This is a genomic window from Helicobacter typhlonius (genome assembly GCF_001460635.1).
Taxonomy (GTDB): Bacteria; Campylobacterota; Campylobacteria; order Campylobacterales; family Helicobacteraceae; genus Helicobacter_C; species Helicobacter_C typhlonius.
Map to the genome: position 1 here is coordinate 1670093 of NZ_LN907858.1, position 57671 is coordinate 1727763.

The following is a 57671-nucleotide window of genomic DNA, read 5'->3' on the forward strand; positions in this document are numbered from 1 at the left end:
CCCTGCAAGCAGGGCTTTAATATGGCTATACATTAAGCCTCTTGCTTGGTAGTATCTTTTGCGGTATTTTGCTCAGTTTGTGTTTGTTTAATCTGCGTAGGATTTTGCTCGGTTTGTGCGTTTTGTGCGCTCTCTTCATCATCATCTTTGACCGCTTTTTTGAAATTTTTTATTCCGCTGCCTAAGCCTTTAGCAAGTTCTGGGATTTTTTTTGCGCCAAAAAGAAGCACAACAATGAGTAAAATAATGACTAATTGCGTAATGCTGGGTGGTGTCATAGAATCTCCTTTGTGAAAAATAGCGACATTATACCAAAGTCAAAGTTAAATATAAGATTTAGCTCTGCCATTTACGGATTATCTCGCTAAATCGCTCGATTTGCTGGTATTTAAGCGAACGCGCAATAGCGATAATCGCCTCTTTTGCGCTCTCAATATCATCATTAATGAGCACATAATCAAAATATTGCAAATGTTGCATTTCGCTATATGCCTTTTCAAGGCGGTATTCAATCATCTGCATATCATCGCTTCCCCGCGCGACAAGCCTATCTTTTAGAATCTCCTTTGTCTTTGTGGTGATAAAAATAGACTTTGCAAAATCGCCAAAATGCGCTTTAATGCTTTGATGTCCTTGCACATCAACATCAAAAAGCACGATTTTATCCTCGCTTAGTGCTTTCTCTACCGGTTTAAGCGAAGTGCCATAAAAATTTGTATGCACCTCTGCCCATTCCAAAAAAACATTTTGTTTAATATCTTGCAAGAACTGCTCCCTATCCACGAAGTGATAATGCACTCCCTCAATCTCGCCCTCACGCTTTTTACGCGTGGTGGTGGAAATAGAAAAATAAACATCAGGGACAGATTCTTTTAAAGCCTTTGTAAGTGTGCTTTTACCACAACCGCTAGGACCCGAGATAATCAGCACCGCACCCTTACTCATTTGCTCTTATCCTTAAAGCTAATATTAATTGTTACCTCAAGCCCATCAAGCATAGATTTCAAATTATCATTACGCAAATTCGCAATACTGCTTTGAACGGAACTTGCGATAATATTTTTCACAAATTCTTGGGAAGTGCTGGTTTCTTGTGAATCTTGTGAGATAGATTCTATATGTGCAGATTCTACAGAATCTAAATCCATAGAATCTTCCGCGCCTTGTGAGTTTTCTAGGACATCGTCCATTTCTTGCGTATCTTCGCCCAAATCCGGTATATCCTCGCCTAAGGCTTGGGCTATTTCAGGCTCTTTGAGTGCGCTAAAGTCATCATCGCCGCCACCCATACTCGGCTCCTCAAGAGCATTAAGCGCTTGGCTTACCTCACTCACTTGCTCTTCATCAAACACGGATTTACTCACATCATCTTCTAGCGAGAGCTTTTCTTCATCATCAAACAAATCCTCTCCAGATAAATCCGCCTCATCTTGCGTGCTTTCATCTAAGCTTGCATCAAGACTTACATCTACATCTTCAGTAGATTCACTTGATTTATCATCTTCTGCTGTGGCTTCATCTGTAATAGAATCCTCTGCCACATCTGCGCCTAATTCCTCATCGCCTAATATATCTGCACTCTCTGCTTCTAAAGATTCTAAATCCCCGCTTGAATCTATAGATTCTGCAGATTCACCATCCAATCCACCTAAATCATCTGGGAATTCTAAATCTACATCTAAACCATCGTCTGCACTCTCTGTATCTACGCCAACATCTAAATCATCAAGACTTACATCTACATCTTCAGTAGATTCACTTGATTTATCATCTTCTGCTGTGGCTTCATCTGTAATAGAATCCTCTGCCACATCTGCGCCTAATTCCTCATCGCCTAATATATCATCGTTTGTTTTGTCCTCTATGCTTATATCTGTATTGGCTTTCTCCGCTTTTTGTGCTTCTTTTTTGCATAATTCATCTAAATTGCCAAAATCAAGCTCAACATCTAAACCTGCATCGGTATCCGCAGATTCTAAATCCGCCTCATCTTGCGTGCTTTCATCTAAGCTTGCATCAAGACTTACATCTACATCTTCAGTAGATTCACTTGATTTATCATCTTCTGCTGTGGCTTCATCTGTAATAGAATCCTCTGCCACATCTGCGCCTAATTCCTCATCGCCTAATATATCTGCACTCTCTGCTTCTAAAGATTCTAAATCCCCGCTTGAATCTATAGATTCTGCAGATTCACCATCCAATCCACCTAAATCATCTGGGAATTCTAAATCTACATCTAAACCATCGTCTGCACTCTCTGTATCTACGCCAACATCTAAATCATCAAGACTTACATCTACATCTTCAGTAGATTCACTTGATTTATCATCTTCTGCTGTGGCTTCATCTGTAATAGAATCCTCTGCCACATCTGCGCCTAATTCCTCATCGCCTAATATATCATCGTTTGTTTTGTCCTCTATGCTTATATCTGTCTTTGTCGGCTCATCAAGTGAATCTTCCTCGGCAAGGAGCGAATCAATCTTGTCTAGGCTATCATCAAGATTATCAAGGCTTATATCCTCTCCAGCAAGCAGATCACTCTCCTCGTCTGCGATATGCGCATTTTTCTTTAATTGCTCGGTAAAAATATCTAAAATACTCGTTGGTAAAAATGGCTTTTGTATATAGTCGTCAAAGCCCTCAATGCGCTTAGTTCCCTTATTGTAGATAAGACATTTATGCTTGTCTTTAAGGCTATCAATGTAAGTTTGCTCATCTAACAACAAACAATCATCATCAATAATCACATAATCATATTGTGTCAAATCCCCCATTTTGCTTGATTCGGTAATGCTTGTAATCTTTGCTCCCGCCTTTTTGGCTGTGATTTCAACGAGCTTTTGGACAATTTGATTAGTATTAATCAGCAAAAATTTCATTAGGAACTCCCGCGCTTTATTGCTTTTTTATAATAGAATCCTAAAATTATAGCCAAATCGATACTATAAAAGGAATAAAATGAGGCAAAAATTAACAAAATTGCTTACCTCTTGCGTTTTTGTGTGGATTTGTGGGCTTAGTGCCTTTGGAGCAGATAGTTTTTATATGCTACCCTACGAGCAGGACAAGGCACTTAACGCGCTCAAAAATGCTTTGCAAAACGCGCAAAGTGAGATAAAAATCAGCATTTATAGCTTCACGCATAATGACATTGCTAAAATTTTGCGGGATAGTGCCAAAAGGGGTGTGCAAGTCCATATCATCTACGATAAGGAAAGTAATGCCAACAACAAATCTTCTACAATCGGCTACCTTGCCAAATACAACAACATCTCGGTGTGCCTCCTTAGCGGTGTGCGCGCAAAGGGTAAAAAGCATTTTGGCATTATGCACCAAAAAATGGCAATTATCGATAGAGATACGCTTATCATCGGCTCGGCAAATTGGAGCAAAAATGCTTTCGAAAATAATTTTGAAACGCTACTCATAAGTCACGACAAGGCATTTATCACAAAAGCCTTGCAGGGTTATGACAAAATGATGAATGCTTGTGTGGGATTCTAAAATATTAGTTGTAGAATCGTGCCAAATATAAGCAGGGGCTACTTTCCAATCCTGCACACCAAACCCACATAAATGAGATATTTTCACTTGAGTAAAAGCTTATCGCTAAAGCTTTTTATGCCCTTTTCAAACACATTTATGCCACTATCAAAGGGCGAGGAAGAAAGCTGCAAATGGCATTGCATACACGCATTAAGCATAGTATGGTCTTTGGCTATTTTGGGAGCTTGGATTTTTTTCATATCGTGGCAGGCAAAGCAGTCCGCGCCACACGCACCCATATCAATTTGCGCCATTTTCTCATCAGTGTGGCAAGTCTTGCAAACCGCCATAGGGCTATGTCGGCTGTCTTTTGTATAATCAAGCTTTTGATGACAAGCTTTGCAATCCCCTGTGCAGGCAAAAACCCCTATACATAAAACGCACACAACCGCCAAAAAACGCATCAACCGCCACCTACAAAATCTAAAATCTCAACCTCATCACCATTTTGCAATACATAGCTTTCCCACAATGGCTTTTTTATCACCTGCGTATTAATTGCTATCGCCATTGCCTTATGCGCTATACCCAAATGCTCAATGAGTGCTAAAAGTGTGCAATTTGCGACTAACTCATAATCCTTGCCATTCAGCAAAATCTTACTCATTTAAGAATCCTTTTTACCAAAAAATTTAAAAAATCCATTGGGTATGTGCTTTTGTGGGACGCGTGAAAGCACCAAATCGCCCTCATTGACATCTTTTGTAATCGTGCTTCCCGCACCAATAAGCACATTGGAGGCGATTTTCACAGGCGCGACAAGCTGCACATCGCTACCTACAAAGACATTTTTACCAATAATACTCTTATGTTTGCCCTTGCCATCATAGTTGCAAGTAATAAATCCTGCGCCAATATTGCTTCCAGATTCTACTTCACAATCCCCCAAATAGCTCAAATGCCCGGCTTTCACACCATTAAGCACGCTTGCCTTTGTTTCAACAAAATTACCAATATGCGTATCCTTAATACGACTTTTTGGGCGGATATGCGCCAAAGGTCCTACATCACTTGATTCTATAATGCTTGATTCTATAATGCTATGGGCTTTAATATGTGAATCTTTAATCTCGCATTCCCCACTTATTTGCACACCTTGTTCGATAATGCACTCGCCCAAAAAACGCACAGCAGATTCTATATAAATCGTATGTGGCAGGTGCATAATCACACCCTGCTCCATTGCCGCCTCTCTCAAGCGATGAAGCATTACCTCTTGCGCGGCGGCGAGTTGAGACTTGGAATTTACCCCCATAAATTCCTCTTCATTCACTTGCAAAGCCTTTATCTCCACATTATCCTGCGTGGCAAAAGAAATCACATCGGTGAGGTAAAACTCCTTTTGCGCGTTTGTGTTCTCTAGTCGTTGAAGGTAATCCTGCAAAATGTTCTTTTTGATTTTATACACACCAGCATTGACATCTTGTATAAGTAATTCCTGCGCACTTGCGTCCTTTTGCTCGATAATTTTTTGCATTTTGCCCTCTTTTATAAGCACCCGCCCATAGCCATTTGGGCAAGATAAATGCAATATACTCATTACAATAGGTGCATTTGGCTCACATAGATTCTTAAGCGTTTGAGCGCGCACAAGGGGCATATCGCCATTAAGGATAAGAATCTCATCGTATTTACAGGTAAAAAGCTGCTTTGGGCTAGATTTGCGCGAAGATTCTAAATCTCTGCCCTTTACAAGATTTGCACCCTGCATAAGCGCACCACCCGTGCCGGGAAAATTTTCACAATCTTGGATATGAAAATGCAATACACCATTTTTGTGCGAATCTCCATAATGTTTAAGCACCCTATCCTTGATTAAATCCTTTTGGTGAAAAAGCACGATATGTACATCATCACTTAACTCCAACGCCTCATCAATGCTATAAAAAAGCATCTCCTTACCACAGATTCTATGAAGCACTTTTGGTGTTTGCGACTTCATACGCGTTCCAGCTCCGGCTGCGAGAATCACCACTGATACACTCATTATCTTTCCTTAGAAATAAATTTGCCTTATTTTATGTAATTTTAACACACAAAAATTTATAATCCCTCTCTTTAAATACTCATAATGAATGTGGAGCGAATGTGAAGAGACTTTTATGGATTTTTGTATGCCTTGCGTGTGTGTGCGCTCAAGCCGATACACCAGCTTCCCCGGTGCTTCCCGAGCTATCACAAATCGCACCCGCGCAGCTCCCACCAAGTAACCCTGTTTTGCCCTCTGTGGATTTATCTCTCACCGCACCTCAAGAGCCTACCGAGCTTGTAGCTACTCTCAACATTGTCCTTATCATCACATTGCTTGTGATTGCGCCCTCGCTCATACTCGTGATGACAAGCTTCACGCGCATTATCATTGTCTTTGCTTTCTTACGCACCGCGCTTGGCACACAGCAGTCCCCACCCACGCAGATTCTCGTAAGCCTTGCACTCATTCTTACATTTTTTATTATGGAACCGGTGGTAAGTAAAAGCTATGAGGTTGGCATTAAACCTTATAGTGAGAAGCAAATCTCCTATGATGAAGCATTTGAACGAGCTATCGTGCCCTTTAAGGACTTTATGATTAAAAACACGCGTGAGAAAGATTTAGCCCTATTCTTTAGAATCCGCCACCTTGAAAATCCTAAAAGCGTAGATGATGTGCCACTGAGTGTGCTTATACCCGCTTTTATGATTAGTGAGCTTAAAACCGCGTTTTGGATTGGATTCTTGCTATATCTGCCATTTTTAGTAATTGATATGGTGATTAGCTCCGTGCTTATGGCAATGGGTATGATGATGCTCCCACCGGTAATGATTTCACTCCCATTTAAAGTGCTTGTCTTTGTGCTTATAGACGGGTGGAATCTCCTCGTTGGCAATCTCGTGCAGGGCTTTAAGTAGCTTAGATTCTAAAGTTTGTGTATGGAGTGTCGCTATTTTGGAATCTGCGGGGGTTGTGATAATTTTACTCAAAGCTACACAGAGCAGCTTCAAGGCAAATATAAGCGCACCTTAGAAGAATTTGAACCATTTTTAGAATCTGCCAACACCAATGGCAATATTGAAGTATTTTTATCACCAGAGAGTGGCTTTAGGGCGCGGAGCGAAATGCGCTTTTTTTATGAGGGCAGCAACCTAAGCTTTGCTATGATGAACGCCTCGCAAGCCCCACATAAAGTGCCAATCAATACCTGCACAATTTTACGCCCCATCTTACAGAATCTTATGCCACTTTTATGTGAATTTATCAATACAAAAGAAATGCTCAAGTCAAAAATTTATGCGTGTAATTTGCTGTGTGGTTTTTCAAATGCAACCCAGATAGGGCAGATTATCAATGCACACAACATAAATGGCACAAGCGAGGAAGTCATTATCACATTGATTTATCACAAACATTTAGATGCAGTGTGGGAAAAAAATGCACGCGAGCTACAAAGCGCGCTTACAAACGCGCTCAATACGCCCATACACATTATTGGACGCAGTAAAAATCAAGCCTTGATTCTAGGGGAAAGCGCAATTTGTGAATCTATAAGCCTCTGCAACAATACACATAATCTTTTGTATTTAAAGCAGGAGGGGGCTTTTAGCCAACCAAATCCCTTTATAAATATTAAAATGCTCGAATTTGTCGCAACCTCTTTGCAAAGCCTCTATCCTCACACGCGTTACGATGCTTTGGAGCTGTATTGCGGGAGCGGAAATTTCACGCTTATCCTTGCTGCATACTTTCACAAAGTCCTTGCCACCGAAGTGGTAAAGTCGGCTATTAAGCAGCTTCAAGTCAATATGGCACAAAATCATATTTCAAACATTTATCCCTCTAGGCTTAATGCGCACGAGACTTTACAGGCTCTGCGCAGGGAGAGGGCATTTTTTCGTTTAAAAGATATTGATTTGGATAGTTTTTGCTTTGATTGTGTGCTTATCGACCCACCTCGTAGCGGTGTGAATGATGTGGAGATTTTGACATTTTTGCGAGACTTTAGCACGATTATTTATATTTCGTGCAATCCCACCACACTTTTAAGTGATATGCAGATTCTATGCAAGACACATAGAATCTTCCGCTTTGGGCTTTTCGACCAATTCCCTTACACATCTCATAGGGAGTGCATAGTAATTTTGAGAAAAAATTAGAATATTTCTATTTTGATACGCAATGTGTGAATCTAAGCTTTTGTAGCGAGATTTTAAATCTCATTCAAAACCTCACGCAACAACATCTTGCCTTGAAAATCCTAAGCATTATCGGCTAAAAACTGCCCGCACTCCGCCTTTTTGCAAAATAAGTTCATTATGACTTGCGCTCATTTGACTTGTGCCATCGTTCAATACCTTGATGAGGCTATCCTCCACTGCCATACTCTCATTAGCGCACATCATACGCGTCATTCCAGCTTTAGAGAATTGTATCGCATTCCCACTTGATGTATAACTCGCAAAAAATTGATTACACCCAGCATTACCACTTACTTTACCATTTTCAAAACTCACAAACGCACCGCTTTCACTCGCACTCACATTGATTTGTCTGCCATTATTACTAAGCGTTTGCAAATACCAAGTGCCTGAAATATCCACATTCTGCGCATTTCCACAGCCTATCATAAATAAACCTAAAAGCCAAAAATATTTTTTCATTACAACTCCTTTTTTCTATTCGCACCATTCAAGTTCATTCAATGTATGTTTAATACTCGAATGCACCTTAAGATTGCTCACAAAAGTATAACCAAAATTATCGCTCTTAATTCTTAAATGCAGCTCACGCTCACCCCTAACATTTTGCGAATGTTCCTTGATTCTATCCAAAATGCCACTTGCCACACAGCTTGAATCCAGCACAAGGCATAAAGGCGTGCAGGTATCAATTTCAGTAGGCTTCATATCAATGGGGACAATCTCTTCCTCTTCTATATTCGAGGCTTTAAATTCTACGCGCATCTTTTCTTTTGCTGCTTCTTCGAGTGTAAAAATTTTTAAGATTCTAAAACTTGAGCTTTCTTCCCTTTCCTCTATTTTACATTTTAATGCTAAAGGTTCTTGCAAATCAAGATTTTCAAGTGTTTCAAGGTGTTTTTCAAATACCGTTATTTCAACTTTCCCACCATAATCTAAGAAGTCGATTGTGCCAAAAGGTTTGCCACTTTTTTTGCTAATCCTACGCTTAATATTCAATATTTTTCCCACAAGCATACAAGTAGAATCTACCTTTAATTCTTCCAAATCCATACTCTTAGCCATACCCTTAATCTTTTGTATCTGTTCCTTAAAGTCATCAAGAGGATGTCCCGATATATAGATTCCCATACATTCATACTCATAATCAAGCAAAGTGCGTATATCATATTCACCTTTATGAGTGATAGGCAAATATATATTAATCTCTACTTCACCCTCACCAAAGAGTGAGTTATGCACCATCTCTTGCGCTTTAGTTTTTTCTCGCCCTTTATCACAGAGTATATCTATATATTCAAGCATACTTTTACGCGAGTAGCCTAGATTATCCAATCCTCCGGATTTAATAAGTGGCTCTAAAGAACGTTTTGTGAGCTTAGAAAAATCTACTCTCGCGATGAAATCTTCCAAACTCTTGTATGCACCATTTTTTTCACGCTCTTGTATGATATTTTCAATAGGTGCATCGCCTAGCCCTTTAATGGCGCTTAGTCCAAAAATGATTTTTTTCACTCCATCAAATTCACCCACACCAAAATTGTTTTCAGAGATATTTACATGTGGAGGCACAATCTCAATACCAAGAGATTTTACCTCATCAATGTATTTTGCTATAGATTCTATTTTATTTGTCTCACTTGTGAGCATAGCTGCCATAAATTCGTGCTCATAATATGTTTTTAAAAATGCGGTTTGATAGGTAATCATTCCATAGGCTGCAGCGTGAGATTTATTGAATCCATAGCCGGCAAACTTCACAATAAGTTCCCATAAATCCTCTGCTTTAGCGCGATTATAGCCTTGTTTTTGCGCGCCATCAGCAAATTCCTTTTTTAATCTCAACATTTCATCAAGCTTCTTTTTTCCCATAGCACGGCGCACTAAATCTGCTCCGCCAAGAGAGAATCCACCAATAGTTTGCACAATCTGCATTACTTGCTCTTGATAGACAATCACGCCATAAGTGGGCTTTAAAATCGGCTCTAGCGCGTCTATGAGATATTCAATTTTTACTAATCCGTGCTTACGAGCGATAAAATCATCAATAAGATCCATAGGTCCGGGACGATAGAGGGAAATCATTGCCACCACATCTTCAAAATTGCTTGGTTTGAGCCTTTTTGCTATTGCCTGCATACCTTCAGATTCTATTTGGAATAATCCGAGCGTATTGCCACTTTGGATTGTTTCATAGACTTTGTAATCGTCCATTTCCATTGTGCTAAAGTCAATTTCTTTTTCGTATCGCTTTTTAATAAGATTAATTGCATCATCAATTACAGTGAGCGTTTTAAGTCCTAAAAAGTCAAATTTAATTAAATCCACAGGCTCAAGCCAATTCATAGAATACTGCGTAGCGACACCATTCATTTTATCATTTGTATAAAGAGGGACTTTGTGCCATAGCTCTTCTTGGGAATCTATTACAATAGCTGCAGCGTGTGTGCCGGCATTGCGTTTTAATCCTTCAAGCAACAAGGCATAATCCCATACTTGTTTTGCTAAAGGACTTTTCTCTACAAGTTCTTTAATCCTCGACTCTTTTTCCCACGCACCATCTTTTTCTTTACCATCTTTACCTATGTGTTTTGTAAGGGTGATACCAAGCTCTGCTGGGATAAGTTTTGCAAAAGCATCGGCATCATTATAGGGCATATTAAGCACACGTGCGACATCTCGTATCACACCTTTTGCAAGGAGCGAACCAAAGGTAATAACTTGTGCGACATTAAACTTGCCATAAGTATTTGCTACATATTCTATCATCTCGCCGCGTCTGCGTTGGCAAAAATCCATATCAATATCGGGCATACTTACCCGCTCGGGATTCAAAAATCGCTCAAAAAGTAAATCATATTTAAGCGGGTCAATATTTGTAATCTTAAGTGAATACGCTACGAGACTGCCTGCTGCTGAACCACGTCCGGGTCCCACGGGGATATTATTTTGTTTTGCAAAATTGACAAAATCCCACACAATGAGCATATAGCCGGGAAATTTCATTGAATTAATCACTTCTATCTCGTGTTCTAGACGTTTTTTATACATAGGGTGAGATTCTGTGGGGATATGTTTAAGTCGCTCCTCTAGCCCTTGACGACATTTAAAGGCGAAATACACTGCATCATCAATAGATTCTAAAGAGCAATTAAGAATCTGTGGCAAATTTTCTTTGAGTGCATAATTTGTGGTATGTTTAAAAGTAGGAGGGGTTGCTGGAGTATTTTTTAATAGTATCTCACCTGTATGTTTGTTTTTAATCTCAATATTTTTCAAATCTAAATCAAGTCGGCATTTTTGCGCAATTTCTTGCGTATTTTCTAGCACTTCAGGCACATCACAAAAGAGCTTTTGCATCTCCTGCGGGGATTTAACATAAAATTCTTTAACTGAATGTTTTAGTCTATCTTTGTCGTTAAATGTTTTACCCATTGCCACACACATTGCTACTTCTTGCGCACTTGCATCTTCTTGCAAAGAATAATGCGTATCATTTGTCGCAATCACTTTAATATCAAGCTCTCTGCCAAGCTTTAGAATCTGCTCATCAATGAAAAGCTGGTCGTTAATGCCGTGTCGCATAAGCTCAAGGTAAAAATCTTCACCAAAAATATCTTTGTATTCTAATGCTACTTCTTTGGCTACTTCATAACCTTTTGCTCCAAATCGCACATTGCGTTGATTGCTGATATTAAGCTGCCAATTTATCTCGCCTTGCAAACAAGCTGAAGAGCAAACAAGCCCTTCACTCCTCTCTCTTAGTAAAGCTTTGTTAATACGAGGATAGTAATAAAATCCCTCAATAAAAGATTGTGAGGAGAGATACATTAGATTCTTATAGCCTATTTCATTTTTGGCAAAGAGGCAGAGATGGAATCGCTGTTTGATTGTTTTATCACCGAGTGTATCGCCATTATGCAGATAGGCTTCCATACCGATAATGGGATTAAGCCCCTCTTCTTTCATACTTACATAAAAATCAAGCGCACCAAACATATTGCCGTGGTCAGTAATCGCAACAGATTCCATACCTAATTCACGAATGCGTTTAGCTAGGAATTTAATTTTATTTGCGCCATCAAGTAAGGAGTATTCGGTATGAAGATGAAGATGTGTAAAGCTCATAAGTATGCCCTTTGAATGTAATATTCATTTTATTAAAAGTAAGTGAAATTATAAAATAAACTCCATTAGAAACACTTAAAATGGGAAAGATTCTTTATTTTAACATTAAATTTCATAGTTTATAATCTTGCTATACTTTATGGAAGAGATAGATTAATGAGGGTTTGGTATATTTTTGTCTTTGTGTGGATTTTGCCTTTGGGGGTAAATGCAAAAGATGAGCCTAGAAAGCACCCGTTGGCAGTTTTTGCAAATTGTGATGAAGTGTGCTTTGATAACGCACTCAATGATGACTTAACGCTTAAAGATGATATAGAGCCGATAAAAGCACCAAGTTTTGATTGCACAAAAGCTCACAATGCCATAGAACAAATGATTTGCAAAGACAAAGAGCTTGCTATGCTTGATGCGCTTATGGCACAACGTTATAAATATGTCAAAGATTATATCCCCACACTTGTTGAAAGTAATTCACAACTTCAAGCAATAGGGCAAAAAGAGCTTAAAAATATGCTTTTATCAATGCAACGCGATTGGCTTAAAACTTTACAAAGTTGTCAGAATCTCCCTTCTAATAAGGCTCGCCTTTGTGTGAGAGAACTCCTTGCTCTCAGAGTGCTTTCTCTCGCTATATTTCCTTATGATAGATTTTACCCAGACACTCTAGGAGAACTTGATGATTTTAATAATATGGGTATATCATATTTTAATAATGCGTGGGATTTTATGACATATCTAAGCTTAAACTATGGTTGTCATAATGCTTTGTCAGTGCTCATTACAAATCAAACAGAGGCAAATAAGCCACTTGTTTATTATACATGGGAAAGATTTGAGCCAATGGATGATGAGGGCATGAAAAGTTATTTTTATGAGGATGTTTCCCAAGAGCAAAGTTCTTTAAGAATGACATTTTCTAATGAATTGAGTTTGCAATATCTCCTTGATAAAGGGGCAAAGGTAGCATTTGAAGATGTGCAAGAATTTTTGAGTTACTTTTTAAAGGCTTTTCCAAATAAGGCACAAAATCAAAGAATCTTTATGCGTTTATACAAACCAATCCGAGAGGATATTACTTCAGAGCAGTTTTATACACTTGTGCGAAAAATTGCACTAGATAATACTGCTGATAAAGGATTTGAAAGAGTATCCTATGAATTATTGCCTATCATCTTAAAGGATAAGGGGGAAGATATTGATTTAAATGCTAAAGATGAAAATGGTAATACACTAATGCACCATATTGCATATAATGCAACCTACGGAAGCAATATGAGTGTATTTCATATTCTTAAAGATTTTGGTGTAGATGTGAATGCGAAAAATAAAAATGGTGATACGCCCTTGCATATATTGACACAAAAAGGCAACCCTTATCTCATCGCTCAACTTTTGGCACTCGGAGGGGATTCTTCAGTGCGCAATAATGAAGGATTAATACCATTGCAGGTAGAAATATTTTCTAGAAATTATTATCGTGAAGTGCTTAAGCTTTTATGTGAGCAACAGGCAAAAGAGGAGACAAAAATACAAGAGTGTATCGCGCAACATCTAAATTAAGACTTAAAGAGGGAGCTAAGCGCGTCTATACCTGTTTTTTCAGCTGGGGTATTTTCATTTTCAAGTGGCTTAGATTCTGTAATTTCTTGGAGTTCAATATCGCATTCACATAACATACTTGCAAGACGTATATTTACACCATTTTTACCAATATCTTATTGTAAAAGAGTTTCTAAGATTGCATATTATACAATCGCGCTTTTACATAATAAAAGAATTGAATACAATTTGGGGAGCAAGATATGGCAAAAGATTTACTACAAAAAGCCTTAGAGCGCGATGAGCTAAGCGCAGAGGAGCTAAGCAGGCTTTATGATTATGATATTTTTACTCTAGCAGAGGCGGCACAAAGCATACGCACAAATCTCTATGGAAAAAAGGTATTTTTTAACAACAATCGTCATATTAATCCAAGCAATATTTGCGCCGATGTCTGCAAGTTCTGCGCCTTTTCAGCCTCACGCAAAAATCCAAATCCCTATTCTATGAGCATTGATGAGATTCTCACCCACGCGCAAACTGCCTACAACAATGGCGCAAAGGAGATTCATATCGTCTCCAGTCATAATCCAGATTATACTTATGATTGGTATTTTACGCTTTTTAGAGAGATTAAAAAGGCTCTTCCGCAAGTGCATTTAAAGGCACTTACTGCCGCGGAGGTAGATTATATTGATAGAATCTCACATAAGGGCTACCAAAAAGTGCTTGAAGATATGGTGCAAGTGGGCGTAGATTCTATGCCCGGAGGCGGTGCTGAAATTTTTGATGAAGAGGTGCGCGCTTTTATCTGCAAGGGCAAGGTAAGTTCCAAAAGATGGCTTGAGATTCACACATATTGGCACAGCCTCGGCAAAATGAGTAATGCCACAATGCTTTTTGGGCATACCGAGCAAAGAAAACATAGAATCGACCATATGCTGCGTTTGCGCGAAGCTCAAAGCCCAGATGATAAGGTAGCAAACAAGCATGGGGGATTCAATGCCTTTATTCCGCTTTTGTATCAAAAGGAGAATAACTTTTTAAACATTACAGATTTTCCTACCGGGCAGGAGATTCTAAAAACTATAAGCATAGCGAGAATCTTGCTCCATAATATCCCACATATCAAAGCATATTGGGCGACTTTGGGACTTAATCTCGCCATTGTAGCGCAGGATTTTGGTGCAGATGATATGGACGGGACAATCCAAATAGAATCAATCCAATCTGCTGCTGGAGCAAAAAGCAAAGGCGGTTTAAGCAAAGAAGAGCTTGTGAGCCAGATTAAAGACGCAGGATTTATTGCCATAGAGCGAGATTCTTTATACAATGAACTAGCAGAGTGCTAAATGCGTTGCTCCCATTGTCAGCTTGAATACGATGCGGGTGCACTTTATACGCGCTGTGATAAAAATGGCAAGGAATTGCATTTTTGTTGTAATGGCTGCGAAAGCGTGTATTTTTTACTCCAAGATTCTCAACTTGATAGCTTTTATGACAAACTCACTAAGCCCCTCTCTCCGCCCACACAAGAGGTGCAAAAAAACGATTTAATGCGCTTTGATAGTGAGGCTTTTACGCAAAAATATGTTAAGAGCGTGAAAAAAGATGATATGGAGCTTAGCGAAGTGCATTTCATTATCAGCGGGATTCACTGCGCAGCGTGTATTTGGCTCAATGAAAAAATGCTTCTTAATGCAGAGGGTGTAGAAAGTGTAGCAATTAATTACACCAACAACAAAGCTACAATTATATGGGATAAAAGCAAACTTGCCCTAAGCGAGATTATCGCGCTCATTCGCTCAATTGGCTATGACGCATATGTGTATGATAGCAGGATTCAAGAAAGTGCGGATAAAGCACAGATGAAAGAATATTATATCCGCGTCATTGTCGCGCTTTTTTGCACGATGAATATTATGTGGGTGGCAATCGCACAATATAGCGGATATTTTCTAGGCATACAAGAAGACGCAAAAGATATACTCAATCTTGCCTCCTTTGTCCTCTGCACTCCTGCACTCTTTTATTCTGGCTGGGTATTTTATCGCTCAAGCTATTATGGACTTAAAAATGGCTTTATTGGTATGGATTTGCTCGTAGCAGTTGGCTCTACGCTTACTTATGGCTATTCTATTTATGCTGCACTTACGCGCAGTGGCGAGACTTATTTTGAATCTGTGAGTATGATTATTACCTTCGTGCTTATTGGCAAATTCCTTGAAGTGCGTGCGCGAAAAAATGCTGGAGACAGCCTTGATAAGCTTAATCATCTTTTGCCTACAAGCGTAATGATAGTTGAAGATTCTGGAGCAACGCGTGAGGTTACACCCGAAGAAGTGCAAGTAGGAGATAAAATCTTAGTTCGCGCTGGAGAAAAAATCGCTGTTGATGGTGTGCTTTACTCTCAAAATGCACTTTTTGATACCAAAGCCATAAGTGGAGAATCTTTGCCTTTAGAAATAAGCAAAGGTGGTGAAGTGCTTTCTGGCTATGTGAATCTTAATCATCAAATTTTTTATACTGCAAGCAAAGCGTTTTCACAAAGCCTAATGAGCCATATTATCACCCTTGTAAGCTCCTCGCTCAATCATCGCCCACAGATTCAAAATCTTGCCAATAGTCTTTCGCAATATTTTTCACGTGTTATTTTAAGCATTGCCCTACTCTGCTTTTTAGGGTGGTATTTTATAGGTGATGTAGGAAGCGAAAAGGCATTGATGATAGCCATATCTGTGATTATTATCGCTTGTCCTTGTGCATTAGCTCTTGCTACTCCAATCGCCTCTGTGGTGGGGATTGGAGAATCTTATAAGCATAATGTGCTTTTTAGAGAGGCGAGATTCCTAGAAAGTCTTGCAAAGGCAAAACTTGTGGTATTTGATAAAACAGGCACTTTAACGCTTGGAGAACCAAAAGTGCAAAAATGCCATTTGAATGGGGTGTATGACAAAATGCTGCTTTTGGAATTTGTGCGCTTAAGTAAGCACCCTGTGGCAGAAGGTATCGCGCAGTTTTTAGAATCAAATAAAGATTTGGCATCTCAAACACAGCACTTTACTTTAGAGCATTTTACGCAATATGATGCCAAAGGCATTAGCGCGGTAGATTCCCAATCTCGACTTTTTGGTGGGAATCTCGCCTTTCTCGCGCAAAATGGATTTGATATTCCCATTTTGAATCTTGGCGGAGGTATGATTTTTGGCTATGGGATTCAAAAAGGGGATAAATGCGTGTTATGCGAGGTTTTTGAACTCTATGATGAGCCAAAACCATTTGCGAGGGAACTCATAGAATCTCTGCGCAAAAAGGGTGTGGAGAGCGTCTTGCTTAGTGGCGATAGGGAACAAAGTGTGAAAGAAATAAGCGCAAAGTGTGGCATTACACAGGCTTTTTACACTCTATCTCCCTTACAAAAGGCAGAGTGGATAGAATCCTATAAACAAAATCACCCAAAAGATGTGCTCGTAATGGTGGGTGATGGGATTAATGACGCCCCGGCATTAAGTAAAAGTGATGTGGCTATTTCTATGGGCGCAGGGAGTGATATTGCGATTTTGAGTAGCGATGTAGTGATTCTTGATGATAAATTAAGCACATTGTGTAATGCCTTTGGCATAGCACATAGCACTTTTGGCACGATTAAACAAAATATTATGCTTAGCATTGGCTATAACGCCCTTAGTGTGCCATTGGCTGTGGCAGGACTTGTAATACCGCTTTTTGCGGCATTGTCGATGAGTCTTAGCTCGCTCATTGTGGTGCTCAACTCTATGCGACTAAAGAGATTTAAGGGTGTAGATTCACATTAAAATCCTATCGCATAAAAATGGGTAGATTCTAACTAAGCAATGTAAAAATTATATAAGAATTAAAAAATTGAGCGAATCTTATGAAAGTTTAAAGTAATATGTTGTGTTTTTAAATTTTCACAAGGAGGACTTATGAAAAAACATGTTGTGTTTTTTGAGGCAGTAGGCGGTAGCGACAAAGGCAGAGATGGACACAGAAAAGACACTGTGCCAATGATGGATTATCTCAAAAAGCTTGGCTGGAATGCAGAAGTCGTGTTTTTCACAGATGAGATTCTAAAAGATGAGGCAAAAAAGAATGAAATCTATGAATATGTGAAAAAGTCCGCTGATGCGTATGTTTCACGCGTAAATCCGGGGAATCTCAAAGAGGAGAAACTCTATTTTGATGTGTTGCGCGAACTTTGTGCTAATGGCGTGATTGGTATGCCTCACCCTGATGCGATGATTGGCTATGGTGCGAAAGATGCTTTGACAAAACTCCGCAATACAGAGCTTGTGCCAACAGACACTTTGGCGTATTATGACCCAAGTGAAGCGGCAAGAATTGGCGTGAAATGGGAAGCAGGTGGCGAGCACGACTTCAAAAAGAATTTCCCTAAAACACTTGCAAAAGGTGAGCGCGTTTTGAAACAAAATCGTGGTTCAACAGGTGAGGGGATTTGGCGTGTGCAGATTAAAGATGGTAGCTATGGTAAAGTGAGCGAATTGCCACTTGATACGATTATCCGCTGCACAGAAGCGGTGGATAATCACGTAGAAGAGCATAAGCTTGGCGAGTTTATGGATTTTTGTGAGAAATACCTCAAGGGCGATAATGGTATGCTCGTAGATATGACATTCTTGCCTCGTATTAAAGAAGGTGAGATTAGAATCCTTATGCTTTACAAAGACCCTATTTATGTCGTGCATAAAAAACCAGCTGAAGGCGCGGACGCGTTCTCTGCGACACTCTTTAGCGGTGCGAAATATCGCTATGACAAACCAGAGCAATGGAGCACCTTAGTGGATTACTTCCTTTCAAATCTCCCAGAGATTAAAACTAAACTTGGCAACTATGACTTGCCTTTGATTTGGACAGCAGACTTTATCCTTGATACTGATGCAAATGGTAAGGATAAGTATGTTTTGGGTGAGATTAACTGCTCTTGCGTGGGCTTTACTTCTCCTGCAGAATTTTTGGATAAAACCGCGCGCCGCGTGGCAAATACGATTATCAACATCGTAGAAGATGCGAAGTCATAATCGCCTCTTTTTTCTACTTTCTCATTTCTTGGGCGAGATTCTATAAATGGAATCTCACTTGGGAAGCACTTTTAAGGTAGCAGATTCTATTAAGAATCTGCTCCAATTACTCCACATAAATATACAAAAAACAAGCAATTTTGTGCCATTTTTCCTACACTCTATCATTTCAAAATCTATCCCACAAATAAATATGCTATCATTGCGCCGTTCATATGAGCGCGTATCTCACTCTAAAGGTATCCTATGCTACTCTCCACCGCCATTTCTCACGCTTTTAAAGACTATATCGCCCTGCAAAATGCCATTACACACGACTTCGAGCTAAGCGGTATCGCCCCTTTAGAATCCGCCACCCCCACGCAAGTAAGCTATATAGACCAAGACAAATACATTGTGTCTCTTGCAGATTCTAAAGCCGGAGCAGTGCTTATCCGCGCAAGTCTAGCCGACAAAGTCCCTTCTCACATACAACCCCTTATTGTTGAGAATCCTCATCTTGCTTTTGCCCTACTCTCACAGCTTTTTAGCCAAGATGGCTTCTCGCTCACTCACCGCGAGCCACGCGCTACAAACGCACAAATAGGCGAGAATGTCGTTATAGGCGAGAATGTCAGCATTGGGGAGAATTGCATCATCTATCCAAATGTTGTTATAGGCGAGAATGTCAGCATTGGGGAGAATTGTATCATCTATCCAAATGTCGTTATCTATCGCGATACACTCATTGGCAATCGTGTGCGAATCCACGCCGGAAGTGTGATAGGCTGCGATGGCTTTGGCTACGCACATACAAATGATGGCAAACATATCAAAATCGAACATAACGGGCGCGTTGTGATAGAAGATGATGTGGAAATTGGGGCAAACAACACGATTGATAGGGCGGTTTTTGGCGAGACACTTATCAAAAAAGGTGCAAAAATCGATAATCTCGTGCAAATCGGGCATAACTGCATAGTTGGCGAACATAGCATTCTTGTATCGCAAGTAGGATTGGCTGGTTCTACAACCACAGGTAGAAATGTCGTTATGGGTGGGCAGGCAGGCACAGGAGGGCATATACATATCGGCGACTTCGTGCAGGTGGCTGGTAGAGGCGCAGTAGGTAAGAATCTTCCTCCCAAAACCAAATGGGGCGGACATCCGCTTATGGAGCTTGATGAGTGGATGAAGTTTTTTGTCTCTCTGCGCAGAATGGTAAAAAACAAAAATCAAAAGACAGATTCAAAACAAAAAGAATAACGCACCCTTATCTTTTGAATCTTGTATTTTGTAGTAAGAATTTTTACGCTTTATAACATCACAAATATATAAATCTTTGTTACAAGGTTTAGATATGACTTACACAAAATATTATAACATTCCACTAGGCACAATGATAGGGGCGAGTGATAGAAAATCTCTCTTTGGCTTGTGGTTTGAAGGACAAAAATACATTGCCCCCATTCAAGAAGCACAACAAAAAGAATTGCCTGTTTTCAAGCAACAAAGCAATGGCTAGAAATGTATTTTGCTGCGAAGAATCCGCCCTTTACCCCGCCTTTATTACTGCAAGGCAGCGATTTCCGCAAAAATGTGTGGAAAATTTTGCTTAAGATTCCCTTTGGAGAGACAAAGACTTACAAAGAGATTACAGAGCAAATCGCACGCCAAAGGGGCATTTCTAAGATGTCGGCACAAGCTGTTGGCAATGCAGGGCATAATCCTATCTCCCTCATTATTCCTTGCCACCCAAGTGATAGGAAGCGATAAAAGTCTCACAGGCTATGCTGGGAGGGGCTAAATCGCAAGATGTGGTTATTAGAGCTAGAAAAAGCAATGTGTTGAAACTACAAAATGAAGAATATTTCACAGATAAGCCTAAGCGATTTGCAGGGGTGAGATAGTTTATATCCCACTTATATTTCACTAGCACTAGGGCTTGAATCTTGTGCGAAGATTCTGTAATACCTTATGCGAAATACTCCCAACAAATCAAGCCACAAAGCCCCAAAAGCAAAAGGGGCAAAGTGATGAGAAATGCCGCCACCATATAGCGCAAGAAACCTAGTTGGATTCCATACGCTTTTAATCGAGAGAGCCATAAAAGTGTGGCAAGTGAGCCAATGGGCGTGAGCTTTGCGCCGATATTGCAACCGAGCAAATGTGCAAAAATAAGGGCGTTAAAAGTTTCTAATTGCATCCTCAAATCAGCAAGGGCAAGATTGCCGAGCATTACCATAGGCAAATTATTCATCACACTACTACCTATGCTACTTGCAAACCCCAAACATAGAATCTGCACCTGCTTAGAAAAAGAGGCAAAAAGAGGGAGGGCTTCTGTGAGAAAGCTTAAGATTCCGCCATTTTTGAGCCCATACACAACGATAAAAAGCCCAAGCGAGAAAAACACGATGCCAAATGGAGCGTCTTTGAGACTTGCAAAAAACTGCATTTTTCTTAAGATTTTTCCATAAACAATAGCTAAAAAAGCACAAATAAATGTAAAGAAATAAAGGGGCAAATGAAGTTTATGTGCGTAAAAAATACCAAACAAAAGCACCAATAAGAGACTAAAACAAAAAAGTATGCTGCCGCACGAAAATGTGCTTTTGGTGGGCGCAAAATGAAGCATTTTAGGCAAGAATCTTTTAAGCACAAACCAAAACGACAAAGCCCCCATTATCACAAATATTTGGGGTAAAAGCATAAGCCAAGTAAAGTGCGTAGATTCTAAGCCAAAAAATTGCGCTGTGATGATGTTTGTGAGATTGGAGATAACAAAAATATTAGAGGCAAAATCGCTCACAAAACTCACAAGGAGCAAAAAGAAAATAAGCGGTGTAAAAAATGAGGCACAATTCAAAGAATGCTCGCCTTGATACAAATGCGAGGCAGAAAAAAGCGCGAGAACTAAGGGTGTTAAAATAAGAATTGCGCCATCGTTGGCAAAAAATGCACTTAAAAATGTGCTAAAAAGAATGAGAAAAATATAGAATTTTGCAGTAGAGACTTTGAGAATCTTTGGTGTATTTGTGGTGTGTGAATGAATGTGCGGATTTAGATTCTGCAAAATTTGTGCTTTGTTTTGCGAGGTGAGATTTTGCGTGTTTATATGTGAGGCATTAAGAATCTGCGCACTTTCATTTTGTATTTGTGTATTGAGATGATTGAGCGCATTTTGCATTTGCTCTTTTTTAGGTTCTTTTTGTGCCAAGATTCCTATAATGAGCGAGGAAAGATAGGTGAAAAAGCCAATTTTTTCAAGCGCAAGAGTGAGTAAAATAAGCCCCACGAGTGTGAGTGTGCTCTCCTCTACCATTGCCCACACACGCAACATATCTTCTACACTCACAAGCCCTAGCACAAAAGCAGCCAATGCCCCAAGTGTGCTAAAGACCCACAAGGGCAAATTAAAAGGACGCCAATAGATAAAAAACATAGTGAGGGCAAAGAGGAAAAATATCATCATTTAACCACCTTGAGATTCTATAAATTTTTGAGAATCTAGCCGAGTGTGCGAGTTGCATAAAATGCTAAATCTTGTCTCCATTACAGCAAAAATGTAAGAAAATGCGATACAAATTGTGTTGATAGAATCTTGATACATTCCTTGATAAATCATCTCCGCTCCTCACGCTAAAATAAAATGTATTATTCAATATTTCTGTAAAAACACGCTTAAAAGTTGCTTATTTAGGATTTTAAAAGCCAACTTCCTACCACAACTTTTCATAATTTTTTTAATTTTTCTATCCACAATACAGCCTTAAAGATTCCCCATTAATTTACTTCATATATTTGACACATTTTTTATTTTTATATATATTTGATGTGAAAGTTCAACCCTTAAGTTACAAGGAATCTTAATGCTCTTTAGCTCCTTTATCTTTATATTTGCTTTCTTGCCTCTTGCTCTTTTGGGATTTTATACACTCCAAGCAATGAAGCAATACACTCTGGCTAAAGTCTTTCTCATCGGCGCAAGTTTGTTTTTCTATGGATATTTTAAGGTTGAATATGTATTTATTCTTATTGCTTCTGTGCTTGTGAATTTCTACCTCGCTCGTTTGATTCTTGCTAACGGGGGGGGGGGGATATACAAAGGAAAGATGTATATAAGAGCGAAAGTGAATGTAAAAGGAGAGAAAATCAATATAATGAAATAAATCAAGCAAATGTTTATAACAATATCAATCCTCATATTGCATACGATAAATGCAAATCTCATATGCAATATAGGCAATATCATGAATCTCCTCTAAACATTCAATCTCATAGCCAAAATTTGCCTTACACATATAAATGCACTCAATCTCAATCCAACAATGCTAAACCTTTCCTCCTCCTTGGCATTATCTTTAATCTCTCTGTATTAGGATTTTTTAAATACACTGACTTTTTCTTAGAAAATTTTAATCTCCTTTCCAATCTCTTAAATTTTGATTTAAATATTCCCTTACCTCATATTCTTTTACCTCTTGCACTCTCTTTTGTAACCTTTCAACAAATTGCTTTTTTGATAGATTGTTATAAGAGAATAGATATAAGTGATATGCAAAAGCAAGGAGAACAAGACTCTAACATCAAACAAGATTCATATACTCAAGCACATAAGAATAACTCACATACTATTCACTTTATTGATTATGCTCTCTTTATCTCTTTCTTTCCTCAACTCATTGCTGGTCCTATTGTGCATCATAAAGAGATGATGCCTCAATTTGCTGCTTTAAAAAATACGCGCGCTCTTATTCATTGGGAGCATATGGCTAAGGGAATCTTTATATTCTCCATTGGATTATTTAAAAAAGTCTTTATTGCAGATTCTTTTGCTAAATGGGCAAATTGCTGGATTTAGTGTTGTAGAGAGTGGAGGAGGACTAAATATCTTTGAATCTTGGGCTACTTCACTCTCTTATACCTTTCAACTCTACTTTGATTTTAGTGGATATTGTGATATGGCAATAGGATTAGGATTACTCTTTGGGATAATGCTACCTATAAATTTTAACTCTCCTTATAAGTCTTTAAACATTAGTGCATTTTGGAGAAGATGGCATATGACTTTAGGGAGATTCTTAAAAAAATATGTCTATATTCCTTTAGGAGGGAATAAAAATACAAAGTATCACTCCTCTAAACATTATGATTTTATAAACAAGCTTCTTACGCTTAGAAATCTTTTTATTATAGCCTTTTTAAGTGGTATATGGCACGGAGCAGGGTGGGGATTTGTCATATGGGGAGTATTACACGGAAGTGCAATGTGTGTGCATAGAATCTATGGGCTTATACTAGAGAGATTCCAACTTCAAAAGAAAAGCTTTTTGCGGAGTAAAATCTATAAAATCCTTTGTTGGATTCTTACCTTTAATTTCTTAAATATCACTTGGATATTTTTTAGAAGTGAGAATGTAAGTGGAGCAATCAATCTACTTAAAGGAATGTTTGGGATTACTTGGGTCGAATTGCCTCTAAAGGCACATCGTATGCCTGCACTCTTAGAGCATATAGGAGGGAGGAATGATACTTTAATTTATATCATATTAGCGTTTGTGGTGTGTTTGGGGGTGGGGAATGCCATAAAATATATGCAAAATTATGACAAAAATGCAAATTTAAAATGCCTGTTTGCTATATTTTTTTACTATGAGCCTTCTTACGATGACCTTTGCTGAACGCGCAAATGAATTTTTGTATTTTAATTTTTAGGATTAAAACAATGAAGCATTATAAAATTCAATCTTTCTTAATGATAATTTTACCTTTAATCATCTGCCCAATACTTTATATCTTTCTACATTTTGGCAAAATGACTTATATGAATATCGAGTATCCAACCTACAAAGATGTGCAAAATAAGACTTTGTCATCACATAATGCCGATATTCTCATAATTGGGGATTCTCGTGCAAAAGCTGGTTTTATACCACAAGATAATACTCAAATTAATCTCGCTATTGGTGGGACAACACCTATTGTGGGATACTATACCCTCAAACGCTATCTATCACACAACAAAGCCCCAAAGATTATTATCTTATCATATGTATCGCTACATTATAGCCATATAGGCACTTTTTGGGAAAGGGCTATTAAGTTTGATTTTTTAGATATTGATGATTTTAAAGAAGTTGCTAGAAATGCTAAAACATTAAATGAATGCAAAACTTTAGAAAAATGTGAAATACTTGATTTTTTCGCATATAAAATAAATATTAATAATTTTAATGCTGAAATATTTAATGCTTTTAATGAGCTCATTAAAGGGCGCAGTCGCTATAAAGTCAATCTAAAAACTATGCAAAATTTAGAGCAAAATGGAGGACATTTTTTCTATGGGAAAAATTTAGGCACAAGTAGCCATAATTGGAAAGTAAGCCATAAAGACTTTATGCCAAATCCTCTTATAAGCTTGTATCTATATAAAATTGCCGAATTAGCCAAAGCTAACAATATACAAATTTTTCACTACCAAATGCCCTTTAACCAAAGCTCTTTTAATCATCTTAACGAAAAATTTATGAATGATTACAATGCCTTTTTAAACACTATGCAAGATACATATCATATCATATCATATCACTCAATAAAATATGGGCTTTACCCGATAGCGATTTTGGCGATGCTGATCATTTATATCAAGGCTCACCAAAGACAACAAAAGATATTTTAGATAAAATTAAAATCTATAATGAAACACTTTGAAGCAAGTTTTACTCGTAGTTTTTATTTAATATGACTTCTCAACACAGCAAATATAAACACACTTATCTACCCATCAAAAACTCATATCGCATACCCTCTAGCTCGTGTTTGAGACGTTTATTTTCATCGAGCAATATATCATATTGGGTTTGCAAATTGATAATATCCTTACTTAAGTAATAAATATTGTTTGTCAGGTAGATTTTTGGCACACAAAAAAACAGCACAAAAAGCACGATTAAAAGCCCGTTTCTAAGCTCTTTAAACCCTAAACTTGGCTTTTTTACCTCTTGTTCTTCTAAAGATTCTAAAAGTGCGTCCTTTTCCCACTCATTCACACGCTCGTGTTCTTTTGCAAGGCTCATTCTCTCATTTGCCTTTGTGTGCCACTCACCCCATTGATTAGTGCGCAATTTAGGTAAAATAATGTCTTGCAAAGGGTATTCTTCACTCATTTTCTCTCCTAAAATTCTTGCCCTATTTTATCGCAAAAATGCGTAATTTCGCACTACGCGAACGCCTATTTTGCGCGATTTCTTGCTGTGAGGGGATTATTGGCTTTTTGGTAAGAATCTCCCCTAACGCGTGATTATTCCCACATTCGCATTTATAATTTTCGCTCGGGCAGATACAGGATTTGCCCCATTGCTTAAAATATTGTTTAATGATTCTATCTTCTAGCGAATGAAAGGAGATAATGCCTACCTTGCAGTTTTGAATCTCCCCTGCTCGCGCAGCAGATTCTATACTTGAAAGCAAGGAATGTAGCTCATTTAGCTCATCATTAACTTCAATACGCAATGCCTGAAAGGCTAAGGTCGCCGGGTGCAGCCCACCTATGCGTGGAAAATACCCCTCAATGAGCGCACTTAGCTCCGCACAAGAGCTAAAGGGCTTTTTACCCCTCGCTTCTACGATAAGATGTGTAAGCTTTTTGCTCTGGCGCACTTCACCATAGATTCTAAAAATCTCCTCTAAATGCGTTGGGGAGTAGGAATTTAGAACCTTTTGCGCGCTAAGCTCACTCTCCATATCCATACGCATATCTAAAGACTGCGCGTTGAAGCTAAAGCCTCGATGCTCATCATCAAGCTGCATAGAACTTACGCCAATATCCGCAATAATCCCCCTACACAGAGGCAAAACCGCCCTATTTACAGAATCTAGCGCGGAAGAAAAAGTGCAGTGATGGAAATGTATGCTTGAAGCATATATCTGCAATCTCTCTTGTGCTAGGGCAATAGCAGAGCTATCTCTATCAAAAGCATATACTTCTGTTTGCTGGGAAGATTCTAAAAAAGCAAGACTATGTCCGCCATAGCCCAAAGTGCAGTCAAATAGCACACCGCCTTGCCACTGCAGCCCACTTACTAATTCATCTTTTAAGACTGAAAAATGCTTAAACATATAAAATCTTAGGGCTTAAAGTCATCAAAGCGCAATTTATTATCAGTGATAATTGGGTGCTCCGCGTAATCAGAATATTTAAGACTCAAAACCATCACAAAATAAAGATGTTTGCTTTTCTCGTCAAATTCCATCTTAATAGGAAGCTCCACTTTTACAAAATATGGCATAGAATTTGCCCATTCTATAAAATCCTCTATACTTTGTGAATCTACTGCGTATCCAACAATCTGATAGCGTGTATCGATAATTTCCTGCTCTTTGGTGCTACTTAGCTTTTTTAACTCGACTGCGCTAAATTGTGTTTGAAGAAGTTCAAGTAGCTTTGCCTCATCATTTTTGTTCTTAAGACTTGCCAAAAGCTTATGATTTTGGATAGAAAATGTCCTTAACTGCGCCTCTATGGCAAGATAATCCTTGTTGATTTGATTAAAGGTTATACGCGCTCTCCTGCTCTCTAGGGCTTGTTTTTTGTATTCTGTAATTTGCGGCATAAGAAAACTCATAATACAAAATGTGCAGATCGCACTAAATACCAAAAACCATACGAAATTCTTAAGGGCGTAGTCTATACGAAAATCACTACCCATCGTTAGACTCCTTTTGTTCTAGCTTCAATGGCTTGAGTGTAGGATTTGTCTTGCTTACAGATACAAAGTTAAACCACCCACTCATTAATGGGAAAAATTCTACTTTTGTTTGTGTGAAAACCGCGCGCAAAGGTGCTTCTAAAAGGAATTTATATACCTCTTTTGAAGGCGTCAAGCCACGCATAGCAAGTGTATTATAATCAAGCTCTATGCTTTTTACGACTATTTGGTCTGGTATGAGTCCGAGCAGATTTGACAAGCCATCTTTAAGGAGTTGATTTTGCATTTGGATCTCCTTACCAAGATTCACTTCATAATCAAGTCGCTCAATATAATCTTTTACCACAATCGCCTTAAGCTTCGTGTGCTGTATATCCTCTTGTATTTTTGTTTGTTCGTTGATTTTAGCCACACCTTGCAACTCTAGCACTTTTGCAAAAGCAAGAATGCTCAAAACTGCTAATATGGTATAAAAACACCAAATCTTTGTGTAACGTTTGAAAATACTCTTTGGTTTTGGTCGTATAAAACTATAACTCATCGCTAATCCCTTTTTAATTCTGCTTTTGCAAGTTCAATGAGTGCATCTGGGATATTTATCTCACGCACTTCTAAGTCAATCATCAATGCGTTGCGTATATGCGTTTGGGCTTGTTCTGTCATACCATAACTATCAAGTATCACTATAGATTCGATAAACTGCGCATTGTAAATTGGATTGCTATAAAATTCATTAATAGAATTTTTAAGAATCTCCACTGCATTTGAGGCACGAGCCAAGTCTTTCAAACCCTCTAAGCGCGATATTTCAGCCTGTTGTTGCTCTTGCGAATCTACCTCATCAGGTGCAAATTCCTTGCGGATAAGATCCTCGTCCAAATCCTCTAATTCGCCAATTTCATTGAGTTCATCAAGTGAGCCGAGTATAGAATCTAAATCGCTCAACTCCTGCAATGAATGCACTTCTTTCATCGAGCTTTTGTCATCATCACTCTGCTCTAGCTCTCCTCCCACCATAAAAAAACCACCAAAATACACGTTCTTTTGATTCGCCACAAGAAGCGTCATACTACCACGCTCCTGTAATACATAAAGCTTTATTTGAGAATCTAGCTTTTTTTTGATATTTTCATACACAATCACAAATGGAGAAAAGAGATAATCTAAGCCCAAAGCACGGATAAACTTCACACGATTTTCATCTATGGCGAGATTTTGGATATAAAAAAGCCACTGATTTGGCATTTCTATGATATGTGAAGTTTTTGTATTAATACCAAATTTAATCAAATCGCCCTTTTTCGAGCAATTTGCCAAACCCTGATTATAGGTCTTACTCATCGCACTTAAATAGGTAAAGGGGTATTTGCGCTTATAGTCTTTAATGAGTTTTGCTGCCTCCATTGGTAGCTCTTTATCCACAATTTTAAATTCTTTTGTAATGCTATTTTTTACGTGATTACTTTTTATCACCACGATTTTTAGTGAGCACACTTTGGCGTCAAGATTCACACCAATTAGAATCGTAGAAAAAAATGGACGAAGCAAAAATTTTAGCAACTCCTAGCCCTCACTTTATGTTAAATCATTATGAGCAAAAACATATTTGTGAATCTATAAGCACTTAGAGTTCCTTTTCTAAAGCTTTGCGCACTAGCTCTTTTGCTTCATCAAGATTCATATCTTTGTTAATGACAAATTCATCAAGCATATAATAATCTATGCGCGAAAATGGCTTAGGAATGCGGAATTTATCCCAGCTTTTAAATTCCCAATATCGGCTATATACGACGCGCAGAGGTATGATGGGCTTCCCTGTTTTTTGACTCATCGCCACCACGCCATTACTTATAGAGTGATAAGGTCCTTTTGGACCATCGGGGGAAAGCGAGACATCATAGCCCTCCCTTAAAAGCTTAAAAGATTCTATTAATGCCTTCAAACCGTCCTTAGAGGTGGAGCCACGCAGATTCTTTAGCCCAAACATCGTACATACATCAACCATTAATTGAGCGTCAAAATGATCGGATTGGAGTATATAAAAACCCTTATCGCGCTCCTTGCTTACTTGTGTTTGAAAATGATTATACAAAAAGGGCAGCATTAGGAGTTCGCCGTGCCAAAATGCACCGATGAAATTATGCGTTTTGCTGTATTCGTTGAGGTGAAATCTATGGCGAGTAAAGAAATACAAAAAACGCAAAAAGCCGTAAATAAGCGGAGGAGCTACCACCCCCATAATGCGCCGTTTTTGCTCTCTAGTTAGCATTGCTACCCTCTTCTTTTGCGCTTTTTTGCGTAAGATTTGAATCCTCATATAATGTATGAGATTGTGTGCTTGTTATGGGGGCTTTTATGTATGCTTTAAAATTGTGCGCGTTAAGCATTGTTGCGCTATTTAGATGCAATGCTTCTTGCAAGGATAGCTCTTTTATAAATTCTCCCATAAGCGCACCACCCTCACTTTGTGTAACTTTCACTTGCACAATAGAGCCAATCTCACATTTCCTGCCTAGAATCTTAATGAGTTTATTATTGCTACTTCGCCCTTCGCTCCATATTTGTCCCTCATTATCGCGGTGATTTTCAACAAGCACCTCGTGGAGTGCGCCAATCTCTTTTATCGCCTTTTTGCCTAGAATCTCCTTATGCAGATTCTGCAATCTCGCTAAACGCTCTTTAGCGACTTCTTGCGGCACAAGCAAACTTTTATCATATTCATATGCGCTCGTGTTCGGACGCGGCGAATACACAAAGCTATACAACGTGTCAAACTCCACAATACGAAGCACATCAAGCGTATCTTCAAAATCCTGCTCGGATTCAGTAGGAAATCCCACAATAATATCCGTGCCAATGCCTACATTAGGCAGCAGGGATTTAAGCTTAGCAATCCTATTAAGATACCACTGCTTATCATAGCCGCGTTTCATCATTTTGAGAATCTCGCTCGAGCCACTTTGTAGCGGGATATGTATGCCTTTGGCGATTTTTGGATTAGAGGCAAATTCCTCTAAAAATTCATCGTCCATATGCAGCGGGTGCGGGGAAGTAAAGCGGATTCTATATAATCCTTCAATCTCGCCCAAATTACGCAAAAGCTGCGTGAAGTTTGTCTTAGGGTGCGGGGTAGAAAATCTCACGCCATAGTGATTGACATTCTGCCCCAAAAGGAGCAATTCTTTCGTGCCATTTTGCACGAGCTTTTGCGCCTCCTGCATAAGCAAATGCGTGGGTATAGAAACCTCCTTGCCACGCGTGAAAGGCACGATACAATAGCTACACTTTTTATCACAGCCAATAGAGATGTTAAGCTGGGCTTTGATACCCATATTTTGCGGCGAGGCAAAGACATAGGCTGAATCATCGTAATCAATATCCACCTCAACAGCTTTTGGCGTATCAAGCACCTGCGTAATTTTAGACACATTACGCGCCCCAAGCACAAAATCCACACTCGGTGCTTTTTTAATAATCTCCTCTCCCAAATGACTCGCCGTGCAGCCACATATACCGATTTTTGCACCTTTCTTTTTTGTCTTTGCAAACGCGCCAATCTCCGAAAATAGCTTTTTTTCCGGCTTTTCGCGCACCGAGCAGGTATTGATGAGGATTAAATCCGCTTCTTTAGAATCTTGTGTGAGTGTGTAATCCAGCTTTTGTTCTAGCTCCGCAATCATATGTGCACTATCGCGCTCATTCATCGCACAGCCTAGAGTTTGGATAAAAAGCTTCATAAAATATTCTTGGATTGTGCTTTAGATAAATTTAGATAATATGAAGCTCATAAATATAGCTCTCCTCATCAATCCCATAGCGCACTTCGTGTAGATGTGTGCTATGCCCAGCTTTTTGGAAGAATGCGCAGGCTTTCTGCATATCTTTGTGTGAATTTTCTTTATCAAAGTAAAAAATATTGATCCCTTGAGTGCATTTTTTTAACACATCTTCGCAAGTAGTTTTTGTGGTTACCTTGCTTTTGTGCGCGTTTTTTGCGAGTTTAAGCTCCATTTACTATCCTTTTTAATTGTGATAAAGTTGCCCATTATAGCTAAAAATAGGCATATTTGTAAAACTTTAAGCAAAATTTTATTATAATCCCTGCTCCTCTAAAATAAAGCCCTGCAGATACAAAAGGGCTTAATCTACCTCAAATAAGAGAATCCTTAAAAGTTTAGGAGTGTTGTTTTGGAAAAGATTTTGGATATTATTGATTTAATTGCCTACGAAAAGGGCTTAGAACATAAGGTCGTGCTCGATATCGTAAAGGACGGACTAATAAAAATCGCACAAGATGAGATTAACCCCCTGTATGATTATTTTGTCGAGGAGGATAGCAAAGAGCGCACTTTAAAGCTTTTCTATCGTATGAAAGTATGTGCCGATAATGAAGTACTCAATGAGGAACAAAAGGCGCGTATGATGCCGCTCTCGGTGGCGAAAAAAGAATTAGGCGATGTGAGCGTGAATGATGAAATAGACTGCGAACTACAGCTTGATTCTATGAGTCGTGGGGCGATTAATAAGCTTTTTTTGAATCTTGAATACAATTTGCAACGTTCCATTGAAGACCAAATCTTACAAAATTTTCGCGCCCAGCTTGGCAAAATCGTGAGCGGACAAGTCGTAGGCGTAGATAGCCTAGGCAATACCTTTGTAGAGATTGATTCTATTCGCGCAGTTTTGCCGCAAAAAAACCGCATAAAAGGCGAGAGTTTCAAGGTGGGCGATACGATTCGCGCGATTTTGAAATTTGTAGGTATTAATCGTAATGGACTGCAAGTGGAGCTTTCCCGCACTACGCCTAAATTTTTGGAAGAGCTTTTAGCATTAGAAGTGCCAGAGGTGAAGGATAATGAGGTAATGATACACAAGAGTGCTAGAATCCCGGGTGAGCGCGCAAAGGTAGCAGTGTATTCGCATAATCCTAGGATTGATCCTATTGGCTGTTGCGTGGGCGTGAAAGGCGTACGCATTAATGCAGTGAGCAAAGAACTTGCAAACGAAAATATTGACTGCGTGGAATATCACAACAGCTTAGAAATATTTGTCGCCAAAGCCCTCACTCCAGCACAGATTCTAAGCGTAAAGATACAGGAACCACAAAAAGATGATAAAAATATAGAATCCACGCAAGATTCTAAAGAAAATCAAAACAACGAAAAAGCACCCGAAACAAAGCGCAAAAAAGCGATTGCACAGATTAAAACCGACCAAAAGAGCAAGGCTATTGGCAAAAATGGCGTGAATATTCGCCTAGCGAGTATGCTGTGCGAATGCGATATTGAGCTGCAAGAAATTACAGAATCTAAACCGACAGAGAGTGAAAAAGTAGGTATTGACGCGCTAAGCTCATTGTTTAAATCTTAGAATCTCAACTCAAAGTATATTGAATCTGTCAAGATTCAATATTTTGTTAATTCCAAGAAGTCAAATCACAACCAAAGCAAAAGGAGTGGGAATGAAAAAATGGCTTATATTGCTATGTATGATAAGTATATTTGTAGGGTGTGGTAATGAAGAAAATGAGATAAAGCAAAACCTGCAAGAGAAAAATCAAGAAGTGCAACAAGAAAATGTGAGCCAAACCAAAGAATCACAAAATCAATCCAAAGAAACTTTTATCAATGAAGAAAGAAGTTTGCGCTCACAAAGTCCTCAAAAGTGGTTAGAAAAATATGATGTTAATGCTAAAGATTCTAATGGAGAGACTTTGCTTATGTTTTTTGCAGCCTATGGGAGTGATGATGAGGTGAAATATCTTCTTGCACAAGGTGCAGATGTGAATGCTACAGATAAGCAAGGACAGAGTGCATTATTTTACGCGCTTTTTTGTGGAGCAGAGGGTTGTATATTTGATAAGGTTAAAACTCTTGTAGAAGCTGGGGCTAATGTAAATGCGAAAAATGTAAAAGGCGATAGTGTGTTGCGCGTGGCACTTGGTTCAAGTGAGGAGATAGAGGAATACTTAAAAAGCAAGGGCGCACTAGATTCTAAAAGCTTTGATGAGAGTATAAATAATTTGAGTGAGCAGGAGATAAGCCGTATTGCTAATCCTCGTTTGGTAGAGGTAGTGCGCACATATAATGGCAAAGTGGGTATAAAGTGTATAGCAGAGCTTTTGCAGAGTGATAACATTGATGAAGTTTTAAAAGAGGAACAAGAAGTTTCTAAAGATATATATGCGTATGAAGGACAGAGTGCATTGCTTCTTGCTGCAAAATTTGGCTATGATGAGTTAGTAGCTATACTATTAGAGCTTGGAGCAAATTCAAATGTTATAGGATATTATACAACGCCACTCCTTGAGGCGGCTACAAACAATTATTATCATATCTCAAAATTGTTGCTTGAACACGGAGCAGATGTAAATTTACGCGCACAAGATAATGGAACTACACCGATTATTGCACTTGTAGAGGGTGAAAGCAAAGGACTTTTATCTATTAAAGATGAAAAAGAGCGCACAAAAGAGGAAGATAAAGCCCGCATACCGCTTTTAGAATTGCTTATAAAATCTGGGGGTGATGTCAATGCACAAGATTTTGTACGTGAGGGGGATAACATAAATGCACTCTCTTCAGCATTAGAGTTAGAGAGGGAGAATCTCGCAGTGCTTTTAATACAATCAGGCGCAGATATCAAAGATGAAAGGTATCCACCTCTAAATGACGCGGTCAAATATGGGCTAGTCAATGCAGTAGAGGCATTACTCAAAGCAGGTGCAAATCCTATGCAAAAAGATTTATTTTATCAAACAAGTGCATTAGATATTATTGGTGAGAATAAGCTTGAACGAATGAGTAGTGAATATGCAAGAACACTTTTTCATTCTTTGGAGCCAGAGAAGCAATCGCGTATCAAAGAGCTTATCAATCAAGCGATAGAGACTATAAATCCCTAAAATACGAGAAGGAAGAGATATTGTGCGAACATAAGGCACGTAAAGCAAAGGTAAAGCCACGAACCCACACTTGCATATTTTTGTCTCCCCTTTTGTGTGAAGCAAGATTTTTATGCAACAAAAAAACCTAAAGCTTAAACCAAAGCCTATATCTATTTCTTTAGCGCTAAAATAAATGCAGGAAGTGCAAAAAGCGAAGCAAAAAGAGGATTAAACCCCACGCCTAAAAATGGTGCAACAACGACTAAGCCACCAATTTGATTTGCCAATGCGATACCTACATTAAAGGCTGCTTCATTCACACTCACCGAGCTATCCATAGAATCAGGTGTGTATTTGCGCGCCATATTCATCGCATTGACTTTGAGCGCTGGGATTGAGGCAAAAGATAAAAAACCCATAATCGCTAAATTAATCACAACAAACACTTGTGAATGGGCGCTCACACTCACAAGAGCGTAAAAAATAATTTGTAAAAAGAGCACGATTTGTAAAGCGCGTCTTGAGCCTTTATTGTCTGCAAGCCTACCGCCAAAAAGATTCCCTAAAATTGCAAATATGCCATAAAGTAACAAAATATATACAATGCTCGCCTCATTAAAATGGCTTTTTTGTGTGAGTAAATCTGTTACATAAGTATAAAGTACAAATGCCCCACCACAAGTGCATATCGTAATTGCATAGGCTTTAAGTAATGGAATATGTAAAAAAGCCTTAAAAAGTGCGTTTATATGCGTTTTGCAGCCTTGCAAATGGCTTGGCATAAAAGCAATTGCGCTGATAAAAGCAATAAGTGTGCAAAGGCAAATAAGCAAGAAAATAGATTTAAAGCCAAAAATCTGCCCAATAAATGTCCCCAAAGGAACGCCACTTACAAGTGCAATCGTCAAGCCTGATACCATTAATGCAAGATTACGAGATTCTTTTTCCTTAGAAGAAACTTGAATAGCCGTAAGTGTAGCAATAACAAAAAACACTCCGTGTTGTGTGCCTGCAACAAATCGTGCAATCACACTGAGTATAAAATTATCGCTCACATAAATCACAAAATTTGCCAAAGCAAACACGCCAAGATTGAGTAAAAGTTGCAATTTACGATTAAATCCGCTTAAAGGAATACTTAAAAGCGGCGCACCAACAACTACGCCTACCGCATACAAAGTCGTCAGCAATCCCGCCTGATTAGAATCTACGCCAAAATATGCCTTTACATCTTGTAAAACACCTGCGATAATAAACTCTGTAACGCCCATACAAAAAGAGCTAAGAGCTAAAACTAAAATTGTTTTACTTGCTGTATTAGTTGTTTTCATATTTTATACCTTTTGTCTCATAGAATCTTTTATATGCTCCTGTTATAGTTTTGTGTGAATGATACCTACCATTTCTACAATTTCAAAGCCAAAGAGTTTTTCATCATAATGACGCATTTGTTTTATAAAATGTTCTCCAAAAATTGTAATTGTAGTCTTTTTACCCTTACTTTCAAAATCAAATATGCCCACCATACCAAAGGCAGCTTGCTTACTCCTTGTATCATATTTGAAAAAAGCATAGTGGTCGCCATCTGGATAGAATGTAGGAAAGTAATAATTCACATCTTCATTTGCCTCATAGTATGGGTTACCTACATAATACTCTTCTGCCTCATCATAATATGGAAAACACTCTCCGCTAGGCTTTTTAGGATAATAAGCATAGCAAGAGTGTTGCCAATCAAGCACAATAACCTCATCTGCTGCTTTTTGCTCCTCTTTTTGAGCATAGGATTTTAAATTTGTAAGAGCATATTTATCTAAAACTTTCGCAAAAATTTGTGGCATTTTTTCTTGAAAGGCTTTATGATTGACTTTATCAAAATCCGCAATATAAATAATATGGGGCAATTTACGCACAATCTTTAAAATGTTCCAATGTGGCATCACACAAAATCCAATTCTTCCATACATAAAATCTGTTTCCTCTTCCCCTAACACTTCATAATTCTCATTTGGCACAATAAGCCTATTTTTATAAAATCTCTCTTGCTGAAGTTGCGCCCTTTTGCTCAATATACTCTTAATCAATATCGCCTCCAAATATTACTTTATCATTTCCACAATAATTGCAAAAGCGATATTATATTATAATTGAATGAGAGATTACAGATTTATAGAATCCTCTTTGTTGCTTATTGCTTTACATATGATAAAATATGCTTTTGCAAAGGATACAAATGAAAGCTATCGTTTATGTATTATTAATATGCGCGGGGGTTGGCTTGTATGCAGAGGTGGTAGCTGGGGTTGCACTGCGCGTTAATGGATATGCTATCACACTCTATGAGATAGAAAAAACGCAAAAAGAACTTAGAATCTCAAAACAAGAGGCAATTGATATACTTATCAACGAGCGACTACGAGATGATGAAATTGAACGATTTAAGATTAGTGTCGATGATTTTAAGGTTGATGAGGAGATTGCGCATATTGCTGCAAATATGAATCTTAGCAAAGAGCAGCTTCTGGCAAAAGTAACAAAAGATATGAGTTTGCAAGAATACCGCGCACAAATAAAAAAGCAGATTCAGACAAGGGATCTTATGCAAAGAATTCTAGCCTCAAACGTTAATATTTCAAGCGAAGAGGAACTGCTCAACTATTACACACGCAATAAAAAGGAGTTTATGGTTCCATCTTCTGTGCGTGTGGTGCGCTATCTCGCACAAAGTGATGATGAGCTGCAAAAAGCCATAGCTGCACCTAATAAAAATATCAAAGGTGTGCAAAAATTTAACGAAACAATCACGCTTTCCTCGCTTAGCCCGCAAATTGCACAGGTTTTTCTTAGCACGCCAAATAATGAATTCACACCTGTGCTTGCCACCGGTGGAAATGGATTTGTGTGCTTTTTAATTAAGGAGCGTTTAGGCGAAAGTCTGCTTGATTTTGAGGAGGCTAAACCAATTATCAATCAAAAAATTATGGCACACAAAGAGCAGAGTATCATTGCCGAGCATTTTAACAAAATCCGCTCAAGTGCAAATATCGTTACCTTAAGAGAATAGCAATGTTTTCTTACAAAGACCCACTTGTTGGCATTATTATCATTGTAGGAATCATTGCACTTGTAGCATTAATTGACTATTTTCGTAATCGCTACAAAGAGAGGCAAAAAGACATTTCCCTACGCAACCTTACAAAATCATATGATTTTATGGGGCTTAAAGATGGCGTAGAGGAATTTCTCGCCCTCTCGCAAAATCCCATTCCCACTCTGCAATTTATTGCAAATGCCTATATGCAAAGCGGCAATACACAAGAGGCAATTAAGATATATCTGGGTATTTTAGAGAATCTAGGGCATTCCGCCGATAACACGAAAGCAAGGATAAAGATTGAGATTTTACAAAATCTTGGTAGCGCATATTATCGTGCGGGATTTTTACAAAGGGCAAAAGATGTATTTTTGGAGATTCTCAAAAATTATCCCCGAAATCCACAAGTACTCATTTTTTTACTCAAAATCTACGAACATCTGCACGAATACACAAATGCCATTGACACACTGATGTGTATCGAGGAAATTTATGAAAATATGCCACCAAATCAAAACGAACGATTTATATATGGTTTGGAGCTTAACAAGGCGTATTTACAGACGCTACTCATCATCAATAGTATTGAGCTACCAATTGCGGATAAAATCGCCAAACTTAACGAAATAAAGAACAAAGAGCCAAGGCTTGAAAAAATCATTTTTGCATTTTTTAAAGATACAAATCCCAAGCTGTTTTGGGAAGAGATAACAAAGTGTGCACATAAAGAACATATGATTGATATGTTATGGCTTTTTGATGATAAAAATGTGCCACTGCAACAAATAAAAGATAAAGCTATCCTTGATATATATCGTGCAAAGGGATTGGTAATGGACGATCAAAGCTGTGATATTTTTGAGCTAGAAAATATGAGAATCTTAAAGCAACACTCACATATACAAGTAGATTTGGACTTTGAATATCGTTGCCATAGTTGTAAGCAGATTTTCCCTTTTGAAAACGCTCGATGCTCTCACTGTGGGGAATTACTCAATAATGATGTGCTACTGAAAATACGGAAGGTTGATAATGAAGCAAGTTACCCTTTATTGTGATGGTAGCTCGCTTGGGAATCCCGGTGCTGGCGGCTGGTGTGGCATCTTGCGCTTTAGGGAGAAGCAGAAGATTCTAAGAGGTGGCGAACCTCACACGACAAACAATCGTATGGAACTTTTAGCCGTGGTAGAATCCTTAAAAGCACTCAAAGAACCTTGCATAGTAAATCTTTACAGCGACTCCTCCTATGTATGCAATGGTATCAATGAATGGCTCAAAAAATGGCAAGCAAATGCGTTTAAAGATGTCAAAAATCCCGACTTGTGGCAGAGCTATTTGCAAGTATCCGCCCCGCACAAGGTCATAGCCCACTGGGTAAAAGGACACGCAGGAATAGCTGACAATGAGCTATGTGATAGCTTGGCAAGAGAATCTGCAAGAGAGTTTTTATCCAAAGGAGAGAATAATGCTTAATATTTTGCCAAAATCTCCACATTTACTGGAGGAAAAAATTGGCTATTCCTTTCGCAATCCTAAGCTTTTACTTGAAGCCCTTACACACAAGAGTTGTAAAAAACCCTATAACAACGAGCGTTTAGAGTTTTTGGGCGATGCGGTGCTTGACTTACTTGTGGGGGAATATTTGTTTAAAAAATTTCCAAATGCTAAAGAAGGGGAATTAAGCAAACTTCGTGCGTGTATCGTCAATGAAAAAGGCTTTATGAAACTCGCTAATTCACTCAATCTTGGGGATTTTCTGCATATTTCAGGGAGTGAGGAGAGCAACAAAGGGCGCGAGAAAGCCTCTATCCTCTCAAATGCCTTTGAAGCCCTTATTGGCGCAATTTATATGGAGACGCGCCTCACATACTTAAGTGAGATTGTGAATGATTTGCTCGAACGCAATTATGCAAAAATCGATTTGGCATCTTTATTTATGGACTATAAAACTGCCTTGCAGGAGCTTACACAGGCAATTTATGAGGAGATTCCAACCTATGAGTTAGTGAGTGAGAGCGGACCTAGCCATAATAAAATATTCGAAATCGCCCTCATCGTGCAGGGCGTGGAATATGCACGAGCTAAGGCACATTCTAAAAAAGAAGCACAACAGCAAAGTGCGCAGATAGCATACGAGAAACTAAAGCACAAAGACAAAGATTCTAAATCTATAAAAGGCGCAGAAACACAAAACAAGGCGGCGCAAAAGGTGGCTTCCAAAAATCCTAAAAAAGCGCAAAACCTCACAAATCTACCCCAAAACCAACATTTTAAAGCAAGGAGTAGAGAATGAATACCTTTGGCGTGGCATTTCGTGTAAGCACTTTTGGAGAATCTCACGGCAAAGGCATAGGCTGTGTGATTGATGGAGTTCCTGCTGGGTTAGCCATTGATGAAGCATTTTTAGAATCTGCTATGCGTGAGCGTGCACCCGGAAAAAATATCTATGCCACAGCGCGTAAGGAACCTGACAAAGTAGAGATTCTAAGTGGTGTATTTGAGGGAGCAAGCACTGGCACACCTATTGGACTATGGGTGGCAAACACAGCGACAAAAAGTAGTGATTATGAGAATATCAAAGATATTTTTCGTCCCGGACACGCAGACTTTACCTATTTTAAAAAATATGGTGTGAGGGATTATCGCGGTGGAGGGCGCAGCTCGGCGCGAGAGAGTGTAGCAAGAGTAGCAGCAGGTGCAATCGCGCAAATGCTTTTAAGAGAATGTGGGATAAGCGTTGAAAGTGGTATCTGCGCCATTGGCGATATTGTGGCAAAAGAGTATGATTTTTCACACGCGAGACAGAGTGAGATTTTCGCGCTTGACAAAGAATGCGAGGAAGCGCAAAAGACACTTATTGCAAGTGCAAAAAACGCTCACAATAGTATAGGTGGTGTGACACTTATCCGCGCGTGCAGACTTCCTGCTGGATTAGGAGAGCCACTCTATCATCGCCTTGATGGTGCATTAGCAGATGCGCTTATGGGATTGAATGCAGTCAAGGCTGTTGAAATTGGTGATGGTGTGCGTTCAAGCACACAATATGGCAATGAACATAATGATGAGATGAGCGCACAAGGATTCACAACCAATCATAGCGGGGGCATTTTGGGTGGTATAAGCAATGGCAATACACTCGTGATAAAAGTCCATTTCAAGCCAACGCCAAGCATTTTTATCCCACAACACACGCTTAACACACAAAATGAGGAGCAAATATGTCATATCAAAGGACGGCACGACCCTTGCGTGGCGGTGCGTGGAAGTGTGGTCGCTAAGGCTATGGTCTCGCTCGTGTTAGCAGATATGCTCCTTTTGCATACAACTTCACAACTCACATTTATCAAAAAAGTATATGAATGTTTATAGCTATTTTAAAGCAAGAAGATTCTATAATGCAAGGCTTTAAGGAGATAAAATGATAACACTCAAAAATGCGCTTACTAAAAGCGAGGGCGAACTCAAAGAAATCAAACAAGACCTTATCAAAAAAATAAAGGATAATATCGAGCTAAATGCCTATATCGGTAATGTGCAAGAGAGCGGAAGTGGTGTGCCAATCCTTATCAAAGATAATATCAATGTCAAGGGCTGGGAAATTACTTGCGCAAGTAGGATTCTAAAGGGCTATATCTCTCCTTATGATGCGCAAGTAATTACAAAGATTCATCAAAATAAGATGTGTGCCTTTGGACGCGCAAATATGGACGAATTTGCAATGGGTAGCACAAGCGAATCAAGCTGTTATGGTAGAGTGAAAAATCCCTTTGATACTTCGCGTGTGCCCGGTGGGAGCAGCGGAGGTAGTGCGGCGGCGGTGGCTGCTGGAATAGCTATTGCCTCGCTAGGGAGTGATACAGGTGGCTCAATACGGCAACCTGCAGGATTTTGTGGCTGTGTGGGGCTAAAACCTAGCTATGGTAGGGTAAGTCGCTATGGTTTGGTGGCATATAGCTCAAGCCTTGACCAAATAGGACCGATTACGCAAAATGTCGAGGACGCCGCACTTTTGATAGACGCGATAAGCGGATATGATGAACGAGATTCTACAAGTGTGAAACTCCCTACCCTTAGCACTTTTATGAATCTTGATAGTAACAAACGATACAAAATCGCTGTGCTAAAAGACTTTTTAAAAGACGCAACACAAGAGGTGCAAGAAGCCTATGAGAAAACAATTAAGATTTTAGAATCTATGGGGCATACAATCATTGAAAAATCTATGCTTGATACGCGCTATCACATCTCTACTTATTACATCATCTGCACTGCGGAGGCAAGCTCAAATCTTGCGCGTTTTGATGGTGTGCGCTATGGCACAAGGGCGCAAAGTGAAAATCTCAAGGATATGTATTACAACACGCGCAGTGCGTATTTTGGTGAGGAAGTCAAAAGGCGTATTTTACTTGGAAGCTTTGTTTTGAGTAGTGGATATTATGATGCCTACTATCTCAAGGCGCAACAAGTGCGGAAAAAAATCTGCGCGGAGTATGAGGAGATTTTCAATGAATGCGATGTGATTTTGCTCCCTATTGCGCCCTCTGTTGCTCCTAAATTTGGCGCGACCCATTCCCCACTTGAAATGTATTTAAGTGATATTTATACCATTGGTGTGAATCTTGCCGGACTCCCTGCTATATGTATGCCCGTGGATAAAGATAGCAATGGCTTAAGTATTGGTATGCAGCTTATAGGAGCGAAATTTGCCGAACAGACAATCCTTAATGCCGCCTATGGATTAGAAAAAGAACTCGCATAAGGAGAAAAAAATGAAAATCATACAAAAAGCTCTCACTTTTGAAGATGTCCTGCTTATCCCTGCGTATTCTCAAATCCTCCCCCAAGAGGTCAATACACAAACGATGCTAAGCAAAAATATCGCGCTTAATATCCCCCTTATAAGCGCGGCAATGGATACGGTTACAGAATATCGCACAGCTATTGCTATGGCGCGATTAGGAGGGATTGGGATTATTCATAAAAATATGGATATTGCCACGCAGGTAGAGCAAATTAAACGCGTGAAAAAAAGTGAAAGCGGTGTGATTGTTGATCCTATTTATATCCGTGCGGATAGCACTTTAGCTGATGCGAAAGCAATTACTGATAATTATAAGATTTCAGGTGTGCCGGTAGTTGATGAGTATGGCAAACTCATTGGAATCCTCACAAACCGAGATGTGCGCTTTGAACACAACCTCAATAAGCTCGTGGGTGAGCTAATGACAAAAGATTCACTTGTTACTGCTAAGGTTGGCACAACACTAGAAGAAGCAAAAGAAATTATGCATCAAAATAGAATCGAAAAACTCCCCATTGTCGATGAAAACTACACGCTAAAGGGACTTATCACTATTAAAGATATACAAAAACGTATAGAATATCCTAACTCCTGCAAGGATAACTTCGGGCGATTGAAAGTGGGGGCAGCTATTGGCGTGAAGCAGTTTGAGAGAGCAGAGGCACTAACAGAAGCTGGGGCTGATGTGCTCGTGCTTGATTGTGCGCACGGACATTCTGTCAATGCCATTAAAACTTTAGAAAAGATTAAATCCAAACTCGCCATTGACATCATCGTAGGCAATGTCGTAACAGCACAAGCCACACAGGATTTGATTAATGCAGGGGCTGATGCGATAAAAGTCGGTATAGGTCCGGGCAGTATCTGCACCACGCGCATTGTCGCGGGAGTGGGTATGCCTCAAATCTCTGCTATTGATTCGTGCGCACAAGTGGCAAAAAAGCATAATGTGCCAATCATTGCTGATGGAGGTATAAAATATTCGGGTGATATTGCTAAAGCACTTGCAGTTGGGGCTTCAAGCGTAATGATAGGCTCACTTCTAGCAGGGACTGAAGAATCACCGGGTGATTTGATTATCTATCAAGGCAGACAATACAAGAGCTATCGCGGTATGGGGAGTCTTGGCGCGATGACAAGGGGCAGTGCGGATAGATATTTCCAAGAAGGCACAGCACAGGATAAGCTCGTGCCAGAGGGTGTAGAAGGGCGTGTGCCATATCGTGGTAAAGTGGGCGATGTCGTTCATCAACTCATCGGTGGGCTCAAATCATCAATGGGCTATTTGGGTAGCAAGGATATGGGTGAATTGTGGGAAAAGGCGCAGTTTGTGGAGATTACCTCTGCGGGACTTAGAGAATCTCACGTGCATGATGTGGATATTACAAAAGAAGCACCAAACTACCACGGCTAAGGATTGTAAATGTCAAGCAAAAAGCAAAGTAAAGCAAAACCTACACTTTTAAGTGCAGAGCCTAACTCTCAAGCAGATTTACAATATACAGATGATATAAGCACAGATTCAGAATCTACACAAAATAAAGAGCCCGAGGACATTGAGGAGTTACTCGAAAAAGCAAGGCTTATTCTCACTAAGCTCAATTCGCAAGAAATTACACTTAAAGAATCTCTCGCTCTATATGAAAAAGGTATGCAAAGTCTAAAAAGTGCGCAAGAAGTTTTAGAGCAAGCAAAATTACGCTATCAAGAGTTTAAAGACTAGTGAATGGAGCTTGTCGCTTACATTACTCAACCATATAATGTCGCGGTTTTTTTGCTTTTACTCGCACGTTTTGGCGGAGTGTTTGCGTTTTTTCCCTTTTTTGATAATCAACTCATTAGCATTAATGTCCGTGCGGCAATGGTGTTTTTTATGAGCGTGGCGTTTTTTCCTTTAGCAAGTGCTAGTTTGCCAGATATGACTATGGTTGAGTTTCTTATTGCGGCTCTGTTTGAGGTAATGCTAGGCTTCATCGCCTCTATTTGTTTGCAAATCGTATTTGCTATGCTTAGTTTTGGTGGGGAGCTTATTAGCTTCACTATGGGGCTTACAATGGCAAGTGCTTATGATCCTGTGAGTGGGACACAGAAGCCTATTATTGCGCAACTCATTGCAATTTTGGGCTTGTTGATTGCTTTGAGTCTTGATTTTCATCATACGATTTTTCTTATTATATCGCATAGCCTTAATGCCACGCCACTTGGAAGCTTTGTCTTTGAACCAAAAAGCGTGGCGTATTTTGTAAAGGCTTTTGGCAATGTCTTTGCGGTGGGATTCTCTATGGCTTTTCCTGTTTTAGCCATTATTTTATTTTCTGATGTTATTTTTGGTATGATTATGAAAACTCATCCGCAGTTCAATCTCCTAGCTATCGGCTTTCCTGTGAAAATCGCTATTGCATTTGTCGTGCTAATTCTTACGATTTCTACGATTATTTATACCTTTAAAAACGAGTTAAGAGAGGCATTTATAGCTGTAGGTAAATTATTTTTCGGGCAGTAGGATTAAAATTTGACAAACCTTACCTTGTAAATCCACCAAGCAACCAAACAAGATTCTAAAAATGCAATTTTTAGAATCTAAACCACCCTACTCGCCTTTATCTTTAATATTTGTATGCACCAAAACAGATTCTATAAGCGCGTCTATATCCCCATCTAGCACGCCATTTGTATCGCTCGTGGCAAAGTTGGAGCGCAAATCTTTAACCTGCTGATAGGGAGCGAGGACATAGCTTCTAATTTGATGTCCCCAGCCAATCTCACTTTTCTCGCTATTATTGCTCCCCTCACTCATTTTTTGCCTCTCTAACTCATAGAGCTTAGATTTAAGCATTTTCATTGCGGTGGCTTTATTTTTGTGCTGACTTCTATCATTTTGGCATTGCACGACTATGCCTGTGGGGAAGTGCGTGATTCTAATCGCAGATTCTGTTTTATTGACGTGCTGTCCGCCCGCACCACTCGCGCGGTAGGTATCAATGCGTATATCCTTATCCTCAATTTCAATCTGTATATCATCATCAAGCTCTGGGCTTACCTGCACACTCACAAAGCTTGTGTGTCGCTTGGCATTAGCATCAAAGGGTGAAATTCTCACGAGCCTATGCACACCATTTTCGCATTTTGCATAGCCATAGGCATTTTCACCCTTGATGATAAACGCTACACCCTTAATTCCCGCTTCCTCACCATCTTGCAAGTCTAGCAACTCTACCTTAAATCCCCTGCGCTCACTCCAACGTAAATACATACGATACAACATACTCGCCCAATCCTGCGACTCTGTCCCACCCGCTCCGGGTTGAATCGTGATAATGGCATTCGCGCTATCACTCTCGTCACTAAGCATAACATCAATTTCACTCTTTTGGATATGCTCCTGCAGGGAGGGAGCAGATTCAAAAAGGAGCTCCAAAGTGCTAGAATCCACCTCGCTTGTGGCTATTTCATAGAGTTCTTGTGCATCATCAAGCTCTTGTTTCACTGCATTAAAACTACCCAAGATTCTTTCAATCTTGCGCTTTTGCTTCGCCACCTCTGTGGCTTTTTGCGCATCATTCCAAAATGCCTCATCACTTTGAATGGCTTCAATCCTCTCAAGCTCTTTTTGCAAATCCGCAGGATTCAGAATCTTTGCGATATTCTCGCATTTTATATGCAAACTCTTGAGTAATTCGCCATATTCATAAGAATCCATATCTTTCCTTTGTGATTTTAGTGTATATGAGCCTAAGACACGAATTTAAAAGCCTTAGTGTTGTTTCTAACGAGATGATGCAAAATGGAGCAAAGATTCTTAAAACTCTAGAATCTTATAATCCCTGACATTTAGAGCATTTCACAAAAAGGCGCATATCGTGACTGACAAGATGCGCGCCAAACTGCTTTGCTATCTCTACCTGCAATCGCTCAATATCACTATCGACAAACTCCACAATATCGCCACAAGTGAGGCAAATGATATGGTCGTGATGTTCTTTTGCTGCGATTTCATAACGTCTGCCACTCTTATCGGCTTCAAGCGCGGTAATGAAATGCTCTTTCTCAAGGAAACTCAGGATTCTATACACCGATGAGATGCTCGCATTTTTATCCTTTGTTTTGATGACATTTGTAATCTCCTCTGGGCTTAAGTGTGTGCCACTCTTATAAAGTACAGAAATAATCTCCTCACGCTGTTTGGAGTTTTTAAGTTCATTTTTCTTTATGGAAGTGCGCAAACGTTCAAGTATAGAATCCAAAGTTTCTATGCGGTGATTAGCATTCATATTCATTTGTGTCTCCTTACAAAATGATAGCTACGATTCTTATTTTGTAAGGAATTATAGCAATAATGTATGCAAAAATGCAAATAATAAATCTTATCATAATAAAGATGTGCAAAATCTTATGTAAAATATACCGTAAATATAGAATTTATATATGTGGAAGTTAGGGCATATTTTTTGATACGATTACATATCCTTATGGATTTGCATTGAATATTTAGCCACATTTGAATTTTTTGTTTCAAAAAAATGGTATAATGTTTGCTGTGGCTTTAATTTGTAGTCAAAAAAAGGAGTCTAAAGATGTTTGGTTCTAGCAAGGCAACGCAACAACAAATAATGGAAAGAGATGCGCAAATAGCGTCTCTTACAAAAGAGCTTGAAGCTTATAAAATGCTCGTAGGTTTCTCTCAAGCAGAAGCTATCGTGGGGCTTAAGGGTGGTGAGATAGTGTATAAAAATAATATTGCACAAGACTTTAAGGGGCTTGATTGTGTCGTCAAGCAACTCAATGAAGAAGCCAAAACCGTGCATTGCAATCGTGATGAATATAGTGTGGTAAGCTCACGTTTCGAAGATGTTGTGTATTACTCTATTCTGCCACTTAAGATTCTCACCGATACAAGCACGGGCACAAATCTCTTTGAAGTCTATACAAAAAGCCTTAAAGAAGGGATTACAGGCACTCAAGAATCGTTGCAAAATGTTCTTAAAGAATCTGGCGAAGTAGCAGAATATTCTACAAATGCGGCACAATCAGCTGATGATGGCTTAGATATGAGTAAAAAGGCATTAGAAGAAATTGAAGTTTTGTATGAAAAAATGCAAATCGCTTCTGATTTGGTGGATTCACTCACACAAAGAAGCAATGAAATTACAAGCGTAATCTCGCTTATTGATGATATTGCGGAACAAACAAACCTCCTTGCGCTCAATGCAGCTATTGAAGCAGCGAGAGCTGGGGAGCACGGACGAGGCTTTGCCGTGGTCGCTGATGAGGTGCGAAAACTCGCCGAAAAAACACAAAAGGCTACAAAAGAAATAGCAGTTGTTGTAAAATCAATGCAACAAGAGGCAAATGATATTCAAACAAGCACAGAAGAGACAAATGAGGCTACTGGTAATGTGCGTGATGGCGTGGTAAAACTCCACTCTATTGTGAATAACCTCAAAATAGGTAGTCTCATCACCAAAAATAGCACATTCAACCTCAGCAATAGAATCTTCTGTGTGTTGGCAAAGCTTGACCACGTGGTATATAAGAACAATCTTTACTCTTACATATTTGGCTTAAGCAATAGCTTTAACTGCGTAGATCATCGCAACTGCCGCTTAGGTAAGTGGTATTTTGAAGGCGATGGTAAGACTACATTCTCTAATACTCAAGGCTACAAAATTCTTGATGCTTTCCACGCTGGTGTGCATACTGAAGCAATCTCCTTAGCACAAACATTTGCCGACCAATCACAGCCTTGCCCCAAAACGCTTATAGATTCTAAAATCGTTGCAATGGAAAAAAGCTCTGATGGCGTAATGCAGGCGATCTTTGATATGTATATAGAAAAGCACGATGAAATAGCGCACGAGATTAAAAAGCTAGAGACACAACTCCTGCAGGATATATCTGCGCCAATCTCACAAGAGAACCAAGAACAGGCATAATAAAGACGTAGGATATAAAATTTTATGTGGCAGAGGATAAGATATAGTTTTTTTGTGATTTTTGTCATAGTAAGCGCGGGTGCCTGTGGCTACCTCGTCAATCTTTTTTACGAAGTGGAGACAGAGATAAGCAAAATCAAAAATTATCAATTCGCCCTTGCCTCACAGATTGTAGATAGAAAAGACAGGCTCATCGCTAATGTCTTTACCGATGAAAATTTTAGATTCTATGCGACTTTTGATGAAATCCCACCACGCGTTATAGAATCTCTTTTGGCAGTAGAGGATACGCTCTTTTTTGAGCATATCGGTATCAATCCCGATGCTATCTCACGTGCTATGCTTAAAAATATTAAGAATATGCGCTATGTCGAAGGTGGCAGCACACTCACACAACAGCTTATCAAAAATATTGCATTAAGCCCAGAAAAAACCCTCAAACGCAAACTCACAGAGGCAATGCTTGCTATCCATATCGAGCGGCATTTGAGCAAAGAGAAGATTCTGGAGCTTTATCTTAATCGTATTTCGTTTGGGCACGGTTATCACGGCATTAAGACTGCGGCATTTGGGTATTTTCACAAATCCCTAAATGAGCTTACTCTCAAAGAGATTTGTATGCTCGTAGGACTACCTAAAGCCCCTAGCTTCTATGACCCCACAAAAAATAAAAACTTCTCAATGGCAAGAGCAAACGATATTATTGATAGACTTTATGACATTGGATGGATTTCAAAAGAGGAACAGCAAACTGCGCTGAAAGAAACTCCGGATGTATTTAACGAGACATTGACGCAAAATATCGCTCCCTATGTAGTTGATGAAGTTCTGCGTGAGTTATCTCACATCAAGGATCTCAAAACCGGCGGGTACCATATCAAGCTCAACATTGATCTCGACTATCAATTAGCCGCACAGGAAGCCCTCATTTATGGTTATACAGAAATTAACAAACGACTCGTGGAACGTTACCCGAAAACTTTTGATGGCGATTTGAGCAATGATACCTTAAATGGTGCCATAGTTGTTACCGATACACATAATAGCAAGATTCTAGCACTAGTTGGCGGAGTGGATTATGTGAAAAATAAATTTAATCGTGCCACTCAAGCCAAAAGACAACTTGGCAGCTCTATAAAGCCATTTATCTATCAAACCGCATTTGATAGGGGCGATTCTCCGGCGACTTTTGTCCCCGATGTGCCACGTAAATTCAACACAAAAGGCGCGAATGAAGCAGCAGCCGATACCACAGAAGAGCGTGAAGGCAAAGTATGGCGTCCCTCAAACTACACGACAAAATTTAATGGATTTATGACACTTAAAGACGCTCTTCGCACTTCGAGCAATCTTGCCACAATCAATCTCGTGGATCAAAATATTGGCTTTAATAGCCTCTATCAATCCCTTCAGCACGATGGCTTTGAGAATATCCCAGACAATATGTCTATCGTATTGGGTAGCTTTGAGCTCTCTCCCCTCGAAGTCGCAAAGCAGTATTCTATGTTTTCAAACTATGGCACAATTTTAAAGCCAACACTCATACAAGCCACGATTAATAGAAGTGGTGAGAATGTGTATAGCTCCCCTACAGAATCTAGTCATATTACCACCGCTGCGCAGGCGTTTTTGACGATTGATATTTTACGCGATGTGGTCAATCGTGGCACAGGCTCAAGGGCGCGTATAGTTGGTTTAGAGGTGGCTGGCAAAACAGGGACATCAAATCGCAATGTGGATGCGTGGTTTTGTGGATTCACACCCGATATACAAGCAATTGTATGGTATGGACGTGATGATAATACACCCATAGGACCAAATGAATCTGGCGGTATAGTCGCTCCCCCTGCATTTGCCTACTTTTTCTCTAAAGTCCTCACATTTGACCCTGGTATTACGCGTAGATTCAAAGTGCCCGAAGGTGTGAGGCAAAAAACGCTCGACTATGGCGATTTTTATTACACCGACAATTCACCAATTCCTACCAAAACACCCATTGTGAATCTTGACGAAGATATTTTGTTTTAAAGGCATTTTTACTTAAAACACGTTACAATATGCGTCATTTTAAGCAAGGATAAATTTATGAGGTTAAAAATACACCACGCACCATATATCGCAAATAAAATCAGCCTTGATTTAGGCAACTCCCCGCATATAGAGTTACACTCCACCATTGATAATATCGCAAAAATCGCCCTTGAATGTTTGGAAGAAAATATCCAAAGAGAAATGAGTATTAATGAAAAAGTGCGTGAGATTCTCGAGGCTCGTAGTGATGAGATAGAAGATTTTAATATGGACGAGCGAGAGCTTTTTAGAATGTGTAAGCGTCAAATTGCGAATGAGCAGAATTTTTATCTTGCGTGGGAAGAGCGATGTAGCGACCTCTCTCATCAAATTTTAGATAAATTACGTTCTGCCTTGCGGTTTGAAGTATCCGAAACGATTGTGAAAAATATCATTTTTAAAGCCATTAATGAGTATTCAAAAATCTATGACAAGGCAGAAGAAGCCGTGAGTGAAAAACTCAAAAAATACAAACGCAAACTCATCTATGGCACAGAAGAGTATGAAACCCTCTTTTCTAAGCTTTATGAGGAAGAATTACGCAAGAGAGGGATTTTATGAGCGATACTCTCTGTGATGTATATTTATACTTTGCAAATGGCACATATATACAGGCAAAGAGTTTTGGTGCAAGCGGGAGCTTTGTAGGGGAGGCAGTATTTAATACCTCGATGACAGGCTACCAAGAAATCATCACTGACCCAAGCTATGCAGGACAATTTGTCGTATTCAGTATGCCTGAAATAGGTATAGTAGGCACAAATAGCAAAGATTCTGAATCTACTCGCGCCTCTTGCACTGGCGTAATATGCTCCTCTTATAATGACTTCGTCTCAAACTTCCGCTCACAGCAAAAGCTGTCCGCTTTCCTAAAAGAACACAATATTATGGGAATCTGTAATGTCGATACACGCGCCCTTATCAAAATGCTTACCACACAGGGTGCGATGATGATGATTGCCTCCACAGAGATGGCTGATATAGGAAAGCTCAAACACACTTTAGAATCCACACCATCCATAGGCGAAATTGACTTCATCAAAGAAGTCTCTACCAAAACCCCTTACACGCACCCAGATTCTATTTTTGACTTCACGCATTTTTCTTTTGCCACTCCGCCCACGCCTCGTGCTAAGGTGGTGGCAATCGATTTTGGAGCAAAAAGTAATATTCTCAATGAATTGTGCGCAGTAGGCTTAGAAGTAGAGGTAATGCCTCATCATTTTAATGCCGATGAGATTATCTCGCGTTTTGAAAGCGACGAGATTAGCGGTGTATTTTTATCAAATGGACCGGGTGACCCAATGGTACTCCATAATGAAATCGCCCAAATCAAAAAGCTTATATCCGCAAAAATCCCTATTTTTGGCATTTGTTTAGGGCACCAGCTCCTTTCTATCGCACACGGCTACCCCACCTATAAGCTCAAGTTTGGACATCACGGGGGCAATCACCCTATTAAAAACCTTGAAAGTGGCTTAGTGGAAATTACCGCACAAAATCACAACTATTGTGTGCCGGAATCTATCGAGGAAATTGCTACTATCACTCATCGCAATTTATTTGATGGCACGATTGAGGGTGTGAAATATAATAATGAGCCTATTTTCTCTGTTCAACATCACCCGGAAGCAAGTCCGGGACCAAAAGAGGCGCGTATTTTATTTGAACAATTCGCCACACTTTGCACCGCAAAATAGAGCCATAATCACCATAATTGTGATATTATAAGGATTAAATCCTTATAGAATCTCGCACAGATTCTATAAAAATATACGCGCTTTAGAATCTACACAAAATTTCAGCCTAACCATTCAAAAAGAGCTATGAAAATCGCCCATTGTGTGCTAATATCCGCACAAACTTTCATCTTTTATGCTTATTTAGCACATAGACTATCGCACTTTACTCTATTGAGTGAGTGAAATAAAGTGAAGCGCAAGAATAGGCGTGATATTTTAAAACCAAAGTGCTACTTGTTTTTTGATATTTTTTACACTCTTTTATTATTAAACTCTACTCAATTTTGCGAATATATATTTTACTCTTTAAACTACTTTAAAGGCTATCAGGATTCTAGCTTGATTTTACCTCATAGCTCCGCTGATTTTTACCCATATTTTACTCTACCTCTGCTCTCTATTCATCACCTTACCATCTTGCAAATGCAATACCTCATTCGCAAGTTCTATCGTGCTTGGGCGGTGGGCTACGATGATGACAATCTTATCCCTGCTTAAATATCTTATACTTTCTTTTATTGCCTCCTCAGTCTGCGTATCAAGGGCAGAAGTAGCTTCATCAAAGATAAGCACTTCGGGATTCTTATAAATCGCACGAGCAATAGCTATTCTTTGCCTTTGTCCGCCACTTAGATTTGTGCCAAACTCATCTAAAAGCGTATGTATGCCCTGTGGCATTGCCTCTACAAACTCCCACGCATAAGCAAGCTTAAGTGCCTCAATCACCCTTTCTTCATCTACCACCCCGCCATAGGCAACATTATTTGCGATACTATCATTAAAAATAAAGATTCTTTGCGTTACCACAGCCATATTGTCGCGCACGCTCTTTTGTATGTAGTCCTTGATATTGCGCCCATTAATGCTAACCTCACCACTATTTGCATCATAAAGCCGCAAAATAAGATTGATAATCGAGCTCTTACCGCTACCACTCTTACCCACAAGCGCGGTAATTTTATTTTTATGAAAACTTACGCTGACACCCTTAAGTGCGTGAGTATCGCTATTATAATGGAAACACACATCTTCTAACTTAATCTCATTAATTGCCGAATCTAGCGGCAATGTGCCATCGTGAATCTGTGGCTTTTGATTGAGTATTTCAAAGATTCTATCACTTGCAACAATAGCAGACTGCATTTGTGCGTAGAGATTGATAAGACGCTTGAGTGGCGTATAGATAAAAAAAAGCGCACCGACAAAAGAGGAGAATTGTGCCGCACTCAATACCCCGCTATTAATATCTGATATCGCCATATAAATGACAACTGCCAACATAATCGCACCCAAAAGCTCCATAAGGGGTGTCGTGAGCTCCCCTACACGCACCGCTTTCATACTGATTTTAAAAAACTGCAAATTCTGTGCGAAAAAGCTTTTATGCTCGAGCTCCTCGCCATTACTTGCCTTAATCACCTCGATATTATTAAAAATTTCATTGAGCTTTGAAGTGATGTCAGCATTTTTTTCTTGTATGCTACGCGAGTATTTTTTGAGTTTTTTAATGATAAGATTGAGAGGAATAAGTGCGAGAGGAATGACAATAAGCCCTATGAAAGCATATTTTGGGCTTTGATAAATAGTAATTGCCACAAGAGCTAGAATGGTAACACTCTCCCTAATAAATTCTGTAATGTAATTTGACACAGCCGAGCGGATAACACCAATATCATTTGTAATACGCGCTATTAGTTCGCCACCGCGCATTTGATTAAAAAAGCTCATCTCAAGGCTTAACATATGCCTTAACATTCTATCGCGGATTTGTCGCACGATGTCCTGCCCAATAAGATTCATAAAATAAGTTTGGATATATGTCCCCACAGATTTGCCAAAATACACACCTACAAGCAAACAAGCCATAACCAAAGCCATATTGCTATTTGCCGCTAATTCCTCAAAGCTAAATAGCGGATTAGCGCGAGGTATCTTGCCAGAGAGTGTATCAAGCAATGGCTCAATAAGATATGTAATCCCAGCACTACACAGCGCAACAACAAGCACGGAAGCGATAGCTATGGCAAAAGAAGCATAATGCCCTCTAATGTATGGAAAAAACTTCCTAAAAAAATCAAGAATTGTTCGCATTAACTTCAAATCCTGCATCAAGGATTGCTTCGATGATAGCCTCCTGTGTCGCAGGGGTGTCAAACTCTACTTTTACTTTTGCTTCCTGCAAATTCACATCTATAAGACTTACCCCCTCTATTTCTCCTACAAACTTCTCTATTTTATCCACGCATTTACCGCAATGCATTCCACCTACCAATAATTCAATCTTCATCTTTGCTCCTTTATATAGATATTTATAGAATCTTAAATTTCTTTAGCCTTGCGGCATTAAACACCACGCTAATGCTTGATAAACTCATCGCCAATGCACAAAACATCGGGTGCAAAAATATATCAAACGCGCCCAAAGCACCCATTGCCAAAGGAATAAATGCGACATTATAGCAAAAAGCAAAGCCAAGATTCTGCTTTATGTTTAAAATAGTCGCCTTTGAAAGCGCGTATGCGTTATAAATACTCATCGCCTTGTGATTATAGATGATAATATCTGCACTCTGTGTAGCAATATCGTGCGGAGATGTGAAAGCCGCCGAAGCAAAGGCACTAGCAAGGGCTGGAGCGTCATTTATACCATCGCCCACCATAAACACCTTATACTTAAGTGCTTTTTCTTGCAAAATACGCATTTTATCAGCTGGTAGCACCTGTGCGTAAAAATCACTTATACCAAGCTTAGCGGCTATTTTTTGTGTGTTATTTGCATTATCTCCGCTTATGAGCGAAGATTCTATATTGCAATCTTTGAACCTAGAAATAGTAGCAATCGCATCTTCTTTGATATAATCTTGCAAGGCAAATCGCGCCAAAAGATTCTCATTTGTGAAGAGATACAACACGATTTTATCATTTGTAGTATCATCGTGGATAGAATCTTGCAAATGTGTAGGTAAAAGTGTGGCATTTCCTAAAAAATATAGAGTATTGTCTATCTCCGCGCTAATGCCTCTCCCTATGATATTTTGCACATTTTTTAAGGGTAAAAGTGTGGCATTTTGACTTAAATGATGTGTCTTAAAAGCCTCCGCAATGATATGGTGGCTACTCGATTCTAAACTTAAGGCAATATTAAAAATATCCTGCTTCGTTTTATTCTCATCAAATATATCTATTTGTTCTATGCTTAAACCTTGCGTAAGTGTGCCTGTCTTATCAAAGGCGATATGCGTAATCTCACCCAGCTTTTGCAAACTCTTTGCATCTTTGAAAAATACACCCATTTTGTTTGAGATGCTTTGAGCGTGTAAAATTGCCATAGGTGTGGCAAGCCCCAATGCACAAGGGCAAGAAATAACGAGCGTGGCGATGAAAATGCTTAAACCAAATTCAAAATCACGCATTCCCCACCAAAATGCCCCAGCACATAGGGCTAGACTTATTACCAGCGGCACAAAAATCGCAGCAATTTTATCAGCAAGTGAAGCGATAGGAGCTTTGCTTTCTTGTGCGTTTTGCACAAGAAATAGAATCTGTGCGAGAGTAGATTGCTTTGCATTTTTTTGTGCGCGGACATACAACACAGAATCCACATTGATGCTACCAGAAAATACTTCATCGCCGCTTTTGGCTAAGGTTGGCAAAGACTCGCCATTAATCGCGCTTGTATCAAGATGTGAGCTACCCTCCAGCACAACACAATCTATCACAACCATATCGCCGGGTAAAATCTTTAATATATCGCCCTCTTGCACATCTTGGGCGAGAATGCTCTCGCTTTGCGCATTAGGCAGACTTTTGTCAATGCCAGATTCAGAATCTAAGCGCAGTCGTAATACATTTTTTTGATTGAGCTTTAAAAGTAAAGAAGCGCTATCAAGTGCCTCTTTTTTGGAATTATTTTCTATACTTTTTCCCACAAGCACAAGCGTGATAATCACACATACGCTATCAAAATATGCGTGAGTATGCAAACCAAAAAGCCCCTGCAAACTATATAGGAATGCGCTTGTTGTGCCAATAGCGATAAGCGAATCCATATTTGGATTTTTCATCAACAATGTTTTGAATCCTCGTATATAAAACACCCTCCCCATATGCATTACTACTAAACTCAAAAAAAGCATAGCAAAATAGCTTATCTCATAAGATAAATGCAGCACACCAAACATCTCGCCCCACGACAAAATAAGTGTAAAAATACTCGCAAAAACACTAATAATAAGCTTTCTTTTGGGTGGCAAAAAGCGATTATCCAAAGATTCTATAAGTGCATTTAATGCACTTAATGGATTTTTTTTAGGTGGATTCCGTGCAGAATCCTGTTCTTTATGCTGTAAATCCAAATATGGCTCATAGCCCATTTTCCTTATGAGCGCAAAAATATCCTCTAGGTTTGCTTGGTTCTCATCATAAGATATACGCGCCTTTTTACTCAACAAATGCACCTCTATGCTCTCGCAAAAGCTCTTACGCCCCAAAGCGCGTTCAATCCCACTAGAACAAGCTTGACAAGTCATATCATCTATAAAAAACAAGGCTTCCTTCATCGCCGCTCCTTGCGAATCTCTGTATCTTATTTTATATTCTGCAATTCTAGCACAAAATAGTAAATATACATATAGGGGGTATATGTATTAGATATGATGAGATTCCAAAATAGTCAATAGTTCCTAGATTCACATCTTTTGATTTGTGCCTAATAGAGACTTCGCACAGGAAAGGATTATAAAAAAATGAAACCTTAAAATCTTTGAAACGAGCAAAAAAGATTCTGTATTATCCTATATTTGACTTTCTGGCAGAATCTTTGAGAGCATTTTAAGCAGTCTTGTCCAAATGCCCGTGTCAGGTGGATAAGTAAAGGTTTGCATACTACCCTCGTGCTCACCTTCCCAATATGTTTTGTGTCCCTTTTCATAAACACGCCACGCACTTTTTAAGTCCTCATTTAAATCATCTCTTAAGGCTCGTGCAAATTGTGGATTATTAAAAACTACCACAGATTCTGTATTGAGATTAAGCGAACGCGGGTCAAGATTAAAGCTACCAATCCAAGTAATCTTATCATCAAATACAATACTTTTGCTGTGCAATGAGGCTTTAGACTTTGATATTTTATCGCGTAGCTTTGACTTACCCTTACCAAAGTATTGATACTCATATACTTTTGCCCCTTTTCTCACAAGTTGATTGCGGTAACGTTCCCACGCGCCATACACAACAAGAGAATCTGTGGAGGCAAGAGAATTTGTAAGAATCTGCACCTCTACTCCGGAGGATATGAGCGTATCAAATATCTTCATACCCTCTTTGCTAGGGACGAGATAGGCAGCAGATATATAAAGATTATCTTGTGTGTGATTTAAAATCTCAACAAGTGCATTGGCAATGGGCTTTGGCATTTGCGAATCTTGCACTTTTTGTGGCTTATCACCTATATAGAACGCATCGCCCCAATAAAGTCGATTGTGTTTGTGTTTAGCGATGAGAGACTGCATGGCCTCCTCGTATTTTTCCCACTCTGGATTAGCTTTAATCTTTTCTATTGAGGCTTTAAATTTTTTTATGGGAGCCTTGAGAGGCAACAGCGAAACGGGTATAGAGCGGTGAAAGTCCCAATATTCATAGAAATTTGCCATAGCATCTAAAGAAGCTTTACCGATAAAAAGCACATCGGTATCTACAAAATTTACATCAAGATTTTGGTCGAAATAATTATCCGCAATATTGCGCCCACCGATGATAAGAGCAATATCATCGACAATAAAAAGCTTATTGTGCATACGATGATTAATGCGATTAAAATCAAATACCATTTCGGGATAGCGCAGAATCTTAGAGCGATTTTTATAGGGATTAAAGATTTTGACTTCGATATTAGGGTGAGAATCAAGCGCAATGATATCAGAAAAATCAGAATCTAGCCCATTATCATCAATCAGTATTTTCACAATAACACCTCTTTGAGCCGCAAGCCAAATCTCGTGCATA

The 57671-nt window shown here is 39.2% G+C and carries 55 protein-coding genes and 2 pseudogenes (2 of these 57 running past the window's edge); 29 read left to right on the forward strand and 28 right to left on the reverse strand.

The features are described 5' to 3' along the window. The 4 genes in view from argS to BN2458_RS08320 are tightly spaced (at most 58 nt apart) and all read right to left on the reverse strand, a layout consistent with a single transcriptional unit that may run on beyond the window. Nucleotides 1–33: the 5' end (the start) of an arginine--tRNA ligase gene (argS, locus tag BN2458_RS08305; protein WP_034343786.1), read on the reverse strand. It extends 1662 nt beyond the left edge of the window; only the first 33 of its 1695 coding nucleotides appear in the window; it begins with the start codon at nt 31–33; its stop codon lies off the left edge, out of view. Then, nucleotides 33–278 (reverse strand): twin-arginine translocase TatA/TatE family subunit, encoded by a 246-nt coding sequence (locus tag BN2458_RS08310; RefSeq protein ID WP_034327809.1) that lies wholly within the window; start codon nt 276–278, stop codon nt 33–35. Before BN2458_RS08310 ends, argS begins: the two co-directional genes overlap by 1 nt. A gap of 58 nt (nt 279–336) precedes the next feature. After that, a complete protein-coding gene (gene gmk / locus BN2458_RS08315; RefSeq protein ID WP_034327808.1) occupies nt 337–945 on the reverse strand; it encodes a guanylate kinase in 609 nt (202 codons plus the stop codon). Beyond that, entirely contained in the window at nt 942–2885 is a 1944-nt protein-coding gene (locus BN2458_RS08320) for a midas domain-containing protein (RefSeq protein WP_058122091.1), read from the reverse strand. Before BN2458_RS08320 ends, gmk begins: the two co-directional genes overlap by 4 nt. A 79-nt stretch (nt 2886–2964) precedes the next feature. Between BN2458_RS08320 and BN2458_RS08325 the strand changes: the two genes are divergently transcribed. Next, nucleotides 2965–3510 carry a phospholipase D-like domain-containing protein gene (locus BN2458_RS08325; protein WP_034343782.1) on the forward strand — a complete coding sequence of 182 codons (546 nt, stop codon included), beginning with the start codon at nt 2965–2967 and terminating at the stop codon, nt 3508–3510. 83 nt (nt 3511–3593) lie between these two features. Here the strand turns inward: BN2458_RS08325 and BN2458_RS08330 are convergent, their stop codons facing one another. The 3 genes from BN2458_RS08330 to glmU are packed head-to-tail and all read right to left on the reverse strand — an operon-like array spanning nt 3594 to nt 5539. Next, the gene (locus tag BN2458_RS08330) at nt 3594–3956 is read right to left on the reverse strand and encodes a hypothetical protein (RefSeq protein WP_034327631.1); all 363 of its coding nucleotides are present in this window, start codon (nt 3954–3956) and stop codon (nt 3594–3596) included. Further along, nucleotides 3956–4159: a sulfur carrier protein ThiS gene (gene thiS, locus BN2458_RS08335; protein WP_034327629.1), complete on the reverse strand. Its 204-nt coding sequence runs from the start codon at nt 4157–4159 to the stop codon at nt 3956–3958. Before thiS ends, BN2458_RS08330 begins: the two co-directional genes overlap by 1 nt. Then, a complete protein-coding gene (gene glmU, locus BN2458_RS08340; protein WP_034327628.1) occupies nt 4160–5539 on the reverse strand; it encodes a bifunctional UDP-N-acetylglucosamine diphosphorylase/glucosamine-1-phosphate N-acetyltransferase GlmU in 1380 nt (459 codons plus the stop codon). Nucleotides 5540–5733: 194 nt separating this feature from the next. Between glmU and fliP the strand changes: the two genes are divergently transcribed. Both fliP and BN2458_RS08350 read left to right on the forward strand, forming a co-directional pair. Further along, on the forward strand, nt 5734–6441 hold the full coding sequence (gene fliP, locus BN2458_RS08345) for a flagellar type III secretion system pore protein FliP (RefSeq protein WP_034327641.1): 708 nt from the start codon (nt 5734–5736) through the stop codon (nt 6439–6441). Nucleotides 6442–6462: 21 nt separating this feature from the next. After that, a complete protein-coding gene (locus tag BN2458_RS08350; protein ID WP_034343781.1) occupies nt 6463–7683 on the forward strand; it encodes a tRNA (uridine(54)-C5)-methyltransferase TrmA in 1221 nt (406 codons plus the stop codon). Nucleotides 7684–7791: 108 nt separating this feature from the next. Here the strand turns inward: BN2458_RS08350 and BN2458_RS08355 are convergent, their stop codons facing one another. Next, the gene (locus BN2458_RS08355; protein ID WP_034327625.1) at nt 7792–8187 is read right to left on the reverse strand and encodes an META domain-containing protein; all 396 of its coding nucleotides are present in this window, start codon (nt 8185–8187) and stop codon (nt 7792–7794) included. 15 nt (nt 8188–8202) lie between these two features. Continuing rightward, a complete protein-coding gene (dnaE, locus tag BN2458_RS08360) occupies nt 8203–11853 on the reverse strand; it encodes a DNA polymerase III subunit alpha (protein ID WP_034343779.1) in 3651 nt (1216 codons plus the stop codon). Between the two features lie 156 nt (nt 11854–12009). Here dnaE and BN2458_RS08365 point away from each other — a divergent pair, with 156 nt between their 5' ends. Further along, nucleotides 12010–13413 (forward strand): ankyrin repeat domain-containing protein, encoded by a 1404-nt coding sequence (locus BN2458_RS08365; RefSeq protein ID WP_052082215.1) that lies wholly within the window; start codon nt 12010–12012, stop codon nt 13411–13413. Here the strand turns inward: BN2458_RS08365 and BN2458_RS10770 are convergent. Then, nucleotides 13410–13565 (reverse strand): hypothetical protein, encoded by a 156-nt coding sequence (locus BN2458_RS10770; RefSeq protein WP_422652288.1) that lies wholly within the window; start codon nt 13563–13565, stop codon nt 13410–13412. The genes BN2458_RS08365 and BN2458_RS10770 overlap by 4 nt on opposite strands. A gap of 90 nt (nt 13566–13655) precedes the next feature. Between BN2458_RS10770 and mqnE the strand changes: the two genes are divergently transcribed. From mqnE to BN2458_RS10185, 7 genes are all read left to right on the forward strand, one after another. Then, nucleotides 13656–14744, forward strand: coding sequence for an aminofutalosine synthase MqnE (mqnE, locus tag BN2458_RS08370; RefSeq protein ID WP_034343777.1), 1089 nt, complete (start codon nt 13656–13658; stop codon nt 14742–14744). Then, entirely contained in the window at nt 14745–17207 is a 2463-nt protein-coding gene (locus BN2458_RS08375; protein ID WP_034343776.1) for a heavy metal translocating P-type ATPase, read from the forward strand. A gap of 132 nt (nt 17208–17339) precedes the next feature. Next, entirely contained in the window at nt 17340–18452 is a 1113-nt protein-coding gene (locus tag BN2458_RS08380; RefSeq protein ID WP_034327617.1) for a Cj0069 family protein, read from the forward strand. A 46-nt stretch (nt 18453–18498) separates the two neighbouring features. After that, entirely contained in the window at nt 18499–18780 is a 282-nt protein-coding gene (locus BN2458_RS10020; protein ID WP_138109499.1) for a hypothetical protein, read from the forward strand. Further along, a complete protein-coding gene (gene lpxD, locus BN2458_RS08385) occupies nt 18699–19697 on the forward strand; it encodes a UDP-3-O-(3-hydroxymyristoyl)glucosamine N-acyltransferase (protein WP_034327616.1) in 999 nt (332 codons plus the stop codon). The genes BN2458_RS10020 and lpxD overlap by 82 nt, the downstream gene beginning before the upstream one ends. Before the next feature lie 94 nt (nt 19698–19791). Beyond that, the gene (locus BN2458_RS10180; protein ID WP_197631360.1) at nt 19792–19956 is read left to right on the forward strand and encodes a hypothetical protein; all 165 of its coding nucleotides are present in this window, start codon (nt 19792–19794) and stop codon (nt 19954–19956) included. Between the two features lie 2 nt (nt 19957–19958). Then, nucleotides 19959–20207 carry a methylated-DNA--[protein]-cysteine S-methyltransferase gene (locus BN2458_RS10185; RefSeq protein WP_197631361.1) on the forward strand — a complete coding sequence of 83 codons (249 nt, stop codon included), beginning with the start codon at nt 19959–19961 and terminating at the stop codon, nt 20205–20207. A gap of 199 nt (nt 20208–20406) precedes the next feature. Here the strand turns inward: BN2458_RS10185 and BN2458_RS08395 are convergent, their stop codons facing one another. Continuing rightward, nucleotides 20407–21906: an ArsB/NhaD family transporter gene (locus BN2458_RS08395; RefSeq protein ID WP_052082214.1), complete on the reverse strand. Its 1500-nt coding sequence runs from the start codon at nt 21904–21906 to the stop codon at nt 20407–20409. Further along, a complete protein-coding gene (locus BN2458_RS10025; protein ID WP_156407291.1) occupies nt 21907–22059 on the reverse strand; it encodes a hypothetical protein in 153 nt (50 codons plus the stop codon). A gap of 244 nt (nt 22060–22303) precedes the next feature. Here BN2458_RS10025 and BN2458_RS08400 point away from each other — a divergent pair, with 244 nt between their 5' ends. From BN2458_RS08400 to BN2458_RS08410, 3 genes and pseudogenes are all read left to right on the forward strand, one after another. Then, nucleotides 22304–22603, forward strand: a complete 300-nt coding sequence (locus BN2458_RS08400) for a hypothetical protein (RefSeq protein WP_058122092.1) — start codon at nt 22304–22306, stop codon at nt 22601–22603. 227 nt (nt 22604–22830) lie between these two features. Continuing rightward, a pseudogene (locus BN2458_RS10615) lies at nt 22831–24115 on the forward strand (MBOAT family O-acyltransferase); the annotation flags it as partial. 44 nt (nt 24116–24159) lie between these two features. After that, on the forward strand, nt 24160–25113 hold the full coding sequence (locus BN2458_RS08410; RefSeq protein WP_034343371.1) for a hypothetical protein: 954 nt from the start codon (nt 24160–24162) through the stop codon (nt 25111–25113). A 94-nt stretch (nt 25114–25207) separates the two neighbouring features. Here BN2458_RS08410 and BN2458_RS08415 read toward each other — a convergent pair whose 3' ends face one another. The 8 genes from BN2458_RS08415 to BN2458_RS08450 all read right to left on the reverse strand — a co-directional run bounded on the left by BN2458_RS08415 (nt 25208) and on the right by BN2458_RS08450 (nt 31153). After that, nucleotides 25208–25600, reverse strand: a complete 393-nt coding sequence (locus BN2458_RS08415) for a hypothetical protein (RefSeq protein WP_052082171.1) — start codon at nt 25598–25600, stop codon at nt 25208–25210. Nucleotides 25601–25622: 22 nt separating this feature from the next. Then, nucleotides 25623–26552 (reverse strand): 16S rRNA (cytosine(1402)-N(4))-methyltransferase RsmH, encoded by a 930-nt coding sequence (gene rsmH / locus BN2458_RS08420; protein WP_034327505.1) that lies wholly within the window; start codon nt 26550–26552, stop codon nt 25623–25625. Between the two features lie 8 nt (nt 26553–26560). Continuing rightward, complete coding sequence (locus tag BN2458_RS08425) at nt 26561–27142, reverse strand: hypothetical protein (RefSeq protein WP_034327503.1); 582 nt, start codon at nt 27140–27142, stop codon at nt 26561–26563. Continuing rightward, nucleotides 27135–27683 (reverse strand): hypothetical protein, encoded by a 549-nt coding sequence (locus BN2458_RS08430; RefSeq protein WP_034327501.1) that lies wholly within the window; start codon nt 27681–27683, stop codon nt 27135–27137. Before BN2458_RS08430 ends, BN2458_RS08425 begins: the two co-directional genes overlap by 8 nt. Before the next feature lie 2 nt (nt 27684–27685). Continuing rightward, nucleotides 27686–28702 (reverse strand): hypothetical protein, encoded by a 1017-nt coding sequence (locus tag BN2458_RS08435; RefSeq protein WP_034327499.1) that lies wholly within the window; start codon nt 28700–28702, stop codon nt 27686–27688. 64 nt (nt 28703–28766) lie between these two features. Further along, on the reverse strand, nt 28767–29411 hold the full coding sequence (locus tag BN2458_RS08440) for a lysophospholipid acyltransferase family protein (RefSeq protein ID WP_034327497.1): 645 nt from the start codon (nt 29409–29411) through the stop codon (nt 28767–28769). Next, complete coding sequence (gene miaB / locus BN2458_RS08445; RefSeq protein ID WP_081951485.1) at nt 29401–30879, reverse strand: tRNA (N6-isopentenyl adenosine(37)-C2)-methylthiotransferase MiaB; 1479 nt, start codon at nt 30877–30879, stop codon at nt 29401–29403. The genes BN2458_RS08440 and miaB overlap by 11 nt, the downstream gene beginning before the upstream one ends. A 31-nt stretch (nt 30880–30910) precedes the next feature. After that, a complete protein-coding gene (locus tag BN2458_RS08450) occupies nt 30911–31153 on the reverse strand; it encodes an HP0268 family nuclease (RefSeq protein WP_034327495.1) in 243 nt (80 codons plus the stop codon). Between the two features lie 177 nt (nt 31154–31330). On the opposite strand from BN2458_RS08450, the gene nusA reads away from it, so the two are divergent. Together nusA and BN2458_RS08460 are read left to right on the forward strand one after the other, a co-directional pair. Further along, a complete protein-coding gene (gene nusA / locus BN2458_RS08455; RefSeq protein WP_034327493.1) occupies nt 31331–32512 on the forward strand; it encodes a transcription termination factor NusA in 1182 nt (393 codons plus the stop codon). 91 nt (nt 32513–32603) lie between these two features. Continuing rightward, nucleotides 32604–34046 (forward strand): ankyrin repeat domain-containing protein, encoded by a 1443-nt coding sequence (locus tag BN2458_RS08460; RefSeq protein ID WP_034327491.1) that lies wholly within the window; start codon nt 32604–32606, stop codon nt 34044–34046. 152 nt (nt 34047–34198) lie between these two features. Here BN2458_RS08460 and BN2458_RS08465 read toward each other — a convergent pair whose 3' ends face one another. Further along, nucleotides 34199–35359 carry an MFS transporter gene (locus BN2458_RS08465; protein WP_034343369.1) on the reverse strand — a complete coding sequence of 387 codons (1161 nt, stop codon included), beginning with the start codon at nt 35357–35359 and terminating at the stop codon, nt 34199–34201. Between the two features lie 42 nt (nt 35360–35401). Next, a complete protein-coding gene (locus BN2458_RS08470; RefSeq protein WP_034327487.1) occupies nt 35402–36112 on the reverse strand; it encodes a DUF2716 domain-containing protein in 711 nt (236 codons plus the stop codon). A gap of 149 nt (nt 36113–36261) precedes the next feature. On the opposite strand from BN2458_RS08470, the gene BN2458_RS08475 reads away from it, so the two are divergent. The 9 genes and pseudogenes from BN2458_RS08475 to fliR all read left to right on the forward strand — a co-directional run bounded on the left by BN2458_RS08475 (nt 36262) and on the right by fliR (nt 44426). Further along, nucleotides 36262–37092 carry a peptidylprolyl isomerase gene (locus tag BN2458_RS08475; RefSeq protein WP_034343366.1) on the forward strand — a complete coding sequence of 277 codons (831 nt, stop codon included), beginning with the start codon at nt 36262–36264 and terminating at the stop codon, nt 37090–37092. Nucleotides 37093–37094: 2 nt separating this feature from the next. Further along, nucleotides 37095–38180, forward strand: a complete 1086-nt coding sequence (locus BN2458_RS08480; RefSeq protein WP_034327483.1) for a hypothetical protein — start codon at nt 37095–37097, stop codon at nt 38178–38180. Beyond that, entirely contained in the window at nt 38155–38595 is a 441-nt protein-coding gene (rnhA, locus tag BN2458_RS08485; RefSeq protein WP_034327480.1) for a ribonuclease HI, read from the forward strand. The genes BN2458_RS08480 and rnhA overlap by 26 nt, the downstream gene beginning before the upstream one ends. Further along, nucleotides 38588–39274: pseudogene (rnc, locus tag BN2458_RS08490) on the forward strand (ribonuclease III); the annotation flags it as partial. The gene rnhA and the pseudogene rnc, both read left to right, overlap by 8 nt. A gap of 137 nt (nt 39275–39411) precedes the next feature. Further along, the gene (gene aroC / locus BN2458_RS08495) at nt 39412–40491 is read left to right on the forward strand and encodes a chorismate synthase (RefSeq protein ID WP_034327478.1); all 1080 of its coding nucleotides are present in this window, start codon (nt 39412–39414) and stop codon (nt 40489–40491) included. A gap of 49 nt (nt 40492–40540) precedes the next feature. Beyond that, a complete protein-coding gene (gatA, locus tag BN2458_RS08500; protein ID WP_034327476.1) occupies nt 40541–41881 on the forward strand; it encodes an Asp-tRNA(Asn)/Glu-tRNA(Gln) amidotransferase subunit GatA in 1341 nt (446 codons plus the stop codon). Nucleotides 41882–41891: 10 nt separating this feature from the next. Then, the gene (guaB, locus tag BN2458_RS08505; RefSeq protein ID WP_034327474.1) at nt 41892–43337 is read left to right on the forward strand and encodes an IMP dehydrogenase; all 1446 of its coding nucleotides are present in this window, start codon (nt 41892–41894) and stop codon (nt 43335–43337) included. Between the two features lie 9 nt (nt 43338–43346). Next, the gene (gene xseB, locus BN2458_RS08510; protein WP_081951483.1) at nt 43347–43646 is read left to right on the forward strand and encodes an exodeoxyribonuclease VII small subunit; all 300 of its coding nucleotides are present in this window, start codon (nt 43347–43349) and stop codon (nt 43644–43646) included. A gap of 3 nt (nt 43647–43649) precedes the next feature. Continuing rightward, nucleotides 43650–44426, forward strand: a complete 777-nt coding sequence (fliR, locus tag BN2458_RS08515) for a flagellar biosynthetic protein FliR (RefSeq protein ID WP_034343364.1) — start codon at nt 43650–43652, stop codon at nt 44424–44426. An 87-nt stretch (nt 44427–44513) separates the two neighbouring features. Here the strand turns inward: fliR and prfB are convergent, their stop codons facing one another. Further along, nucleotides 44514–45623, reverse strand: coding sequence for a peptide chain release factor 2 (gene prfB / locus BN2458_RS08520; protein WP_034327144.1), 1110 nt, complete (start codon nt 45621–45623; stop codon nt 44514–44516). A gap of 115 nt (nt 45624–45738) precedes the next feature. Further along, nucleotides 45739–46194 (reverse strand): ferric iron uptake transcriptional regulator, encoded by a 456-nt coding sequence (gene fur, locus BN2458_RS08525; protein WP_034343437.1) that lies wholly within the window; start codon nt 46192–46194, stop codon nt 45739–45741. A 303-nt stretch (nt 46195–46497) separates the two neighbouring features. On the opposite strand from fur, the gene BN2458_RS10775 reads away from it, so the two are divergent. Genes BN2458_RS10775 through carA form a run of 4 tightly spaced genes read left to right on the forward strand, consistent with a single transcriptional unit; the run spans nt 46498 to nt 51626 of the window. Beyond that, complete coding sequence (locus BN2458_RS10775; protein ID WP_052082170.1) at nt 46498–47856, forward strand: methyl-accepting chemotaxis protein; 1359 nt, start codon at nt 46498–46500, stop codon at nt 47854–47856. A 24-nt stretch (nt 47857–47880) separates the two neighbouring features. Then, nucleotides 47881–49884 (forward strand): transglycosylase domain-containing protein, encoded by a 2004-nt coding sequence (locus BN2458_RS08535; protein WP_034327143.1) that lies wholly within the window; start codon nt 47881–47883, stop codon nt 49882–49884. A gap of 57 nt (nt 49885–49941) precedes the next feature. After that, a complete protein-coding gene (locus tag BN2458_RS08540) occupies nt 49942–50487 on the forward strand; it encodes a DUF507 family protein (protein ID WP_034327142.1) in 546 nt (181 codons plus the stop codon). Then, a complete protein-coding gene (carA, locus tag BN2458_RS08545) occupies nt 50484–51626 on the forward strand; it encodes a glutamine-hydrolyzing carbamoyl-phosphate synthase small subunit (RefSeq protein ID WP_034327141.1) in 1143 nt (380 codons plus the stop codon). Before BN2458_RS08540 ends, carA begins: the two co-directional genes overlap by 4 nt. A gap of 426 nt (nt 51627–52052) precedes the next feature. On the opposite strand, the gene BN2458_RS08550 is transcribed toward carA, so the two are convergent. The 4 genes from BN2458_RS08550 to BN2458_RS08565 form a co-directional block, all read right to left on the reverse strand. Then, on the reverse strand, nt 52053–53759 hold the full coding sequence (locus BN2458_RS08550) for an ABC transporter ATP-binding protein (protein WP_034327150.1): 1707 nt from the start codon (nt 53757–53759) through the stop codon (nt 52053–52055). Beyond that, the gene (locus BN2458_RS08555) at nt 53743–53955 is read right to left on the reverse strand and encodes a copper ion binding protein (protein WP_034327140.1); all 213 of its coding nucleotides are present in this window, start codon (nt 53953–53955) and stop codon (nt 53743–53745) included. Before BN2458_RS08555 ends, BN2458_RS08550 begins: the two co-directional genes overlap by 17 nt. A gap of 22 nt (nt 53956–53977) precedes the next feature. Next, nucleotides 53978–56227 (reverse strand): heavy metal translocating P-type ATPase, encoded by a 2250-nt coding sequence (locus BN2458_RS08560; RefSeq protein ID WP_034327139.1) that lies wholly within the window; start codon nt 56225–56227, stop codon nt 53978–53980. Between the two features lie 234 nt (nt 56228–56461). Continuing rightward, on the reverse strand, nt 56462–57671 hold the 3' portion of the coding sequence (locus BN2458_RS08565) for a phospholipase D family protein (RefSeq protein ID WP_034327138.1). Its footprint extends 347 nt past the window's final position; the window shows 1210 of its 1557 coding nt (coding positions 348–1557); the start codon falls outside the window, past its right edge; its stop codon occupies nt 56462–56464.

Bases quoted from the DNA above. Each gene is read 5' to 3' on its own strand.
- thiS (WP_034327629.1), bottom strand. From the start codon at position 4,159: ATGAGTAAGATTTTGCTGAATGGCAAGGATTATGAGTTAGTCGCAAAT.
- BN2458_RS10775 (WP_052082170.1), top strand. From the start codon at position 46,498: ATGTTTGGTTCTAGCAAGGCAACGCAACAACAAATAATGGAAAGAGAT.
- BN2458_RS08480 (WP_034327483.1), top strand. From the start codon at position 37,095: ATGTTTTCTTACAAAGACCCACTTGTTGGCATTATTATCATTGTAGGA.
- BN2458_RS08350 (WP_034343781.1), top strand. From the start codon at position 6,463: ATGGAGTGTCGCTATTTTGGAATCTGCGGGGGTTGTGATAATTTTACT.
- prfB (WP_034327144.1), bottom strand. From the start codon at position 45,623: ATGGATTCTTATGAATATGGCGAATTACTCAAGAGTTTGCATATAAAA.
- dnaE (WP_034343779.1), bottom strand. From the start codon at position 11,853: ATGAGCTTTACACATCTTCATCTTCATACCGAATACTCCTTACTTGAT.
- fliR (WP_034343364.1), top strand. From the start codon at position 43,650: ATGGAGCTTGTCGCTTACATTACTCAACCATATAATGTCGCGGTTTTT.
- BN2458_RS08330 (WP_034327631.1), bottom strand. From the start codon at position 3,956: ATGCGTTTTTTGGCGGTTGTGTGCGTTTTATGTATAGGGGTTTTTGCC.
- BN2458_RS08460 (WP_034327491.1), top strand. From the start codon at position 32,604: ATGAAAAAATGGCTTATATTGCTATGTATGATAAGTATATTTGTAGGG.
- BN2458_RS08410 (WP_034343371.1), top strand. From the start codon at position 24,160: ATGAAGCATTATAAAATTCAATCTTTCTTAATGATAATTTTACCTTTA.
- BN2458_RS08415 (WP_052082171.1), bottom strand. From the start codon at position 25,600: ATGAGTGAAGAATACCCTTTGCAAGACATTATTTTACCTAAATTGCGC.
- BN2458_RS08365 (WP_052082215.1), top strand. From the start codon at position 12,010: ATGAGGGTTTGGTATATTTTTGTCTTTGTGTGGATTTTGCCTTTGGGG.
- BN2458_RS10185 (WP_197631361.1), top strand. From the start codon at position 19,959: ATGTATTTTGCTGCGAAGAATCCGCCCTTTACCCCGCCTTTATTACTG.
- BN2458_RS08465 (WP_034343369.1), bottom strand. From the start codon at position 35,359: ATGAAAACAACTAATACAGCAAGTAAAACAATTTTAGTTTTAGCTCTT.
- fur (WP_034343437.1), bottom strand. From the start codon at position 46,194: ATGAATGCTAATCACCGCATAGAAACTTTGGATTCTATACTTGAACGT.
- guaB (WP_034327474.1), top strand. From the start codon at position 41,892: ATGAAAATCATACAAAAAGCTCTCACTTTTGAAGATGTCCTGCTTATC.
- glmU (WP_034327628.1), bottom strand. From the start codon at position 5,539: ATGAGTGTATCAGTGGTGATTCTCGCAGCCGGAGCTGGAACGCGTATG.
- BN2458_RS08325 (WP_034343782.1), top strand. From the start codon at position 2,965: ATGAGGCAAAAATTAACAAAATTGCTTACCTCTTGCGTTTTTGTGTGG.
- xseB (WP_081951483.1), top strand. From the start codon at position 43,347: ATGTCAAGCAAAAAGCAAAGTAAAGCAAAACCTACACTTTTAAGTGCA.
- BN2458_RS10020 (WP_138109499.1), top strand. From the start codon at position 18,499: ATGGAATCTCACTTGGGAAGCACTTTTAAGGTAGCAGATTCTATTAAG.
- BN2458_RS08310 (WP_034327809.1), bottom strand. From the start codon at position 278: ATGACACCACCCAGCATTACGCAATTAGTCATTATTTTACTCATTGTT.
- BN2458_RS08430 (WP_034327501.1), bottom strand. From the start codon at position 27,683: ATGAGTTATAGTTTTATACGACCAAAACCAAAGAGTATTTTCAAACGT.
- BN2458_RS08450 (WP_034327495.1), bottom strand. From the start codon at position 31,153: ATGGAGCTTAAACTCGCAAAAAACGCGCACAAAAGCAAGGTAACCACA.
- BN2458_RS08320 (WP_058122091.1), bottom strand. From the start codon at position 2,885: ATGAAATTTTTGCTGATTAATACTAATCAAATTGTCCAAAAGCTCGTT.
- BN2458_RS10025 (WP_156407291.1), bottom strand. From the start codon at position 22,059: ATGATTTATCAAGGAATGTATCAAGATTCTATCAACACAATTTGTATC.
- BN2458_RS08560 (WP_034327139.1), bottom strand. From the start codon at position 56,227: ATGAAGGAAGCCTTGTTTTTTATAGATGATATGACTTGTCAAGCTTGT.
- miaB (WP_081951485.1), bottom strand. From the start codon at position 30,879: ATGAAGCTTTTTATCCAAACTCTAGGCTGTGCGATGAATGAGCGCGAT.
- carA (WP_034327141.1), top strand. From the start codon at position 50,484: ATGAGCGATACTCTCTGTGATGTATATTTATACTTTGCAAATGGCACA.
- BN2458_RS08400 (WP_058122092.1), top strand. From the start codon at position 22,304: ATGCTCTTTAGCTCCTTTATCTTTATATTTGCTTTCTTGCCTCTTGCT.
- rnhA (WP_034327480.1), top strand. From the start codon at position 38,155: ATGAAGCAAGTTACCCTTTATTGTGATGGTAGCTCGCTTGGGAATCCC.
- BN2458_RS10180 (WP_197631360.1), top strand. From the start codon at position 19,792: ATGACTTACACAAAATATTATAACATTCCACTAGGCACAATGATAGGG.
- gatA (WP_034327476.1), top strand. From the start codon at position 40,541: ATGATAACACTCAAAAATGCGCTTACTAAAAGCGAGGGCGAACTCAAA.
- BN2458_RS08550 (WP_034327150.1), bottom strand. From the start codon at position 53,759: ATGCGAACAATTCTTGATTTTTTTAGGAAGTTTTTTCCATACATTAGA.
- BN2458_RS08395 (WP_052082214.1), bottom strand. From the start codon at position 21,906: ATGATGATATTTTTCCTCTTTGCCCTCACTATGTTTTTTATCTATTGG.
- BN2458_RS08375 (WP_034343776.1), top strand. From the start codon at position 14,745: ATGCGTTGCTCCCATTGTCAGCTTGAATACGATGCGGGTGCACTTTAT.
- mqnE (WP_034343777.1), top strand. From the start codon at position 13,656: ATGGCAAAAGATTTACTACAAAAAGCCTTAGAGCGCGATGAGCTAAGC.
- lpxD (WP_034327616.1), top strand. From the start codon at position 18,699: ATGCTACTCTCCACCGCCATTTCTCACGCTTTTAAAGACTATATCGCC.
- BN2458_RS08555 (WP_034327140.1), bottom strand. From the start codon at position 53,955: ATGAAGATTGAATTATTGGTAGGTGGAATGCATTGCGGTAAATGCGTG.
- BN2458_RS08380 (WP_034327617.1), top strand. From the start codon at position 17,340: ATGAAAAAACATGTTGTGTTTTTTGAGGCAGTAGGCGGTAGCGACAAA.
- BN2458_RS08475 (WP_034343366.1), top strand. From the start codon at position 36,262: ATGAAAGCTATCGTTTATGTATTATTAATATGCGCGGGGGTTGGCTTG.
- BN2458_RS08535 (WP_034327143.1), top strand. From the start codon at position 47,881: ATGTGGCAGAGGATAAGATATAGTTTTTTTGTGATTTTTGTCATAGTA.
- rsmH (WP_034327505.1), bottom strand. From the start codon at position 26,552: ATGTTTAAGCATTTTTCAGTCTTAAAAGATGAATTAGTAAGTGGGCTG.
- gmk (WP_034327808.1), bottom strand. From the start codon at position 945: ATGAGTAAGGGTGCGGTGCTGATTATCTCGGGTCCTAGCGGTTGTGGT.
- BN2458_RS08355 (WP_034327625.1), bottom strand. From the start codon at position 8,187: ATGAAAAAATATTTTTGGCTTTTAGGTTTATTTATGATAGGCTGTGGA.
- BN2458_RS08540 (WP_034327142.1), top strand. From the start codon at position 49,942: ATGAGGTTAAAAATACACCACGCACCATATATCGCAAATAAAATCAGC.
- aroC (WP_034327478.1), top strand. From the start codon at position 39,412: ATGAATACCTTTGGCGTGGCATTTCGTGTAAGCACTTTTGGAGAATCT.
- BN2458_RS08425 (WP_034327503.1), bottom strand. From the start codon at position 27,142: ATGGGTAGTGATTTTCGTATAGACTACGCCCTTAAGAATTTCGTATGG.
- BN2458_RS08440 (WP_034327497.1), bottom strand. From the start codon at position 29,411: ATGCTAACTAGAGAGCAAAAACGGCGCATTATGGGGGTGGTAGCTCCT.